Raw genomic sequence first — 57,671 nt, forward strand, 5'->3', positions numbered from 1 at the left:
CCTTATCGCGCGGGTAGCTGTTAAATTACCTGTCATTTTACAACATATGTTTTTTTTTTTTTTTAATGTGCTATTCGTCGGCAGCGTCAGATGTGTATAAGAGACAGACCTAAATATTATCTATTACTAGACAGGAGAAAAGTATAATTTCCCTTTCTTAAAACTAAGGGAGGCTTTTTTCGATGCCTTTGAGTTTGTATCGTCATCATTAAACTGAGTGTAACAATGAGGGATAAGACATCCGGCTTTAGCGCGAAAAGATAAGCCACTGTTATTTAAGTTCACTCTCTGCTTTTTTATCACTAAAGACTTTAAATTTCGGTTACCTTCAGTTTGTATAGCAATTCTTTCACGTACCCCAACCCAGTACGACTCAAACGACGACATTATACATATCCTCTTTCATGGTATAAGCAGTTGTAATTAAACATTGCTCAAAGCTAGATGTAGAATTCAGTAAATTATTTAAATTTTATTTATCTATAAATTTTAATTTAAATAGATTAACCTGCACATTCCACACAAAATAAAAGGTTATGTCAAAGATTAATTATCATTAAGTTTATTTATACTAGATATAAAATTAAGTTATAAATTTAAGGTTATCTAAAGTATAAATTTTTAGAATATCATCAGCTAATAGTTAATAGAAATGCAGAGGGCTTGTTGAATATGAAAACGACAAATAGAAGCAAAGAACCATCTATAGATTGAATAATCTTCAACGGGGTTACAATTCAAATAAAAGTAGCGCATCTAGTAAGATGCGCTATGGATTTGATCAGTTTTGGAGTATGAGTTCGGATGAAAACAAACTTACTTGAAGTGACTGAGCCAAGGTTGCTTATGGTTTAAGCTTCAATACCTTATCAATATCTTCTGCGCTGTGACGTTCAGGTAACTGCTCCCACTCTTCTCCCCATGAGCGATTCACAATACGACCACGCTGGACAGCTTCTCGCTCATCAATCGCTTTCGCCCAACGCACAACGTTTTTGTAGCTTTCTACATCTAAGAATTCAGCCGCATCGTAAGCACGACCCAGTACAAGGTTGCCGTACCATGGCCATGTTGCGATATCAGCGATACTGTAATCATCGCCACCTAGGAATTCATTGTTTGCGAGGCGCTTGTCTAATACATCTAACTGACGTTTTGCTTCCATTGTAAAACGGTTGATTGGGTACTCGAACTTCTCTGGTGCGTACGCGTAGAAGTGACCAAAACCACCGCCTAGGTATGGCGCAGAACCTTGCAGCCAGAACAACCAGTTCATCACTTCAGCACGCTTTGCGCCCTCTTTTGGTAGAAAGTGACCAAACTTCTCTGCTAGGTAGAATAGGATGTTACCTGATTCAAACACGTTCACTGGCTCAGAACCTGAACGGTCAACTAGGGCCGGAATTTTCGAGTTCGGGTTCACAGCAACAAAACCAGAACCAAACTGGTCGCCGTCACCAATCTTGATCAGGTATGCATCATATTCTGCTTCTTTTACGCCTGCCGCCAGAAGCTCTTCAAACATGATCGTTACTTTCTGGCCGTTTGGAGTCCCCATGGAATAAAGTTGGAATGGGTGTTCCCCAACAGGCAATTCTTGCTCATGACGAGCGCCTGAGTCCGGGCGGTTAATGCTCGCCCACTGGCCACCGTTTTCGTTATCGTTTGTCCAAACTTTTGGTGGAATGTATTCGTTAGCCATTGTTATCCCTTATTGTGTTTGAATGCATTATCAAACTGGCAAACTCAGTGCGCCAGCAAGCATGATGAAGTAACCCACCGCATTCGATAAATGGGCATACCCAAGATATTAGGCCGGAATCTTCAAATAAAAGTCCTGACCTTTCACTTAATTAGAACCTTTGGTTATGGGATTTTCTTTCACGCTATAAGGAAAAACGTTGTGTTAATGTGAGTTAGGTTCGAGATGCTAACAATAATGAGTAAGCCCAACTCGGCGGCGCACCTCTGTTTGGTGATTTAGAACAACCGCTTAACTTTACAGTCACTAAGAGCGAAGTAGTGTTAGATACTTTGGTTCAGAAGACTTACGTACGTGAAAGATAGTTAGGTTAGATAGTTAAAAAGAAAAACGCCCTTCACTGAGTCAATGAAGGGCGTTTTAATATCTTTGTAATCGAAACCGTTACTTAGCTGATTCAAACAAACCAGTGATGCCTTTCAAAGGGAAAAGCCTTGCTTGCTCCAACCCTTTCAACGTTACCTTATTGAGGTCATCAATAAAGAAACGACTGGTCATCGTGTGTTTGCCACCATTAATAAAAATCTCGATGACAGAGTTGTCGATATATATATCAATCGTCTGCTTAGCGTCCAATCTTGGTGCTTTTCGAATGCCACCAAATTCTTCTGCGTACAAATGAGACATGTAACGACGGTCCAGCATAAACTCGTGCTCTGTCGCACTAAAGACGATGTTGTCACCTTTGAGGTTACTCAGCTCAAGTTCAAAGCCATCGACCTCAAGGTCTAATTGGATCAAACAATTGGTGCTTTCCAGTGTATGGGATTGTGCAAAGACCACCTCTTCTTTTCTCAAACTCTTCAGCTCAGGGAGTGGAGTTTGAACAAGAAAACCATCTTTCAACGTTAGTTCTCTAGGAAGAGACAACATTCCTGCCCACTGGTGTGTGACCGATGGCGTGTCGATTTCTGGCAACCCTATCCATGCAATAAGAATGCGACGCCCACTCTCATCTAAATAGGTTTGTGGGGCGTAGAAATCAAACCCATAATCTGGCTGTAAAATATCTTGGTGGTTTTCTAAAGTCATCGACTCTAGGTTCAACTGATCACCCACGATATACGCGACAGAATAGATGTTTTTGAAATCATAAGGATTACTACTGCTCACGCCCTGTGGCGAAAACAACATCACCGACTGACCATTAATCTCAAAGAAATCAGGACACTCCCACATGTACCCAAGGTCAGAAAACTTGGTCTTGATAGGACCTTTATGCTGCCACGTTTTCAAATCTTTGCTTTGATAGAGCGCCATTGAGCCATGCTCGGTTTTGGTTTGAGCACCCACCACCATCAAATAGTCGTCGCCTTTCTTCCAAACTTTTGGGTCACGAAAGTGCTCCGTGTAATGTTCGTTCTCAATGACTACACCGTGCTTTTCAATGCTGCCGTCTGAATCCATGGTGGCAAAACACTGTGTTGGGATTCGATTCCAGTTTTGGTCACGCTTGTTGCCAGTAAAAAATAGCAAAACCTGGTTGTTTTCCACCAAAGCGCCGCCCGAATAGACACCATGTGAATCGTAGTCTTGGTCAGGATGAAGACCCACGCCATGATCAGTAAAATGGATGAAGTCTTTAGTAGAAAGGTGATACCAATACTTCATTCCATGGACTGGTCCCACAGGCGTCCACTGGTAAAAGATGTGGTGCTCACCATTGAAATAGCACAGCCCATTTGGGTCATTTAACAGCCCAAATTTAGGGGCGATATGAAAACTAGGAAAGCCTTTATCTTGCTGACGTGAAAGTGTCATTTCTTCGATATCACACTGAGGGATTTGCTCAAGTCGGCGATATCTTTGCTCTACAGTCCAACGGTTGTTTAAGCTCATAATTTTTCTCAACTGAAATTGGATCTGAAGATCATTGCCCAATAAATCGCAGCAATTCTGTCTGGGTCGGAAGCGCGGTCATTGCGCCTTTTTGCGTCGTCGCTAATGCACCACAGCCATTTGCCCATTGAATCGCAGAGCTAACAACAGGATGATTTTTCCAATCGGCATGCCGAGACAGACATGCCAGTAGCCCTCCGACAAAAGCATCACCCGCACCTGTGGTATCAATCGGACTAACGGCTTGACCTGTGATCAGCTCATTCTGACTTTCAAAGACTCGCCAAACACCTTTCGCACCTTGTGTCACCAAGACCAAAGCAATATTCAAAGCGGCTATTTGTTGTAAACCTTGCGCCATCGATGTTGAGTCAGTTAAGAACAAAAGCTCTTCTTCAGAGAACTTAACCACATCAGCCATCGCTACAGCCTTCATCACGACAGCTTGGATTTCTGATTGATCTTGCCACACTTCATCACGCAAGTTAGGGTCAAAGCTAATGAAACCACCAGCGGCTTTTGCTCTTTTGATCGCCTCAAATGTGCTGCTTCTACTTGGCTCATTTGCCAGTGAAATCGAACAAACATGCAGCCAGTCACCTTGCTTAAAGTTAGGGATGTCTTCAACAGACATAAACTGATCTGCGCTCGGTTTCACCATAAATGTAAAGCTGCGTTCACCTTGATCATCTAAATCCACCACCACTGTTGATGTTCTTTGCTCAGGATCTTTAACGAGAAACTCCGTGCACACGCCCTCTTGATCCAGAGTTGATTGCATGAAGCGACCAAATGGGTCATCCCCCACACGTCCAAAAAACGCACTCTTACCAGATAGACGAGCAATTGCTACGGCGACATTCGCTGGTGCACCACCGGGACATTTGAGTAAAGAAGTCTCAGATTCCGGTATTAGATCGACAACAGCATCACCAGTTACCCACACTTGATTCATCTTGCTTACCTTAAAATTAAAGCCCTGATAGTCCAACGTGTTGAACACATTCACTACCAAGTAAAAATTGAAAAAGGCTAGCCAAGCCATTAGTGCTTGGCTAGCACCCCAAACATTTAGGAAAAGAAGTGGATTTTGGGGGACTCCACCCTTAAGGAGTTCAGATTAAGCCGCTGCTTTTTTACCGACTTTAGCGCGGTCACGCATACCAAGAACAATGGTGAGAACAAATGCGGTCAAGAACGCGATCACCATACCCGCGATGTAGTACCCAATCTTATCTGGCGTGATGGAAATGATGCCTGGAAGACCAGCTGCACCCAATGCCTGAGCTTTCACATTAAACATTGTGATGAACGCACTTGATAACGCCGCAGCGCAAACTGCCGCAATAAATGGGTAACGTAGTTTTAAGTTAACACCAAACATGGCTGGTTCTGTAATACCCAGCAAACCCGTAACACCAGATGGAATCGCAATACCTTTCATCTTCTTATCTTTGCTCATCACGCCCACCGCCAACGCTGCCGCTCCTTGAGAAACGTTAGACATCGCCGCAATAGGAAAGATAAAGGTGCCGCCTGTTGTCGCAATATCCGCAAGAAGTTGCGTTTCAATCGCAATGAAACTGTGATGCATACCGGTAATAACAAACGGAGCATAGATAAGACCAAATACCGCACCACCAACAAAGCCAGCTGTGTTGTATAGCCAGTTCAGACCATCACCCAATAGGAAACCGATATCACGCGTGAATGGACCGACGACAGTAAACGTCAATAAACCCGTGATGAAAATCGCAAGTAGCGGCGTTAAAAGGTTATCTAAAACAGAAGGAATAACCTTGCGCAGACCCAACTCAACCTTCGCAAGAATGAATGCCGATACCAAAACCGGTAACACTGAACCTTGGTAGCCCACTTTTTGAATTTCAAAGCCAAGAATATTCCAAGCCGGAATGTTGCCAGATACCGCAGCCCCCCCGAAGCCCCACCCGTTAAGTAATTCTGGGTGGACCATCAACATACCTAACGCCGCCCCTAAATATGGGTTACCGCCAAACTTCTTACTGGCTGAAAATGCCAGCAGAATAGGCAGGTAAACAAACGGAGCGTTCGCAAACGTGTTGATCATGTTCGCCAAGTCTGTCAGCCCTGGGTTGGCATCAATCAAAGATTTGCCATCAATAAACAAGCCTTGAGCAGTCAATAGGTTATAGATACCCATCAACAAACCGCCAGCGACGATTGCTGGAATGATTGGGACGAAAATATCAGACAGCCCTTTCACCGCGCGCTGAACGATGTTTTGTTTCTCTGCGCCAGCAGACGCAACGTCGTTGGTGGACATTTCACTCATCCCCGTCAACTTCGCCATTTCTGCATAAACTTGGTTTACGATGCCTGATCCAAAAATGATTTGGTACTGACCCGCAACTTTGAACTGCCCTTTTACCCCTTTAAGGCTATCAATCGCTTGTTCATCTATTTTTTGCTCATCTGCAACGGCAAGGCGTAAGCGTGTCGCACAATGCGCAAGTGCGGTGATGTTGCTTTTACCACCTAATAGAGTTAACAACTCTTTTGCTACTGCCGGATAATTCATTTCATACCCCATTGGATTATTATCTGAGCTTGCGAAATTTTCGGGAACGTTTGCAAAACAGATTTTTGCTCAATAAAACCAAATGATCAAAGATAAAGCAGAGAGAATGTGAGAATGATCGTCAAATTCTCTCCCTAAGAGCAGTATAGGAGGTTAGAATCGCTACTTATCAAAGAGCTTTTCATCTTCTCTTTGCAAACAATCCCAAAAACGAAAAACAGAATGGATAGGAATAATGGCGAGTCTGCATGATGTCGCCCGTCTGGCTGGCGTATCAAAATCAACAGTGTCACGGGTTATAAACGATGAGTATGGCGTAAAAGAAGCGACAAAACAGAAGGTCCGCCAAGCAGTAGTGGAGTGTGGCTATGTGCCGAACCAAGTCGCTAAAGATCTAAAATCTCAAAAGACCAATCTGGTTGGTGTCATCGTTCCTCGGGTTTCCTCTCATGCCACATCCCAAGGTGTCGATGGATTAACCGATGTCCTTGAAAAAGCTGGGAAACATGTCTTACTTGCTAGCACTCACCAAGCCCACGAAAAAGAACTAGAATATATTCAGATCTTTAACCAAAAACGGGTTGAAGGGATCATTCTTTACGCCACCCACCTCGATTCCAAGCTGGTCAAAGCAATTCAAAACTCAGCGGTCCCAGTTGTGCTCGTCGGTCAAGATGGTTCCATGTTTAATATTCCAAGCATCATTCATGATGACGCACGAGTAGGGTTTGAAGCGGGAAATAGACTGGTTGCAAAAGGTTGCCAAACCATGGGCTTTATTGGCGTACAAGGTGACGATATCGCGGTAGATAAGCAACGCTCTGAAGGATTTGTTCAAGCGCTGCAACACCATGGTTTTGAGCTCGCCTTCCATGCTCGTGGTGACTTTACCATCGACTCTGGCTATTCATTGGCAAAACAACACTTAACAGAGAACCGTAATCTAGATGGCTTGTTCTGTGCGACAGATCGTATTGCTATCGGTGCGATGAGAGCGATTCAAGAGCTCGGGTTAAAACCGGGTAAAGACGTTTTAGTGCTAGGAGTTGGTGATGATGAGCTCGCATCAGTGTGCACCCCAACCTTATCAACATTTAACTATGCATTTGATAAAGCAGGTGAAAATGGTGCGAAACTGTTGCTAGATAGAATTGCCAACAGAAGTTTTGAAATGAGTAAGATGGTGCTAACCTTCAAAACAATTGAGCGTCAGTCCTGTTAATGAAAAAGCGCCAACTGAAATCAGTTGGCGCTTTTCTTATTACTCTTTCTCGGTTAGAGCCCTTTAGAACCAAGTTTCCATTTGCAGTGCAAACAGAACTTCACCACCATCACCCATCGTTGCAGCGCCCGCATCCTGGCTAATCGAGTAGCCATTCAAGTCTTCGCTCCAATCAACGTAGCTAACAGCAAAACGTAGCTCCGGACGGTCAAAGAACCCTGCAGCGGTAGACATCTTAAGCGTTGGTGCAATTGTCGCTTTGTAAAAACTGCCACTTGCTTTATCAATCGCATTGTCTAGGTCCATGTATTGGTATGAGCCTTCATAAACCATCTCAAAGTTTTGTGTAAACTCTTGCGCTAAGCGGATGTTGAACGATGCCCACGTAAATTCATCATTTTTAGCAAAGCGATCTTGGCTGTGTTCTGCTAACAACGCAGGTGCTACACGCCAATTGTCGCCGATGCGTGTTACACCATAGCTGAACAAGCGTACGGCTTTTGCGTCTTCTAACAAATCACCGTTTGAACCTATGCCTTTAAGTTCCGCCCCCAGTCCATCACCCATCAAAATACCAGTTTTAGAGAAGCCTTCACTCATGCCAAAGAAGGTATCGCCATGGTAGGCAAACATCGCATGTAAACCTTTGTCCGCTGAGCCTTCTGCTCGATTATTGTTATCAGCAGACGTGATGCCGCTCAGCATCAATTGCCAATTACCAAAGCGGTTGTTCATTGTCGCGATATAGTTTTCAACATCCGTTGACGAGCTATCAATCTCACCAAAATCACGACCATAGATCGAGAAGTTTGCTTTCCATGAATCGCTCATTTGGACGTCATACACGCCTGCACCAGTACCAGATAGGAAAACGATATCCGAGTCAAAGAAGTGAATGTCAAAGTTATCACGGTCAAATCGTTTGCCTGCCCAAAACGTTGCGTCAGCAAACGCACTTGATTCAGAGAACATGCTCAACTTGTTTAGCTCAGCATATACCTGACGAACGTTTAATTGACTCTCACTCGCCGTCCATTCGTTATTGGTTTCCGTACTATCTGCCAACATGATTCGGAACAAAGCGCTGGAGCCATCATCTGCAAAACGTTTGTGAATAAGGTTTGCTTCCACATAATGATCATCCTCAACCCCTAATCGTCCAATTGGAGCGCCAATAGCACCAGCTACCGTCATGTAAGGACCAGTACCCACTGCACCATTCAGATCATCATTAATGAGCAGCCCGGAGCGAGCGTAGCCATGAAACTCAAAGCTTGAGGCTTTCTCATTTGCTTCTATGGATACTTTTTCTGTCTGTTCAAGTCTCTGTTCTAATTCATTAATTCGCTTTTCAAGAGCGTCAACATCAGTTGCTGCGAATGCAGGTGCAGTAACCAGCCCAAGCGCTACTGCCATCGTCAAAGTGTGTAGTTTCATTTCCATAGTCTCACGTAAATTTATACTTAGGTTATTTGCAAACGTTCCCAAGCAAAATTGCAAACTTATGGTGACTTTAAATGTTCATCTAAAGTCTGAATTTCAGAGCGCTCAGACTCAGAGCGTCTCTATCACTTGTATCAATGGGGCGATAATATATAAAATTTTCGGGAACGTTACCGCAAGGAAGCGATTTTGTTACTTCTATCACGTTCAATTGTGTTACTTACAGAAAAATCATTAACCAGCGCACATTTGAATGGTAATGAGAAACAGGCATTGAAATTCAGCCTTATTAACAGGTGGCATTGTGGCAGAGACGTTGGCTCAACGTCTTTTATAGATTGTCTTGTGGTTAGAGCGCACAAAAAATTTCATAGAATCAGTGAGAGCATTTGGCTCCATGCATTTTAATATCTACAAAACTCATTTTTTGAACATAAATGAGTTTTGTAAAATCCAATAATCTTGCTCATGGTCACATCGGTTGCGAAAAACCACTCATTACCAAAAAGTAATCAAGCTAATGCATCTCAACGTTATTCTCTTTGGCGACTAGTAAGTATTTAATTTGATGTTGAAAATCTGCCTCAATTATCTCTTCTCGACCTTTGGACATAACGGTGTCGTAAACCATGTTTACATATTCATACGGCAGATATTTATCAAAAACATGAACTATATCGTCGTTAATTAAAATTTCACCGTAACAAGCTAAGTCTTCATCAAACGTATTTTGGTAACAAGATATTTTAGAACTATCCCATCCAGAGTAAAATTTGACACTCTTGACATCGTCATACATCGCAATGAATAACTTTTCGATTCCAAGCTTTCCTTCAGCCTCAAACCTCGACTCAAAGTTAACATAGCCGATAGCAATACCTTCATCAGAAGCTGAGTAATCTTTATTAACTCCGTAGTGGACTTGGTTTTCTCTAAGTTTAGAATTGCCAATAGCTTTCCAAGTTAGGCGGTTCCCATCAATATTTTCACCAAATGTAAGCTCTTCTTTGACCTCAATAATTTGGTTCGCCAATTGGTAAGTTAAAGGCAGGTCAAGATCCGGAACGTTAGTGGCAAGACTTAGACCTTTCCTGCTATGTTTTTCGTAAATTACCTGATGTTTTCTTGGCTCGGAGTGAGAGCTTACAACTATCCATCCGCTTTCTTCAGTAGATGGGTTAGTTGATTCGGAGTTACAGCCCAAAATAAGAAGAGTTGACGCGCTAAACAGTACAGTTTTTAAGTACATAGTGAGTATTCAAAGTTAATTATTTAGTGGCATTATCATTTAAAACAATATCATGGGCAATAAAATCATACTTTAATACCTCAATAGTTATTCTATTTCGAAGTTAATATTTTTGATTAGCTACATTGCTAGGTTAATAACTGAGAACGATGCCAGAATGAATTACGTGTTCTAACTCTATACTTAATCATACAAATCCGGCAGTGCGAAACGAATAAAGTGAACGTGTCAAAAGCCCGAATAGCGTTACCCAACAAAAACGCCCTTCACATAAGTAAAGGGCGTTTGTTATTTGAGATTTTGATTAGCGAGCTATAACACCAACCCACCATCAATCTTGAGCACTTGTCCGGTTATAAACGCACTTTTATCAGACGCTAGAAACGCAACGCCATTGGCAATGTCTTGCGCCGAGCCCATGCGTCCCAGAGGCGTTTTACTTTCCATCATTTGAATGACTTTTTCAGGCAAGCTCTTTGTCATGTCGGTAGCGATAAAACCTGGAGCAACACAGTTGACTCGGATTTGAGCGCCTTTTCTTGCGAACTCTTTCGCCCAGCCTTTGCTCATCGCTATCACGCCACCTTTACTCGCGCCATAATTACTTTGACCAATATTGCCATCCGTTCCCACGATAGACGAAATACTGACAATACTGCCTGCGCCTTGCTCTAGCATGACAGGTGCAACTCGCTGGGTGAGTAAAAACACCGCCTTTAGGTTCACGTCGATAACGCTGTCCCAGTCTTGCTCTAACATGTCTGGCAGCAGTGCATCTCTCGTTATCCCGGCGTTGTTGACCAGAACATCAATGCGTTGATGTTTCGCGACGATGCGGTCGACCACTTCACTTACCGCTGCGGCCTCACAGAGATTCACTTGATAACTTGAAAGGTTTGGCGACTGACTCCACTCCACAGGCGAGATATCTAGCCCCACGACGTGAAATCCATCTTCGAGTAATTGTTCGCAAATGGCCTGCCCTATACCGCGAGCTGCCCCTGTAACGACGGCGACTTTTTCGTCTTTCATCTTGGTCTTCCTTAAATGTTGAGAGTACAAATCTTGCTTGCTCCTAAGCGCTTATCGTTATGTGGCTTTGTGCTTCTCATACGCAAAGGGGTTTATTTAGATAATGAAACTATAGGAATATTCTGGAAGTAGGGTGTGAATGAATCAAGACAACTTGATGATGTTTCAGCCCGTATTATTCCTCGAATCAAGATAGAAATACGATGGAGAGCCCTAAGCCTTTGAAGAAAAAAGCACCAACAATGCCAGTGGTGCTTTGAGTAAATGCCGTGTTAATGCTTTGTCTCTAACAAGACGTGCCTTTTGAAGGGTGGGAGCAGGTTAAATATCACTCCGATGATAAACAACGTAATAACAATCGTCGCACCGCTCGGTAAATCATACTTTGCAGAAGCTGCTACCCCCAGCAGAATACCAATTGTTCCGATACCTAAACTGGCGATTAAAAAACGTTTACCTTTAAGGCTTGCGGCACATAAAGCTGGAATCACAAGCAAGGCAAACTCCAAGTAAATCCCTGTCAGTTTGACGGTGATAGGCATCAAAATAGCGAAGATGAGGTAAAAACCGCAACCATGCATAAACTTCGGTTTCAGCGTTAGCAGCAATAACATTGCCCCCGTAATTGCAGCCAAAGGCCAAACATCTTGCCATGTTGACCACAGTAGCTGACCATTCAAGATCCCTTGAATAAAATCGGCACCGTGTGGGTCTTTGCTAACCAGTAATACTGCCAATGAAGCAGACACAACAAACAAGCTGCCGATCATCGGTTCTAGGTGAGGATGGTTACGCTTTTCAAGCGCAGCAATAACACCACAAAGCACCAAAGACATCATCCAAGGACCAAGCATGCTGCCAAGCCATGATTCGGATAGCCAAGGAGAACCAGCATACCAAGAAGAAGAGTTCAGCCAATAGTGACTTAGCGCTGCTCCCAATGCTGCGACCTGAGCAACCGCCAGATCGATAAAAATGATCTGCCGCTGTAAGACTTGCTGCCCAAGCACAACATTCCCAACTAGCGCAATTAATCCGCACAAAACGGCTGGCGCCAACCAAAGGTATTCACCCATAATTAAAATTTCACTGAACTGGGTGATACCAACGTGGCGAGCAGTTCAGTGATCACCTCATCATAGAGATCATCTAAACTTTGCTGTTTTGAGACCGTCAAAGGTAACTGCGCTACAGGCTTATCCGTTTGTTGCTGTAACCACATCGCCGGACGTTGATCTTGATGAGATGAAAACACAATAGCGTCAAACTGTTTGGCATCCAATTGAGTTAAAGATTGCAGATGTGAGGTCGTTGGCGATATCCCCGGTTTCGGTTCAAGATCCGCGACTTGAACCATACCTAGCCAATCAAATAGGTATCGGTAAGTGGAGTGATATCCAACGACCCGTTTCCCCTGTAATGGTTGAGCTTTTTGTTCCCATTCATTGAGCTTTTTTTGCCACTTCGCGCGAAACTTCATACCATTAACTTGGTAACTTTGTGCGTTGTCGGGATCAATCGCTTTTAAGCGCTCCGTTACTTTGCGAGACAACGGAATCATGTCATTTGCCGCAAATTGAACATGTGGGTTTCCGTGCGCATGAATGTCCCCCATGCTGCGGTCAACATGATCATGAGAGTCCAACATACGCACGAAATCGGTCGCATAAATCATGCTTTGAGCACCATTTTGAACGGCACTATTGCCACTTCGATTTTGAAGCATCGGCAACCAACCTACCTCCAACTCAGCGCCAGAGCACATCGCCATGTCAGCTTGGCGCATCTTGGCAATTAAAGACGGACGAGCTTGAACATAATGCGGATCTTGCTTAGCCGTGGTTGCTGAGTAAATGGTGGCGTTTGGGGCATGACTTTCAAGAAAAGCTTTCCATTCAGGCTCACAAACGAAAATGTTGAGAGCTAAAGCAGGCGAAGAGATGATGGCAGATCCCGCCGCCATCATCACTAAACTGCATTTACTTATCGCAAGTTTAGAACGCATGTGCACCGTGCGCTCCAAATGTCATTACGTATTGCAGAGTAAACACGTTGTCTGTTTCACTGTCTTGGTTATCAATGCGAGTGAATTGCGCACGGATCGTACCGAAATGAGAAGAATCCCATGCGATCATCGCATCCATCTCTTTATCATTCAGTGCTGTGAAATGCATGTGATCGCCGTGTGCGTGGCCATCATAACTTTCTGCTTCGCCGTAACGTAGGCCCGCAGACCAACTTGGGTTGAAGCGGTAAACGCCCGAAACATAGTATGCGCTTAAGTTGTCTGGTGACTCTGCATCGTTCTTGTATTTGCTGTCTACTACACCGTCTAACAACATGTATTCCGCAGATAGCGTGAAGTTGCTGTACTTGTAGTTACCATCTGGTGCCCACTTCCACACAAAATCTGCGCCGTATAGGTTCGCACCCGTTACAGCCGCAGCGTGGCTGTGGTCATGTTCTTCTTCGTGACCATGGTCGTGATCTTCGAATTCTTTAACTTTGCCATTTTCGTTACGCAGGTAACTTAAACCAAACTGCCAACTTGAAGATTCAGAGAAATCATTACCAAGCTTCATCGTTGTCGTGTAAACACCAACTTTAGAGCCATCTTCAACAGAAGACATCTTGTTGCCGCTTAATGCTTCTACACCAAACTTCACGTAAAGATCGGTTGGCAGAACGATGTTTGCGCGTACACCGTCATCATAGTAATGCGAACCAAGGAAAGTACGGTAAGCAATTGGGCGTTCAACGAAACTGTCAGTGTGCATGTGTTGATTGTTGAGGTAACCGAAGTCAGATAGGAATCGGCCCGCGCGCACGTTTACACCGTATGGCAATGCCAAAGTTTCGATGAATGCTTCTTCAAGCTCTAATTCTGTCTCATCGCCATGACTTTCAAGAACAGCGGTCAACGCACCGTGAAACTTGTCGTCAATATTTGATGATAAGTTCAATTCCGTATGGCCTAGACCAAAACCTTCTTCGCGATCGGAATTATGACGTTGACCATCTTGGTAGTAGCCATCAACAACAACACCAATCTGTGGGTTCGATAATGTATCGGCAAAAACAGGGGACGCAAAAATGCTACCGATCGCGAGAGAAACCAATTTCTTATTCACTACTTTTTCCTTTTGTTATGTTATAACATTTAATTTTGCGATGTTATAATATAACAATTATCATTACACAAGCAGAAATTTAACTTGGTTCCGACTGCTAGCTCGTATTCAATCCCTGATTTTGACTATCAACAAGTGAATCAATTGATGTTTTTTATACGTATACTATTGAGAGTCAATCATTAGATAAGTAATGGAATTTCAGTATGTTGAATATGGATTTCTCGAAAAGAATCGTGATAGAAACAGGGGAACAGGAGTGGATCGCCAGCCCTTCCAAAGGCGTGTGGCGTAAACCTTTGGAAAGAGAAGCCAAAGAATCAGGGCACACCACCAGCGTAGTGAAGTATGAGCCAAACTCGCACTTTTCGACTCATCCTCATCCTCACGGAGAAGAAATATTAGTGCTCGAAGGAGTGTTCTCTGACGAACATGGTGACTACCCTGCTGGAACCTACTTGCGTAACCCTCCTGGAAGTCAACATGCGCCCTATAGCAAAGAAGGCTGTGTGATTTTAGTTAAACTAAATCAATTCAATTCTGATGATCTTGAAACAGTTCGCATCAACACGAACGAAGCGAATTGGTTACCTGGCATTGGTGGGCTGAAAGTCATGCCATTGCATGATTTTGAGCATGAACATGTCGCATTGGTTAAATGGCCGAAAGACGAGAAGTTTCAACCACACCGTCACTTTGGTGGTGAAGAAATTTTTGTGTTATCGGGGGAATTTAAAGACGAGCTAGGAACCTATCCTCCCTACTCTTGGATACGCAGTCCACATATGAGTGAGCACTTTCCTTTTGTAGAGCAAGAAACGGTCATTTGGGTAAAAACAGGCCACCTGCCACTCCAAGCTCCTGCTCAGCAACCCTAATGTTGGAATACTTGGCATCGTCCCTTGAAACTAAAATCGGCTCGTAGATTACGAGCCGATGATCATTGCGTCGCTAAGAGCCCATAATTCTCGAGTGGAGCCAATCTTTGAGCTCAGCTCGATTATGTTTTAACACGTTCATTTCGTGATCATCAATCGGGCTTCCTTGCAGTTCTAGTACGCGGATTTCCTTATCTAAAGCATTGTAGTTTTTAACGGTTTCAGCAAATGATGCATCGTTTTCGGCAAGCTGAGTAATGGTATCCAAATGTTCTGGGAATTCATGAGTTAATGAGTGATTTTCACCTAACATAGAGACCTCTTGGCTAGAGTTATTGATGTATATCTCCGCTCATTTTTTGAGCGACACATTCTTAACCATAGCACTTCATTGAGCACAATATCGTCGATTTGAGCACACTTTTACTGAACTTCTTAATGATGGTTCGTCGCTGTTTTCGACCCGGTAACTCCGCTCGTTGTTATTCTGTACTTTGCCAATAATCGGCTACATTTAATACACTTCTCATAAAAAGGTACATCTAATGAACAGCATGAAAATTGGCCTAATCAGTGCATCAATAGCCGTTGCACTTATTGGCTGTAATTCAGACAGTGACTCTGTCAGTACAATGACTCCTGTTACTTTGTCTGTATCAGATGCCCCTATTGATGACGTATCAGAAGTGGTGATCACATATAACAAAGTTGCATTTCTTCCTCTTGATGGTGGCACACCACAAGTATTCGATGTGTATAAAACAAACGAAGAAGGCAATTTGGTCGACGAAGATGGTAACCCCCTTCCCGATGGTGAAGATCCACTCCCCCTAAGTGTTAACTTACTCAACTTCCAAGGCAGTGACGCACAAGAATTGGTGGATGATGAACTGATACCAACTGGTAATTATAAACTCTGCGTGTTTGCTAATGATGGCGATCATCCAAACTACCCATCGTATGTAATTGACGAAGCGACAGGAAATCAAATCCCACTGACCGTCAAAGGTGATGGGGCTTGCCCACAAGGTGTCGGAAAGGATCCTGATTCTGGAGTACTGTTCTTTAACAACACCTTTGCAGTCAACCCTGACAATAATGAGTTCGTAGTTGAATTTGATCTGCGCCGTGGCTTAAAAGACGGAACAGGCCAAAACGAAGGCTACAGCATTCAACGCACCTCCGTAACTTTAATTAACACGGTTACAACGGGGGAGATTCAGGGTGATGTCGCAACATTGACCTATCAAAGCTGCGAAACGGATACCCCAAGCGCAAATGGATATGCGCACGCGGTCTACTTATATCAAGGAAATATCGCTGAAGAAAACATGGGGCCATTTGCCGGCGCAGAAGGTCAAGCAATGCCAATCGCAGCAGCGAACGTGGTTCAAGACGTTGATGATGCAAATTACGAGTACGAATTCGGTTTTGTAGAACCTGGTACTTACTCGGTCGGTTATACCTGTACGGCAAATGACGATTCTGAAGAAGGTATTGTCGCTGGCGAAACTTTCAGCATTTATCAATCAACTAGCGGACTTAACGTATCCGTTGGTACTAATACAGACGCAAACTTTTAAGATCCCCTAGAAATGGCAGAGCCAGCACAAGCTCTGCCTTTTCTTCATGGCGCTCTTGGTCAGCTCTTTGCTCACCACAAATCGACTCACAAGATAATACGTTCGTTTTCATCCTTAGAAGAAGCTAATGGGTAGATAGAAATCCAGCTCAAACGCCTCATCATGGCTGAGAAAGTGATTTTTATGATAATGGACATAAGCGGGTGTAGAACGCTGTTTAAAGCCAGAGTTAGGCAACCACTTCTCTAGTACCATACTGAGTTGAGGAAGAAGCTCACCATATACGCCCGTTAAGCGAAAGACGGCATGCAAACCACCCGGAATCGTCATTTGATTCACGACGCCGCGCACTTTGAGCGGCGTATCAATTGCCATACAAGCCACATAACGACACTTGTCGAGTTCGACCCAAGCAGGGTTGGAGTGATGCAAACCATATTGAACCGAAAAGTCCCGATTCTCAGAACTTGCCCACGCCTTCAAAATCAGCCACGCATTGCGAATGGAACGGCTATAACCCTCATGTCGCACATACGCCGCAAAGCGTTGTGGGACCTCCATAATTTTAGGTTCTGGCAACTCGCGTTTCGCAACCCGATGATAACCCGCAGCCACTTCCGGATCCTTCAAATACGGTTTTTCTGCGACTTGTAAATCATGCTTTCTCCACGCACCAGGTGACATAGCGAACGTTGCTTTAAACGCTCGGCTAAAAGAAGATACCGAGCTAAAGCCGCACTTGTTAGCAATGTCTAACACCGATGAGCTGGTATCAAACATCAGTTGATTGGCGGCGTATTCCATTCTTGTACGGCGGATATATTGATGGATAGACTCCCCTACCACGTCTTTAAAAATACGATGGAAGTGTTGTTCAGAATAGGCTGCTACATCTGCTAGCTCTTTAGCCGATAACTCTCTGCTAATGTCCTGATGAATGTAAAACAGCACGTCATTGATTCTGGAAACTTGTTGATGGCTCACGGAGTAAACTTTCGCTCAAATAGCATAAATGGACATATTTAACAGCATAAATGGACACACCAAGCTTGGCAATTTACCTATACTATTTCTGACATAAAAAAGACAATTACGAGAAGCACAGCACATGGAAATAGCACAGTCATTACAACAAACTAAGTCATCCTACATTCGAGAGATCCTCGCAGCAGCGAGCGATAAGAACGTCATTTCTCTTGCGGGTGGCTTACCGGACGAAAAAACCTTCCCGATCGACTTGATGAAACCGACGCTCGAAAACCTCGCGAACATGCCAGAGGTGTTTCAATACGGCGCAACAGCAGGCTACGCACCGCTACTTAACTTTTTGACCGATTATTACCAGCTACCAGAATCTCATTTGGCGATGATCACAACGGGTTCTCAGCAAGGTCTAGATTTGATTGCGCGGGCGTACGTGAATCCGGGCGATAAAGTGGTGATGGAAGCACCAAGCTACCTTGGTGCTATGCAAGTATTCGGTTTAGTGCAAGCCAACATCGTGACCGTTTCGCAAACCGAGTGCGGCCCAAACCTTGAAGAACTCGAGCAATGCTTTGCCACGCAGCAACCAAAAATGTTCTACGCCGTGCCCGACTTTCACAACCCAACGGGCGTATGCTGGGCGCTAGAGACTCGCCAAAAAGTTGCCGAGCTTTGTATCCAATACGACGTTGCATTCATTGAAGACGCACCATACCGAGAGCTGCGTTTTTCTGGTGAAGCACTGCCACTAGTTTCGGATTTCTGCCCGCAGCACTCCATCGTATTGCGTTCATTCTCCAAAATCGCCTCACCAGGCTTGCGTATTGGTGTGGTAACGGGCAAACGCAGTTACCTTGAGCCACTCATCAAAATCAAACAAGGTGCCGATCTGCACTCTAGTATTCCTATGCAAGCTTTGCTGCATGGTCTACTGCAACATGACAACTTCGAAACGCACATTTCAACCATCTGTGCGCTTTACAAATCGCGTTACGATGTCATGTTTGCTGAGCTGCAAAAACAGCTGCCAGAAAGTTGCGTACTCAAACCTGTCGATGGTGGCATGTTTGTATGGGTCGAAATTCCAGAATGCGACACCTTCGAACTTGCGAAGACTCTTCTCGCAAACTGGGTTGCTGTGGTGCCTAGCCCGGTATTTTATCCGGAAGGTTCAAAGGTAAAAGCCGCTCTGCGTCTTAACTTTACCAATGCCACACCAGAAGAGCTGACGACTGCTGTCACTCGACTTGCGGATGTACTCAACGCTTTGTAATTGAGCGCATACGTTAGAATCTGCCTTTGAGATTCGAAAAAGTCTCAAAGGCAGCATCAAAAAAGTTCCCCAAAAAATTTTATATTTTTCTCTCAAATCAACTCTCTACAGTAAGTGCCTGTTTTCTCTTGATCCTCTCACTCATATAAAAATGAGAACCTAATCACGTATTTGATGGTTAGAAAAGTTACGTCTATCTTTCAAACAAAAGACATCAACTTCGCAGCATTAATGTTCTCAATTTCAGACACTTTACTCAGTCGTGGCTTAGCGATTGAGTAAACGACTAGAAAGCATCTGCGGGCATACCCACTACGAAGGATTGACCAGAACCATTCTGAATGTCGCGAGCCAGTCTTTTGATTGGCAATTACGTCAGTGAATCGCACCAAATGACAGAGGGGTTATCAGGATGAACACTCGAACCACGACAGGACTCGTCACCACTGGCTGGTCCGTTATCTTTTCACTTTTTACCGCATTCGCCGCGTATGCGAATACGTCTCCAAACTGTAGTGATGTTTTAGCGGGCAACACAACTGCCGTATCGCAAAAAATGATGGTTTTACTGGGCGAAGATATCACTAAATCCAACCGCATCACCACGGTGATTCCGGCCGAAAACAATCCATTTGTAACCGAAGAATTGGTCTCGGTTTCCAATGACGTATCGCCCAATGGACGTTTGCCACAAAAGACATTGGAAGAGATCCGAAAAGTACGCTCAGATTTAGAAAAAGCCGCACAGGAAGTAAGCCGATTACAAGGTACTTTTGAAGTCGCATTTGTTAGCTTGATTGATGGTTACTGCCAGTTCTCGAACCACGAACTTACTCAGCATGCCAAAATCGACTTTGACCATTTGGAAGGTCTCACGTTGTATTCAATCCCCGCTTTGTTAGCAATGGTGGATCAATCTTACGCCATGGCAGAAAATAGAATTGCTAGCGAGCAGGAACAGTTAAGCAACATCGAGAAAGAACAACAGAGACAGAAACAGCAAGCCAGTGCTGCCGCAGCAGCACGTTACCAAGACGGTAACGTGTTGGTGAAAGTCGAGAATTTTGATGGCTCTAATGTGACGTTTTCCGTCACTAACGTCGGTTCACAAGGTTCATTACAGCCAAACTTCAACACGTTTAATGCCTATCGCACCGAAAGCGGAGAGCTAGTGTATAAATCGGAGTCTTTGTTGAACTTAGCAGATACTGCGGGTAACACGCTTGAAACCATGGGGATCGCAGAGCTATCATCACGAGGGGGAGACAACTTGTCAATCTCTCCGGGTGAAACCCGAAAATTCGTCACCAGTATCGCTTCAGAAGTCGCACCACACGCACAGTTAAGCTTGGAGTTCCCAGCCAAAGTATTAAATACCGAACAAGACTTCACGCTGTCGTTTTCTGACACGACGGCTGTGGCTACAGCGAATGTAAATTAGCTGAAAAGTGCTCATCACAACGCGCACAGACGTAAACTTGTTGTTTGGCAGCAAGAGCAAAGACAGGCACATTTCGCCTGTCTTTGCTTTCGGAAAAGTAAAATTATGGCTGTTTGCACTTATAAGCATTGGCAAACATGGTAACCGATGTGGAGAAGTCCAACGGCTCATATAAATACAATGTATCTGCGCCCAAATCTGCCGCTTTGATGCGCATTTGGTTTAACGTACCCCAAACCATGTCTTTATCTGCGTGCAGCCAATAATCATAAAAGTGCCCCTCCGAGCCAATTACCGTTCCCATTAGCTCACAGTTTTCAATCGCATTCACGTTGTCCCAAAGCACTTGGACTTGCTCAGATTCTTGGGTCGGGAACGTCACACATCCCGTCAATGATGCCGCTAACGCAAGACACATCACTCGCTTTTTCATAGTCATATCGCCTAAAAATTATTTAGATGGCGGATTTTATGACTTGCTTATGTGATGACCAACAAAATATTTCTATCGCCCCTTTAAATAGAAATAATGGAAGCGAAGAAAACTCTAAAGGCAGCGTATACCGCTAGTAATCACATGGTATCTAAGATAAAACAGTAGCGATAATATACGGATGAGGGATAGAGTGTGGTTTCTAAAAATAAGCTAATTCGCTATACGGCTACGGAAGTCGCTGATGCATTTGAAAAAGAAGATAAGCTCATTAAACAAGTTCAGTCCAACCAACTCTCGCAAGTGCTATTACTTTGGCAAGTAAAAAGCCCGACGCTCGTGCTTCCCGCAGGTAAAAAGTGGCCTATTTCTAACGAGTTAGAACATGCGTTAAATGCGTCTGGCTGGAAACTCTTTTCCCGTAAAACTGGTGGTGCCCCCGTCCCTCAAGTACCGGGTATTATTAATCTATCCCACATCTATCACTGGCCAGACGGTGAGCCTTACGACATCAAGAAAGCGTATCTCGATTTGTGTGCGATTTTGACAGTTTTCTTTGAGCAACTGGGCGTGAAAGTAGATGTCCATGCTACGCCTTATTCCTACTGTGATGGCGAGTACAACCTCAATATTGGTGGTCAAAAAGTTGTGGGAACCGCGCAGCGCGTTTTACTGAAAAAAGGCGGTGGACAAGTGGTGTTATCACAAGCATGCATTCTGATTGATGCCGACGTTAAAAAGATTGTCGCACCGGTAAAATTGTGTAATCAACTTTGCGGTTACAACGATGATATTCGTGGTGATGTCCACACACCGCTCTTCAATCATATATCCGACCGCCCCTCGATAGATTCACTCTTTCAGCAACTGACTAGCGCGTTTTTAATGCATGCTAAAGGCGACTAAAGGCGCGTTAGCAACCAAAGAAAAGGAGCTTTTCGCTCCTTTCCTACTCAATCAACCGACGTTAAAAGCGAACTTCCACTTCGACCCCTTCAATCCATCGACTTTTTTCCAACGGCTCATCAAAGCTCAGTGTGACTTTTAAATAGGCAGGCTGCCCTTCAAATGGGCTTTGAAGTTCTGAAGGCAATTTGTTCACAACCTCAACTGGCTTCGATACCGTCGCTCTAAACTTTCGACCATCAGGAAATACGACTTTTGCTTTGGTTTCCATATTACTGTATTCGAGGTATTTAGGATTTAGAAAAGCCGTAATTTCAGGTGTCACGTTGCGAGCAATCGTGAGCAATGGCGTATTTTCCGATACATTTTGCCCCTCATGCACATGAATATCGAGTACACGACCGTTCATAGGAGAACGGAAGGTGAGATCTTCTTGTTGAGCACGCTTTACTACCAGCTCACGCATTAAAGAACGATACTCTTGTGTCACTGGACCAGCCAACTCTAACTCTTCCAAGTTACGCATCGCATCCACATAAGCAATTTTCTGACTGCTTAACTGATTGCTCAGTGAGTTATTCACACTCACAATAGCCGCGTAATCCACCTCAGACACTTGCCCTTTCTTTCTGTAAAGGTCGTATTTTTTCTGAATATCACGGACCTTCTTCAAGCCTTCGGCTGAGCTTTCAATAGCACTTTTGTATAGCTCATCAGTACTTTGCACCTGATTTTTAGACAGTTTCACCAGCTCATCTTTAATGAAATCAATCTCTTTATTCAACGCATTATCTTTTAACAACAGCAGCGCTTGATCCTGAGTCACTTCCGTACCGACATTCACAGGCACTGGCCCAACAATCGCAGAGCGAGTTGCCGTCACCGTAAGTGGATGTGACGTGATAATAGCAGGCGCCGTCACTAACACTTGCGTTCTAAACAAGTAATAAGCCATAAACAAAAGCGGACTGATTACAATCGCTAAAATCAAGTACCAACGGAGACGATAACCGCCACGCTTTGCCTGTCCGTAGACGACTTTCATCCCGTTCTCAGACTGCGGTTTGTTTTTCTTATCTAAGTGAAAGTTAACTTTCATACTAAAACTTTTTACCTCGCTTCAATACCCACCAAGGTGCCATACTCGACTCTTCATGACTTCTCCTCACAACTTCATTAACCATTGAGAAAGCGGTAATCAGACGCATGAAAAACTGGTAGACAGGGTAAAGAAATAACCATTTCGCTGACTTCAAATCCTCTGTTTTTCTCTCTGATACAAGCCCAATGTAGACAACAAAAATCAGAGCAGATAAGAAGAGGTAGACAAAATAGAGCATTAGCATCAACGCCAATACAAATTTAAGTGGATAGACAATCACCATGTACACGCTAAATATCACCACAAGCAGCGGCAATAAAACGTTTTGAATCACGCCATAAGCCAAAGTGAATAAAAAGTTCCCCCAACCAAGTAGCCGTGGAGACAACCCTTCATTGTGTTTACGCAAAAACAAAAACAATAAATCGCCATCCCAACGCAACCGCTGCAATACCAAACCTTTCAACGTATCTGGTACATCAGTATGGCCGATGGAGTGCGTCGAAAAGGCCAATTTATTATCAGGGTAACGACGTTTGTATTGCTTCAAGCGCATGGTTAAGTCGAGATCTTCTGCGGTATGCGTATCCCAGCCCCCCACTTGCTTAAGCAGATTCTTCCGAAACGCTCCAAATGCGCCAGAAATGTTATTGAGCACTCCCCATGTCGCCATCCCCGTTTTACCGGCTTGCATCGACAGCATGTACTCCAAGGATTGCATTTTGGTCAACAAGTTGGCGTTATGGTTGCGAACTCTTAACGCACCACCGCTCGCAATCACATTTTTATCCGCAAACTGTTTCATCATGGTGAAGACCATGTCGTTATCGAATGACGTATCTCCATCCACGTTAATGACGATTTCACCGCTAGCCATTGATAAGCCGGCATTCAGTGTTGAAACCCGGCCTCCTCGTTGCCATTTTGGCAACACGCGTACTTTACGATTACGAACGCCTGCATGCCTTTTCTCACCATTTAACGCGGCATGATAGGTATCTTGGTTTTGTACCGCCCCATCAACCACAGCAAGTACTTCAATATGACCTGGGTAAACTTGCTCAACTAACGTATCGATAGTGATCCCAATCGCATCACCTTCACCATAACAAGTAATAACGAAACTCACTGAAGGAAACCGCTTTAATTCTCGGTCTTCTTGCGCATATGACCAACGAAATATCCCTGTTAGCACCAGCAAATATAGAGGTAGCTCGATAATGATCATGACGGGAAACAGTAATAGCCATAACTCTTCATTATGAAGTAGCATGCCTCGAAGATAGTCGAGCAGAACGAGACTATCTTGCAGCATAAATCTCACCCATCAGCGATTCCATCCAAACAGAAACACCGTCTTCGATGATCGGATCGGGCAGGTCCCAAGCAAAGACATCCAACTCAAACTCTTCGTCTTCAACAAGCTCACCCAGATCCGATAATTTTTGCTGTAAAATGGACAGGCTCGCGTTGGTCGTATTTGGCATTAGGACAAGCAACACATCCTGTTTGTACTGACAACAGATATCGGTATCTCTAAACAAGCCGCTAAGACGACGCGTCAGTTGATCCATCAATGAGAACAATTTTGCATCGCCATATTGCTTACCGTATTCATCGATCGTCGGTAAATGCAGTCCAAGTAGAAGGTGCTGTTCTTTGTGTCTCAGCGCGACTTTATTTAACCATGCAAGCAAATTTTGGAAAAAGCTGACTTCCACTTTGCCTTTGATCGAGAGCTCAGGAGCTTGAATGGACTTGCCGTGTTGGAAAATGTATTCACCCACTTCACCAAGTCGATATTGGTAAATTTTCCGGACAACAAGCTCTTCGACTTTGATCTTTGAGTCACAACTTAAACATTGACTGATCGTCGACGCTTCAACAAATAAACTGGAGCAACTATTACAAACGTGGTTTTCAAGCGGGCGATCATAATCAACGCCGATATGGCGCAGCTGGGTCAAACATTTAGGGCACTCAAGCTTTCCACGGCGCTGAAAGCTGTGTTGTTCACCAACATGGCCACAAGTGAAACAGTGCAAAGAGCTTTGAGAATCGATATCGATGCTGCTGCAATCCGGGCACACCTCTACATAATTCAAGTGTCCGCTGTTGCAATGAGAACAAACACGAATTCTGTCGATCAGTACTTCCGCTTCTAATACTCCGCGATCTTGCTCTGAGAGCACGTATCGATAAGTCGAATAAATATCAGGAAACAACATATCGATGATTGGGTACGAATAAACCGACATAGACTCTAAGCTTTTTAAAGCAGTCACTCTTCGCTGACGATTGACCCCAAGCCAACCAATCAAAGGGTCTAACACTTCCGGTTCATCAATGGCATCGAGCTTATTTTGAATAGATCGCCAAATTTTTATTGATTCTCTAACTTCAAATACACCGTCGGTAACGCATCGAGAATAAGGGGTTTCCACGGAGACATAAACCGCCCAAGACCAACGCCCTTTCTCCTGATAAAACGCTTTCAGAGCAGTATCTATTTGGTGTGGATCTTGATAAGCAATACACACCATGCCACCGAGTCCCGTTGCCACCTCATCAATATGATTAACCAAAACCATATCTTCAGCTAACTCACTGACAGGCTGTTCACCAACCCAGTAGAAATTGTTATTTATTGACGACATTTTATTAGTTCTCACAACCACAAAATTAATTCATAACATCAGAAATATAGAACTTGCAGTAACAAAGCACTCTAGGTAGACAAGCCTTGCCACCGTTAAATACAACAATAGAACAAATATTTAGAGAGCTTTAACTCAGGCAGTAAAAGCAGAAAGATCTCTGAATAAAGTGTGAAGGAGGCCGTGAGTAGAGAAATCGGATAGCAAAGCGCATAGTACAACCTTTTGTTAGCAAGCTGGGATAATAGTGCGATTTGATGCTGAATGAGATCCTTGCATTCACATCAAGCTCATTGTTTTATATCAGTCGATTCCTTTCTGCTCAGCATTTAACCATACCGTCATGTGTCAAATCTGAGACTTGGTAATACTTTACTAACTAATTTCCATTAAAATTGAGTGGCAAAACACTGAATAACACTCAATCATTCTGATTATTTATCAAACAAGTATTTTTAAGCCGTTTGAGTGATTAATAATCACCATTTGTCTCGCTGTTTTTTCCGAAAGAACACGTAACACATTAAAACTACAGAATGAATCTACGTCACTTTTCTATGCTCTTTTTTGTTCAAAAAATAAATGAGATCCAGTTCAAATATTTATCCATGACGGAATTAGTTGAAGCCTGCGCGTAAAAGCCTCAGAATGTCGCACTTTTCGCACCGATTTATTTTCGGCGCGTTGTTATCTAACTCTACAATTGAGAATCATACATATGGGTTTTACCTCGTTAGGTCTATCTGCTCCAATCCTTAAAGCTATTCAAGAGAAAGGCTACGACACCCCTTCGCCAATTCAGGCAAAAGCAATTCCTGCTATTTTGGAAGGGAAAGACGTAATGGCAGCAGCGCAGACTGGTACAGGTAAAACTGCAGGCTTTACGCTACCGATTCTTGAGCGTTTATCGAACGGCCCTCGCGTTCGTGCTAACCAAGTTCGTGCACTTATCCTGACGCCAACGCGTGAACTTGCGGCTCAGGTGCAAGAAAACGTGTTTATGTACGGCCGTCATCTTCCACTAAGCAGTGCGGTTGTTTTTGGTGGTGTGAAGATCAACCCGCAAATGCTGCGTCTTCGCAAAGGTGCGGATGTGTTGGTAGCAACACCAGGCCGCCTGATGGATTTGTACAACCAAAATGCAGTGAAGTTCGACCAACTAGAAGTTCTGGTACTGGATGAAGCAGACCGCATGTTGGATATGGGCTTTATCCGTGACATTCGTAAGATCCTAGCTCTGCTACCAAAACAACGTCAGAACCTACTGTTCTCTGCGACTTTCTCGGATGAAATCCGCGACCTTGCGAAAGGCTTGGTGAACAACCCGGTTGAGATTTCAGTCAACCCGGCGAACTCGACGGCGAGAACGGTTGAGCAAAGTATCTACCCAGCAGACGTGAAGAAAAAAGCACCGATGTTGGTTAAATTGATCAAAGACGGCGATTGGAAGCAAGTGCTGGTGTTTACGAAAACGAAACACGGAGCAAACCGTCTGGCGAAGTTCCTGATCGAACAAAATCTACCTGCTGCTGCCATCCACGGTAACAAGAGCCAAGGCGCGCGTACCAAAGCACTGGCGGATTTTAAATCGGGTGAAATTCGTGTGTTGGTCGCGACGGACATTGCTGCACGCGGTATCGATATTCCTCAATTACCGCAAGTGGTGAACTTTGAGCTACCTAAAGTGGCAGAAGACTACGTTCACCGCATTGGTCGTACTGGCCGCGCGGGCGAAGTAGGTAAAGCGATTTCACTCGTGTGCGCGCTAGAAGCATCTGAGTTGTTTGCGATTGAACGTTTGATTCAAGAAGTACTACCACGTAAAGAGTTGGAAGGTTTTGCGCCAACCAATGTGGTGCCAGAATCTAAACTGGATACTCGCCCAATCAAACCGAAAAAACCTAAGAAGCCGAAAAAACCAAAAGCGCCAAATGCTTCGGGTGAAAACGCTCCAGCAACCGAAAAGAAAGCAGGCAATGGTGCAAACAAACCTAAACGTCGCTTCAACGGCGGTAACAACGGCAACAAAAACAGCACCAACCAAGGCGGTGCGGGTAAGCCTAAAGGTAACCGTGAAGGCCAAGGTCGTGCACACAGCAAACCAGATGACCGTAAACCTAACGGCAATAAACCGAATGGAAATAAACCAAACGGTAATAAGAGTGGCAACGCTGGTAAACCGTCTGGTAACCGCAAGCCAAACAATGCTAAGCCTGCAGGAAACAAACCATCAGGTCAACGCCGTAAGCCTCGTCCGCAGGCTGCAAACTAATCTGTAAACGGCCACCGATAGCAAATACAACAAAGCCGCTGATAATCTCAGCGGCTTTTTTTTCTTAGAACACAGTTTTTAGAACGCAGCTTTGTTAAAACAGCCTACATTAAAGGTGTGATTCGAATATCTGCGATTTGCGCTTCGTTCTTTTCACCCTCAATACCACCAGCGTAGATGTAGGTTTCATTCGATTTGAGGTAACTCATATTGAAGTGGTCCTTCAGCGCGATCTGATAGGTTTTTCCCTGCTCCAACGCTACTTCAATTGGCGTTGAGTAACGCATACCTTGGTTTTCACCAATATGGCCCATCTGCAAGTAACCTTGGCCAACCACCTTACCTGCATCATCCAATACCTCTAACAATTTCACGGTGTTCGTGATGCCGGTATTAAGTTGTCCTAGGTTATTGTTGTACCAAGCATCGAACTGGTAAGTGCCCGTTACAGGAGCTGTAAACGACTCTGCACCTTTTACGAGGCCACTGTCTTTGCTCACCGTAACCACTGAGACATTGTCTTTGAGTGGCTGATATTCGCCATCAAGTTTGATGCGGATCTCTTCACCGACACAAACCGGTTGGCTTGGGTTAGAACGGAAGCCTTTATCGTTAATGCTTTCAGCCAAATAACAAGCAAAACCTGTTGGCGTATCGGAATAAGATTGAGCAATCACGTTCTTTTGAATCAGCTCGCCATTGCGATACAAGTTCACGTTGTACTTGCTCGTCACGTCAATCGAAACCGAATTATCAACGCTTTTTACCACCAATGTTGGCTCTTGCGGAGAATAAACGCGACTGTCTTCACTCACATACGGTTTCACCCCAGAAACTAAAGTAATGCTGCTATCTACATTCACAAGCGCGCCCAGTGTCACGTGGAAATGCCCCTCTTCGTCCATCGTGACATTTTCAACTGGGTAGTAACCTGTTTCATCTTTGCTTACTTCAGGCAAATCAATGGTTACCGAGTAGTTCTTTCCTTTAAAGGCAAAGTTTTCCAACGTGATTTGTTCAGACTGAGCCAACAACTTATTGCGCACCCAACTTGTGATAAATGGCTTCACTTCCAACTTACCTGTTTCGGTATGGATGCCAAATAGGGTCTCTACCACCATGTTCAAGTAGCCACCCACAGACCAAAGCTGACGCTGAGAGTTAATCACTGGGCCATCCAAGCTCGGATCTTCGCCATGATCACTATGGATGATGAATGACTTACCAGAAAGCCACTCTAAGTTTTCCATGTTGGATAAATTGGTTGCTGTACCACGAACCAACGATTGAATGGCATTGTTCGCTGCTGCCACGTTTTGTGTTTGATGCGCGGCGCGCAAGCTGTACGCGGTAACAAATGGCCAAATTGCGCGGTTATGGTACACAGGCACGTCCGGTTGTTGAGGGAAGTAAACCGGCACGCCAAACTCACTGTGTGGGTAATTGGCCATGATTTGTTTCGCCTGTGCATCGCTTGCCACACCACTGATGATCGCAAGTGATTCGCCCAACATATCGTATTTGTCGACCGCGATGTCTTTGCCATTATCAAACAAATAACTTACGTACATACCGCGTTCGGCATTCCAAAACTGCTCGTTGATAGCGGTTTTTAACTTCTCAGCCCACTCGGTGTATTTGACCGCGTTGGTTGAATCGTACTTCTCTGCCAACTTAGCCGCGAGCTGAATCGCGCGGTAGTGAACCACGTTTGTCGATAACGCTTTGCTGCTACCAATCGCATTGACATCGTTTGGCGTCCACGTTGAATACGTTTGCTCACGCCAATCAAGGAATGATTGCTCACCAGTGTATAAACCAGATTTCGCATCAAAAGCCGCCAGGCGATCGGCTTCAAGTGTATTACTGATAGCTTTATATGCGCGCTCAGCAAACTGGTTGTACTCTTCCCCATCCAATGCCGAAAGTAAGCGTTCTGCACCAAGCGCCCAAGTCGTGCGGTCGGTACTAATTGGCCAGCTGCCGCCAGTGCCCGTATCTTGCACAATCTGCTCGCCATCGTATTGCTGATCGGTCGTATCGCGGAAAGCGGACAATTTGAAATTCAAACCATTTTGCACGCGAGTTGGATTCATCAATGCAAGCGAAAGGTCTGCTGCGTACGCCAAATCACGCGTCCATACGTAATGCCACTTCGCGCCCGTCTCAAAAACTTCCGCTTTGATTGGGTTGTTGTAGTTGTAATTGCCGTCTTTGATTTCAGAAACGGCAAGCTGGTCTAGCTCTTTCATCGTCAACGCAAACAACGCATCAAACGCGACATCGCCCGACACCACTCGCGGCCCTGTTTGTTCATTAATCACTAAGCCTTGGTCGAGCGCATCACGCAATTCTGTCGTCGTTGAAATACCAAATTCACGCAGTTCAGCTTTAGGATCTTTCACCGAAAAAATCACGGTATCACTCGAGTCATCGTAATTGGCGAACAGTTTCACTTCTTTATTCTGATGCCCTTCATGCACCATTGCAGGGTCGAGAATCGCATCAGAGTAGTATTTTTCCGCTTCTTCTTGCGTTGCTTTCGTCACAGTCATTGTCGCGCGGCTTTCATCGGCAAAGCTCACAGAAAACTTGTAATACCCTTTGTCTTCAAACGTGATCTCAGAGTTGCAATCATCGTTCATACACGCTTCATTCGTGTCTGGTTTTGGCAGGTACTCTTGAGCTTTATCGAACGCCGCGGGCTCCTCAAAATAGGTGTATTGGATCTGCCAACCCGGATCAGCAATCTTGAACTGATTGCTACCTCGAGCGACGCGCAGTACGGTTTCGTACTCGTTATTACCCAAATAGTTTAGCTTGGCATGCTCTGCCGTGCCCCAATCCCCATTTAAACCACGTAAATATAAGTCGGCTGAAATAATTGGTTTGTCGACCGGCACAGGCGCATCAGAAGAATCTGACCCACATCCAGCAAGACCAATACAAGACGCGACAGCAAGCGCAATAAAACTCGGTTTCATGTTCATCCCTTAGATTGTTGTTTTGGCGACAGTCTAAAGAACACCTTTTTGAGGGGAAAATAGGAAGTCAGGAGCGAGCTATAGATAACATCTATACGTCAAACCCCAACAGTGATGTAGATCTATGAAATGCGCATAATTTCAATCAAATGAGATTACAGATTTGTGATTTATAAATGAAATTGTGCAAAATACCCCTCGTTCTTAGAGGGGAAAGAAAATGGACAAATCTCTGCAGCAATTTTTACTGGTTGCACGCTGCCAAAGCATCAGTGCTGCGGCAAGAATGGCAGGGTTAAGCCAGCCAACGGTAACAAGCAATTTAAAGAAGCTGGAAGAGAATCTCGGCGTAACGCTGTTTGAACGTCATCCTAATGGCATGGTGTTGACCGAATACGGACGCATCCTCTATCGCCATAGCAACGCGATGCAGCATGAATACAACCAAATGATGCAAAGCATTGATGAACGGAAACAGTATCAAGTCGGAAAAATTAAAATGGGTACTGGCGATGCGTGGTGGCCGCTGTTCGTCAAACAAGCACTCAATGACCATCTGACCAAGCAGCCTTCGGCATCTACGCACGTCGAATTTGGCAACCACTTAGGCTTGATGGATTCATTAATCAACGAACAGATTGAATTCTTCATCGGCCACGAGATTGTCGGATTGTCGTCTAAATGCGATGTTACGTTTATTCCGCTATTTCAAACGGTTGATGCCTATTTTGTTTCCCCAAACCACCCACTGCTAGGGAAAACCGTCACCGAAGAGATGCTGCACGAATACCCCGCTCTTTCGGTCACTTATGACGCTAAGAAATTCGCTCACGTCATCGATAACCCAATCCCGAAGCAAAATGAACGCGAAAGGCAGCAACTGGATGACAGACCGACTTACGAAGTGGATTCTCTGCTCGCCAGTATTGATGTACTGAAAGAAAGCGTCGCGGTGATGTCTTATACCCGCCATCTGCAATCGTATTTGGAATCCTTCGGCTTACGATGCTTAACCATGAAAAGCGAACCAAACCCTGGCACCGTCGGGATTTATCGCCACCGCCGAGAAACCTCGGAATCGCATCTAGATCTGATTGCTGGTATCACTCAGCGCGCTAAATTGCTCAACTAGAAAGTCCAAAAACAGGCGAACTCTTTTCGGTTGATATTGGCGGCTCTGATAAATGACATGCAGATCCGCTTCAGCGCCTTGCGAAAAGGCGCTGAAGTTTTTCATATACCCATCCAAAACCGTTACTAAACGTTGTTGTTTGAGGTCTTGCTGAATATCTAAAATCGATTTCAGCGCAATCCCCGCACCGTCCAACGCCCATTGTCGGATCACTTCACCATCATCAGAAAATCGCTTCGGCGTGACCGTGATCGATTGGTGAGATTCTTCATCTTTAAAGTGCCACGTTTTTAATTCTTCATTGCTGCGGACCATGGCTAAGCAGCGATGGTCCGCGAGATCTTGTGGACAGTTTGGGACACCTTGCTTCGACAAATAATCAGGTGACGCGCACAGCACACGTTGACTCGACGCCAGCTTGCGCGAAATGAGATTGCTGTCCGCTAACTCGCCGTAACGAATCACCAAATCGAGCCCCGATTCAGCCAAGTTCGACAAATTGTCATTAAGATAAAGATAAGGCGTCACATCCGGATATTGCTCAGAAAAAGCCGACACCATCGGCGAAATAATTTGTTTGCCAATATCTCGTGGAGCTGAAATTTTCAACGTTCCGCGCACTTCCGAAATACCCGTTTGAAGTAAGTTTTCCGTCTCTTTCACGCTATCAATGATGTTCAGACAAGCTTGATGGTACATTGCCCCTGCGTCCGTGAGTGATACATGGCGTGTGCTTCGGTTGAGCAGCTTTACGCCATAGCGTTCTTCTATCGCTTGCAGCCTTGCCGTTACCGTCGCCGGAGACAAACCTAACTCCCTTCCCGCCGCCGCCAGACCTTGATGTTTAACGATGCTGACAAACAACGTCATATCCGAAAACTTATCCATCTTCGCGCCCTTATTATTTGGAAAAACTGAATAATCAATTCAGATATTACCCAATTATCAAATTAAGTCGAATCCATATACTGACCCTATCGACATTGTTTAGACCCAGAACGTTATGTGACAGGGAAAAGTTAAACGCCGTAACGCTGTTCAACGCACAACAACACGCCCTGCCCAGCCAAGAGATAGGAAACAAAAAATGAAACTGTACATTTATGAACATTGCCCCTTCAGCGCCCGCGTCCGTTTTGTTGCAGGCATGCTGAATATTCAGCTCGACGTCATCAACATTGCTTATGACGACGAGATCACCACCACAAACCTCATCGGCGCAAAACAAGTTCCTCTTTTGATCAAAGACGATGGTGAAGCCATGGCGGAAAGCTTAGACATCATCAACTACTTCCTTGAATTGGCATCTTCCAGCGAAAACAGCCAACCCTCAACACCGGTTTTAGACTGGCAAAAACAAGCGTTTTTACCGCTACAAAAAGTCGGATATCCGCGTTGGTCAAACATGACGTTACCGGAATTTGCAACAGAAACCGCTAAACAAGCATGGCGTGCAAAAAAAGAAACCGAAGCGTTAAATTTTGAAGCTTTGATTAACGATACACCTGCGATTGCGAAAGAAGTCGCCGCTTTGATAGAACAAACCAAACCCTTGCTCAACCTAAGTTCAGAAAAGCAAACGTCACTGGTTGATCAAGCCATTATGTTTTCCATTCTACGCGGTTTTTTCAGTGCGCCCGAAGTGCAATGGGATCCAGCCGTACTTCACTGGATGGCAACCGCTCGGAAAGCGACCAACGTGCCAGTACTTATCTAAGGAGCGCAACATGCAACAAAGAACAAATAAGCTGTTTGAACCAGCTCAACTAAAAGCGTTGTCACTACAAAACCGTATTGTCATGGCACCAATGACTCGCGCACGCACCACTCAGCCGGGCAACATCCCGAATGAGATGATGGCAACGTATTATCAACAGCGCGCTTCTGCCGGACTGATCATTTCCGAAGCCACACAAATTTCGGACGATTCTCAAGGCTACTCGTTCACCCCTGGCGTTTACACCGATGCGCAAGTGGCGGGCTGGCAGGGTGTGACCCAAGCGGTCAAATCACAAGGCGCAGCGATGTTTTGTCAGCTATGGCATGTGGGCAGAGTGTCTCACCCAACATTCCAAAATGGTGAACAGCCTATCGCGCCATCTGCGCTCGCTCCTGTAGAGACGCAAGTTTGGATTGCAGATGAACAAGGCAACGGCAATATGGTCGATTGTGTTGAGCCTCGCGCCATGACACAAGCGGATATCAACCGAGTTGTCGGTGATTTCGCGAACGCAGCCAAACGCGCCATTGAATCGGGTTTTGATGGTGTAGAAATCCACGGCGGGAATGGGTATCTGATCGATCAGTTCTTAAGAACCAACTCAAACCATCGAACAGACAACTACAGCGGTTCACGAGAAAATCGTATCCGTTTTCTTATCGAAGTAGTGGATGCCGTTATCGCCGCTATTGGTGCGCATCGAGTTGGAGTGAGATTGGCACCATTCATTACGTTTAAAGATATGGACTGCCCAGATATCGTGCCAACAATCTTGGAAGCATCAAAACAGCTACAGGAGCGCGACATTGCCTACTTGCACTTGTCTGAGGCCGATTGGGCCGATGCACCAACGATTCCCGAGACGTTTCGAATCGAACTTAGAAAGCGCTTTCGCAACGCTATCATTGTCGCAGGTCGCTACGATCCTCAACGAGCAAACGAAGTGTTAGAGAAAGGCTACGCGGATCTTGTCGCATTCGGACGACCATTCGTAGCAAACCCAGACTTAGTCTCTCGCTTGCAACATCACCATCCGTTGGCAGAACTCGATGGCTCAACGTTGTTTGGCGGAAACGAACGAGGCTACACCGATTACCCTGCTCTGCAACAGGAATGCGCAGAACAGGCCTAACAAAAAAAGCCCCAACCTAGCTGCTACGGTTGGGGCTGTCACCAAACTAAAATTAGTTTTGGCTGGCTTAAGCTGGCTAAGAGTTAAATCACTTCTAACGCGCCGCTGCGCCAAGGTTCGATCACCACTTTGATGTGATCATTTGGCGTCATTAACTGTCTAAACGCATCTTCGACACCGTCGATTCCCACTTTGGCGGTGAGCATTTTCTGCCAAGGCAACTTATGTTCGGCAATCGCTTGTAGGCATTGCTCAAACTCGTGCGGTTGGTAGTAGTAAGAGAATCTCAAATCGAGCTCTTTTACCGTCGCGTAAGCGTAGTTAATGGTTGCTGGAGCCGTATGAATGCCTGATACAACGATTCGAGATCGGGCAGGAGCACGGCGCATGAAATCATCAATCAAAGTATGTTTGCCAACACACTCATAAATGACCAAACGTGAATTCATTGCATACTGTGCCCCGACTGCGATCTCGTCCTCCTTGGTCGGGTTGATCAATCGATTTGCGCCAAACTCGCTGGCAAGTTGCAGTTTCTCTTCCTGAAGATCGACCGCAAGAATGTTACTCACGCCGCGTTGTTTCAGCGCTGTAATCACCGCCAGCCCTATAGGGCCACAACCGACAACCAGCGCTGTTTCTTCCGTTTCGATTTCACTGCGATTGACCGCGTGCAAACCGACCGCCAGTGGTTCGGTCAATGCCGCCGCCTCAGACGGCATGCCGTCTGGGACAGGTAGCAATAACGCTTCATCAAGCAGGAAGTACTCAGAGTAAGCACCATAAGTCCCCGGAGTGACACCAACGCCCGCGCCATTTTGACTGAGCAATATCGGCACTGAGGTAACTCGGCTACCAACGGGTAACGTTTGCTGCGTGTCAGCGCCGTATTCGACAATTTCCGCACAGAATTCATGTCCCAACATCACTTGAGCGTGCTCACCTACTTCATCAGGCATCAACCCGAGCTGGTGGAATACATCAAACACCTCATCCGCGTGTCGAGAAATGTGTAGGTCGGAGCCACAAATCCCACAGGCAAGGCTGCGAACCAACACTTGTCCTGCTGCGGGCTTAGGGATTTCGACTTGCTGCAGGCGGACACGGCCATCTAGCATTACGATACTGTTCATCTGTTGCATGAGATTACTCCGCAAGATCATCACTCAGGCCAGCAATCGCACCCGGCTTGATGTAGCGTGCAGTAAAACCTTGCGCTTTGGCGGCGGCAACCACCACTTGCTCAATCCAACCTGCGTCCATGATGTTGAGGAAGTTACCCTCTTCGTCAAAGTTAATGTTCGCACCTTGGATCACCATAAAGCCATCTGCACCACCCGACTCTTCTGGACAGTGAAAGGTATGAATCGAACCGCCCGGCTCATATAAGTAGCTACCAGCGGTTTGGACTTGGTCTGGATACTCGATGTAGTGCCACGCGCCACTCAGTGTATAGAAATGCACCACACCAGTATGGAAGTGCTTAGGCAGAGTGATACCCGGTTTGAACTTGGCGCGAATCACCCACGTACCATTTTCTGGGTCAAGAAACAGCGGGTAAACATCAACACCCGGTAGCGCGTCTTTAATGATCGACTCTTCATTAGTATTAAGAGTTAATAGGAAATCTTGATGCTGAATAACTTCTGGTAATGACATAACTTACATCCTCACTATTGCTGTAATTTGGCGTGCTCGCCTATTCCATCTATCCCATGAGCGGGTACTTAAAATTCTCGAAACCGTCAGATGCGCTAATGGTGCAGCCGTTGATACAGTTGGCTTTCTCGCTGACAAGAAACGCTACCACGTTGGCAATCTCTTCTGGTTGCGTGAAGTTTTGGCGCATCTGTTCTTTGCGGATGTGGTTCCACAAGCCGATCTCTTCGTATTGCCTTAACATCGGAGTATCGACACGTCCCGGAGCGACGGCACACACACGAATATCCAGAGGCGCTAACTCTAGAGCGGCGCATTTGGTCATCATATCGACTGCGGCTTTACTGACGTTGTAGGTAAACGTCATCTCGGAGGCCATTTGGGCGTAAACGGAAGAGGTATTGAGGATCACGCCCGGTGTCCCTTGCGCTTGGAATTGTCGTCCAGCGGCGAGAATGCCATAGTAAACGCCGTTTTGGTTGACTTTAGAGATAGGCTCAAAGTCGGCGATAGGATCATGTTCAAGCAGAGGTTTCGGTGCGCCGATGCCTGCATTGTTGACCATGATGTCAAGTGATCCAAATTGTTCGACCGCGTACTTCACCATGGCTTCGACTTGTTGGTAATCGGTGACGTCCGCAACAAAGGTTTCCAACTGCTTAAAGCCAAAACTTGCGTACATTTGCAGTGATTGCTCTGAAATATCGACAGCAAGCACTTTGGCTCCTTGCTCTCTTAGCTTTGCAATAATAGCTTGCCCAATTCCACCCGCAGCGCCAGTCACTATGGCAGTTTTATTGATAAGTTCCATACAGCTTCTCATCCATGCGTTGTTGTTATCGAAATGTAACTTAGATCAACTCACTGGCACTCACTTGACCTTTTACGAAGTAAATTTGATATATTGCGATTTACAACCTGTTAACATTTAAAAATCGAGACATGTATATCGTACGAAGTGGCGCTGCCGATAAATTTGATAGCTTGGTTTCAGAATTAGGTCAGAATCCGCAAGAGATAATGGCCGCTGCTGGCCTGTCTGCCGCGCAGTTTCGCGATCCCGATACGTATCTCGCTTATCCAAGATTGGCTGAATTGCTGGAGGAAGCGGCTGCTCGTTGTAAGCAACCGTTGTTTGGTGCGTTACTCGCCGAGCGCCAAAACCTGCAAAGTTTAGGCGATTTGCCGATGCTGGTTTCTCGTGCTGAAACGGTCGGTGATGCATTGGCGCGGGTGAATGATTATCTCTATTTGCATTCGTCAGGCGTTACTCTCAACATGACGCCACAAGATGATTGGGTACGATTGTCGCTCAATATTGATGTGAATAGTGACCGCGGTATTGCGCAGTTGATGCAGCTAAGTGTGTCACACTTAGCCATGTTTATCGCCAGTTTGCTCGATATTGAAGCAAGCCACTTCGCGCTACATTTGACTCAACACGCAACATTGGAAGTAGAGCAAAGCAAGTTTGCCCAACAGAACAAACTGCGTTTTGGTGATAAGTTTGACGGTGTATTGCTCAAAGCCAACCTGCTCAACGCTAAGAATCACCAAGACGAAGACGCACTGGATCGCCACTTTCAACAGCACCTCAAGTATTTGCAAACCCGCTATCCTAACAATCTGAGTGATCAAGCAGCGAATATGATTGGTCGTTTGTTGTCGACGGGAGAATGCAGCGTGGAGCGCGTTGCAAGAGCATTAGACCTGCATCCGAGAATGCTGCAAAGCAAGCTAAAGCAGCAGAGCACGAGTTATCGACAGCTGTTGCAGCAAGTGCGTCAGGATTTCGCCGAGCAGCGTTTAAGTGAGAATATTCAGAGTATTACCGATATCGCGTTGCAACTGGGTTATGCAGAAACTGCGGTATTCAGCCGCCACTTTCGCAGTTGGACAGGAAAGTCGCCCAGCCAATGGAGACTGGAGAACAGAATAAGTTGAACCAGTTTGAGAGCATAGATTAAAAAGCCGCCGATATTCAGCGGCTTTGAGCGTTTAGTCGATACTATCGAAACGCTAAATCACGTAAGAAAAGTGAAATCGAAGGGAAGAAAATCAGCATCACAGAGACCAAAAGCAAGATGAACACAAACGGTGGTGTGCCGCGAATCACTTCTACATAAGGGCGTTTAAACACGGCAATCGCGGTGAAAATATCACAACCGAATGGCGGCGTTGCAGAACCTATCGCAGCTTGCAAGGTCACGATGGTGCCGACCAGTACTGGGTCAATGCCAGAGGACTTAATCACAGGTGCAAAGATAGGGATCAAAATCAGCATCACTACGATTGGATCAACGAACATACAACCAATAAAGAACGCAATTGAAATAACGACCAGTAACTCGGTCTGCGAAAGATCATTAATCCCGATCATACCCAACAATTCTTGCGGGATCTGGGCAAATGAAATTACCCAAGAAAAAGCAGCCCCTGCTGCGACTAAGATAAATACCACCGCGGTAACCATGCCCGTAGAAAGCGCGATTTCGCCAAGCTCCTTCCATTTCACTTTACGGAAGATAACCATTTCTAATAACACTGCGTACAACACCGAAACCGACGCCGCTTCGGTAGGGCTAAATACTCCAGCATAAATACCGCCAACAGTAATGATCGGAAAACCAAATGGTAAAACCGCTTTACGTATTGTGGTCCAACGTTCTTTCCAGCTGGCTCGCGGGGCATTTTCTACAGAGCTTTTGCCTGCATAAAAATAACAGTAGGCAGAAAACATCAATAAAATCACGATCGCCGGTCCAATACCAGCAATAAACAGCTCAGCAACCGATGTTCCAGACACCACACCATAGATGATCATACCGATACTCGGTGGAATAAGGAGCGCTAAGTCAGAGGCGTTAATAATCAAAGCCAGAGCAAAACTGTCTTTGTAGCCATACTCCAACATTTTCGGTCGCATAATAGAGCCAACAGAAACAACGGTGGCTTGTGTCGACCCCGATACCGCACCAAACATCGCACAGCTAAGCGATGAGGTGATCGCCAGACCGCCACGAACGTGCCCAACAAACGCCATTGCGACATCTAGCAAGCGCGTTGCTGCCACGCCTCGGGTAATAATTTCTGCTGCGAGAATAAACATAGGCACAGCGATCAACGCAGCGGGTTTGATGCCAGCAAGCATTTGCTGGATCATAAAATCTGGTCCCAAGCCAAGAAAAACAATAAATCCCAACATGGTCGCCGCTAATAGCGGTACCAACATCGGAAAGCCAAAAGCCAACAACGTGATCATCGTTGCAACAAGAGCGGTCGTCATAGCGCTTTCTCCTGCTTAGTGGCAGAGCCGATGCCATCTGGTCGAGATGAGCGTGAAAGCTTTGTCAGCGTTATGAAACGTTTGATATGGCGACCACCCACACGCGCGAACTGAACCGTGCTAAAGAAAAGGCCAATCGGTGCGATTAAGTACACCCAACTCAAAGGTACTTGCATTGCAGGAGAAAGACGCCCCATTTGGCTCACCTTGCCAATGTATTGCCACGAATACCAAGTTAGTACCGCCACCAATGCAGCGGTGAGTAAATAAATAATGCCGTTGGCTAAAGTTTGTATACGCTTTGGAAGCATATCGGTAAATGCCGTCATACGGATATGGCGAGATTGGCGGGCAGCATAACTGCAACCAATAAACGTGACGGCGATAATGAGGAAATAATTGAGTTCTTCTGAAAAGTAGATGCTTTGGCTAAAGAGGTAGCGCCCTAATACGTTAGCAATTGAGTTCAACGCAATAAGAAGCACCGAGCCAATGAGCAGTGCCGCCTCCGCTTTCTGTATATATTTATCTAGCCACTGAAAAATCCCTTTCATCCGCGCTGCTCCTGATCAACAAAAATGTTAATGAAACGTTATCTTTTTCATGACAATCAAGTCAATCAGGTGAATAAGAAAGATTTTCTGAACTTGGCGCTTTCGCAGAAAAAATTGGTCAGAGCATACTGCTCAGACCAAAAAGTGAGAGGTTGGAGGGTTTGTATCGAGAATTTCTGCAATCACAGACAACCCATGCTTGATGTAGCCTCGATTAGTCTCTGCTCCCAAACTGATTCGCACGTAAGGCATTGGCTGATTAGTATCGAGAACAAAAGGTTTATACCCCGTGATCTGCACCCCAGAACGCTTAGCCGAAGCGACCAGATCATCACTGCTCCACTGCTCGGGTAACCTCAACCAAATGTGCTGACCATTCGGGTGTGAGCTGTAAACATGCCCTTCTAAAGTGGCTTTTGCTATTCGCTGGCGCTTGGCAAATTCATTGACTTGAAATCGAACAAGTCGATTTAATGTACCGTTTTCGATCCACAAATGAGCGACTTCAAACGGTAACGGGGTCGCAGACCAACTCGTCGCAGCTAAACGGCCAATCGCATGCTGCAAAAAATGACGTGGGACCGTTAAATAGCCCGTACGCATACCTGGCGCTACGACTTTGGTTAAACTGGTTACATAAAAAGCCTGCTCGGGTAACAGTGCGGCGAGAGGTGGGACACGATTGGGCTCTAGTGCTCCATACACATCATCTTCAATCACGTAGATCTCATACTGCTTCGCAATATTTGCTATCGCCTCTCGGCGCGAAATGTCCATATGCGCACTATTCGGATTGGCCATGCTCGGTGTGCAACACAGCGCCTTGATTGGTTTGTGTTTACATGCCCATTCAAATGCATCCGGCGTGATACCAAACTCATCCATCTCAAGCGGCTGTAACTTAAATCCAAGCATTCTCGAGCGAGAGATCAAGCCATGATCGACTAAGTGGCCACAAGCGACTAAATCACCGTGTTCAACAACGGTGCTTAAAGCCAAGGTCAAGCCATGGCATGCACCGTTTGTGAGTAATATTTGATCGGTACCAACGTCTAACCCTTGGCTACTGAGAAATCGCGCTCCGGACTCAATATGATGAGGCTGACCTGTTACTGGCTTTGCTTTACTGATCAAACTGCGATTGTTTGTTTGCCCAGCAATTTCCATTAACGCCTGATTAAAAAGCGTAATGTGGCGATCGGTTACTACCGGATGAGCGATCGACATATCAATTTCATCCGGCGTTTCTTTCATCTCTTGCGTCAGCATGAACTCCGTGTCCGTGCTTTCATCCACAAAGCCTGATTTTACAAACGTACCGTTTCCCACCCAAGACTCGAGCGCACCTTTTTTCTCTGCATAACCATATGCATGACTGACGGTTTGTACGCTCACGCCAATTTGCTCCGCAAACTCACGATGTGTGGGTAGTCGAGTACCGGGTTTTAGGTAACCACTGCGGACACATTCGACAAGATAATTGCCAATGGAGATGTACTTAGCGGTGCCTGGGCGAATGATCGGGTTCAAAGAAATTGTCATGACACAATATTTTAATTGATTCATTTTTAATGCTCATTGTAACTTCAATTTAACAAATGGCGAGTTTTTAGCCATCAAATGCGGTGTAATGCACAAAAATGAACCACAATTGTAATGATTGACATGAGAAATATAGATTCAACAAACATGTTAAATGGCATCGTTTAATCCAAACCCAGCCGCAGTGGTGAGTTGCAATAGTTTTTAAACGCAGGTCTGGCTGACCTGGTGGAAGGTAGAAATACCTCAACGTCTCCGAAGGCCCATAAGGCGTCGGATTTTTAACAAGGAGAAAATATGAGAGGCGTTGCTTTGCATTTTACACTGGATGAATTCCAGGACCGATTAACAAAAGTTCGGCAGTCGATGGAAGAACGAGAGTTGGATGTCCTTATCATTCACGATCCTTCTAACATGGCATGGCTGACAGGTTATGACGGTTGGTCTTTTTATGTCCCACAATGTGTCGTTGTAGGATCATCTGGCGAGCCTGTTTGGTTTGGGCGCTGCCAAGATGCCAATGGGGCATACAGAACTGCATATATGTTGGCAGAAAATATCACCTACTACCCAGACCACTATGTAATGAACCCACCATTGCACCCAATGGATTTTCTGGTAGAAGCGGTACTCGCCCCGCGTCTTTGGGATCGCGGCCGTATCGGGGTGGAAAAAGATAACTATTACTTTAGTGCCACCGCTTACGAGTCACTCACCACGCACTTGCCGAATGCTCAACTTCTCGATGCAACCGGGCTAGTCAATTGGTGTCGCGCCGTTAAATCTGATCAAGAACTGGCTTATATGTACCGCGCAGCTCGCATTGTTGAAAACATGCATCGTGTCGCGTTCGATATGATCGAGCCAGGATTGCCGAAACATCACCTTGTCGCCGAGATTAACCGCCAAGCAGTACTTGGGCATGAAGATCACTTTGGCGATTACACCGCGATCGTGCCGCTTTTGCCATCTGGTTCTGATGCTTCTGCACCTCACCTAACGTGGGACGATAGACCTTTCAAAAAAGGCGAAGGTACTTTTTTCGAAATCGCTGGCGCGCATCGCCGTTACCATTGCCCACTCTCTCGCACTATTTTTCTTGGAGAACCGGACGACAAATTCAAACGTGCAGATGAAGCATTAACCTTAGGTCTCGAAGCAGGCTTAGAAGTGGCAAGACCAGGCAATACCTGCGCCGACATCGCCAACGCATTGAACCAAGTTCTGGATAAAGCAGGATTCTCACGTGAAGGCGCCCGCTGTGGTTACCCAATTGGTCTGAGCTACCCTCCTGACTGGGGCGAACGAACCATGAGCTTGCGAGACACCGATAAAACCGTATTAAAAGAAGGCATGACATTCCACTTTATGCCGGGGCTATGGTTTGAAGATTGGGGGTTAGAAACCACCGAAAGCATTGTGATCACCCGTGATGGTGCAAAAACACTGTGTGATTTTCCACGCCACTTATTTGTTAAACACTAATTTTTCAAACCGTAAGTTCTGTTGAACTAGGCTTAAGAACAAAAAGGACTCGATATGCAAAAGAGCTCGATCACAGCCACCGTAGACTTTGACCGAGAAGGCGTGCAGCACGGCTTTTTAGCGCTGCCCTATTCCCATGATGACTCCGCTTGGGGAAGCATCATGATACCTATCACCGTGATCAAAAATGGTCACGGGCCAACGGCGCTGCTTACTGGCGGTAATCACGGTGATGAATACGAAGGCATTACCAGCCTACTTAAATTGGCTAACTCGCTGCAAGCAGAGCAAATCCAAGGTCGCGTCATTATTGTGCCAATGATGAACTTACCTGCGGTACAAAATGCCTCGCGCACATCGTCTATCGATAAAGGGAATTTAAATCGCAGCTTTCCCGGAAACCCTGTAGGCTCAATGACCGAAAAAATCGCGGATTACTTTACTCGTTACTTAGTACCCATGTGCGATTTTGCGTTAGACATTCATTCAGGTGGAAAAACGTTAGACATCGTGCCTTTCGCCGCAGCCCATCGTCTCGACAACCTCGATCAGGAAGAAGCATGCATCTTAGGTGCGAAACTGTTTGGCGCACCTTACACCATGATCTTGCTCGAAATGGACGCCACTAGCCTGTACGACACCGCAGTGGAATCTCAAGGCAAAATTTTCGTCACCACAGAGCTCAGAGGTGGCGGAACCAGCACTCCAGAAACCATCGCTTATGCCGACCGAGGTATTCGTAACTTCTTGCGTTTTTCGGGCAACTTATCAGGTGATTACGAAAAACCAACCCTGCCAACTAGGTTGCTTGATATGCCCGATGCAAGTTGCTACGTGCAAAGCCAGCACAACGGTATCACCGAATACTTATTTGAGCTTGGCGATACCATCAAACAAGACGATGTACTGGCAAGAATCTATTCAACCGAGCGTACAGGGAGCGACCCTATCGAATACAAAGCGCAGCGCAGTGGGATTTTTGCTGCACGTCGTTTCCCTGCCATGGTCAACATTGGTGACACGGTCGCCGTAATTGCCGAAGACTGTGGCGAATTAAACTAACTCTTACTAGGGCGTATTGACCTTTCGCGGTTAAATTTTGTTCGAGGTAAAATCGTTTTAGGCGCAGCGAAGACTATGCAGCCTAGTCATTCTAAGCAAATGGTCTTCAACAAAGCATAAAACGATTTTTGCGGGGGCGCCTAGCTCGAACCCTTCGGGCAGCCTTTGTGGTTCATTTCTACTGCGTTATCGGCTTTTTATGCAGGCCACCCACAAATCGCTGCAAAAATCAGCTCGAAAGGTCAACACGCCCTAAACACGACACAACATCGGGTCTGGTGTATCACCTGCCGTTGGTGAATTGACTCACAAACTGATTAAGGAAGAAATGGATGAATCCGATGAAACACAGCTACCTAACGAGTGCCGTACTGATCGCTGCCAGCTTTGCCACCAGCAATGTTTATGCAGAGACGTGGAAATTCGCTCTAGAAGAAGTCAAAGGCTCGGTGCAAGATGCTTATGCGCAAGAGTTTAAAAAGCGCATCGAAAATGCAACCGATGGCGACGTCACAGTGGAAGTCTATCCATACGGTACATTGGGTCAGTCAGAAGATCTTACCGAGCTTACTGCGAACGGTATTATCCAATTTACCAACGCATCGCCAGGTATTTTTGGTTCATTCGTGCCCGAAATGCAGGTTTTCTCCATCCCTTACCTTTTGTCGCAAGACAATGATGTGAATAAAAAAGTGCTAAGTTCAAGCCCTACTATCTATGACACACTCGGCGGAAAGCTAGAACAGAAAAACCTCAAACTTCTCACTATGTATCCAGAAGGTGAAATGGTGTGGACGACCAACCGTGAGATTCGTTCTCCAAAAGATTTTGATAACTTCAAAATACGCGTGATGGCATCGCCAATGCTGGTTGAGGCTTATAAATCGTTTGGAGCCGACCCTACGCCTTTGCCCTACTCAGAAGTCTATGGTGCTCTGCAACTTAAAATGATCGATGGTCAAGTAAACCCCGTTTTTGCTATCGAAGAAATGAAGTTCTACGAAGTGAATGACTACATGATCTGGGCAGGACAACAACAATTTACTACTACTGTCATTACCAACAACAGTTGGTTCGAAACCCTCCCACAAGCCCGCCAAGATCAGGTCAATAAAGTCATCGCTGGTATGACTGACTTTATATTTGAAAAACAGGATGAGTTTAACCAAAAACGTCTTGATCAAATTAAGCAAGCCAAACCAGATATGCAGATGATAAAACTCGACAGTGACGAACGTGCAGCATTTAAACAAGCTTCTATGCCAATGCGGGACAAATACATCGAGCTTACAGGCGACAGCGGTAAAGCAGTGCTGAGCTCACTGGAACAAGAGTTCAATCAATAACAGAATCAATAACAGAAAAAGGAGTGGCCTTCGGGCCACCTTATAGCGGTTGACCAGTCATCAACTATTCTGAACTGATTGGTATTTTACAGGGAGACCAATTATGCGCCTCGATCGCTACGACGTAAAAATTTTACAAATACTTCATGACAATGGCCGTATTACCAAATCTCACCTTGCCGAGGCCATTAACCTATCTGTGAGCCCTTGCTGGGAGCGAGTCAAAAAACTGGAAGAAGCAGGCATCATTGAAGGCTACGGGGCAAAAGTAAATACCGATGTTTTGTTCAAACGAACGTCAGTCATGGTTGAAGTTACGCTCAAAGAGCACAGCGCCCAAGCGTTCAAACGTTTCGAGCAACTGGTTCAACACTCACCAGAAGTCACTGATTGTTATGCCACAGGCGGCGGTGTCGATTACATCCTCAAAATTCAGTCGGAAGATATTGATCAATATCAGCGGCTTATCGACAACTGGTTAGAGTCAGAAGTGGGCATTGAGCGCTACTTTACTTACATCGTGACGAAAACAATCAAACGTGATGCAGGCACATTAGAAGTGAACCAAAACGCCTTGTTCTAAAAGGGAAAACACGCTTAAAAGACGACCAGAAAAATCACCATATCTAACGATGTGGAAAAGAAAGTTTTGATGGTTTAAACCTCGGCATCAGAAATTATTTCGGTCACTTCTCCATTACAGTTTAACTATGGACAACGACGCTGGGAGAAGGACTCATGACAGCACTGCACAGCTTACATGCTGAGGAATTAAAAGCCTCGCACGACATGATGGCGATAATGAAAGACGTACGTTTGGTGAGAGGTTTAGCGTACATAAATGGCAAATGGGTAAGTGGTGACCAATTTCATCCGGTGGATAATCCAGCAGATGGTACGGTCATCGGCTACATCACCAAGCTATCTCAGCAACAACTCTATCAAGCGATTGATGAAGCCGACCAAGCCTTTCGTCAATGGCGAAAAATGCAAGCAGAAGAACGCGCTGAAATTCTCATGCGTTGGCACGATCTGATTTTAGAATCAAAACAAGATCTTGCTCGTTTGATGGTTATGGAGCAAGGCAAAACATTAGGTGATGCTTTGGGTGAAATCGACTACGGCGCATCCTTTGTTCGTTGGTTTGCAGAGGAAGCAAGCCGCAGCTATGGCGAAACCATCCCAAGTCATATTCCGAATGCGCAACTATCGACGGTACGCGAGCCGATTGGTGTCGCAGCTCTGATTACACCATGGAATTTTCCTAATGCAATGGTCACCCGTAAAGCCGCCGCAGCATTAGCGATAGGCTGTCCAGTGCTAATCAAACCTGCCAGCGAAACGCCTTTTTCCGCATTGGCCTTGGCAGAATTAGCAGACCGAGCCGGCTTTCCACCTGGTGTATTTAACGTGATTACTGGCGATGCGGTGATGGTGTCACAAACCTTGTGTCACTCCGATAAAGTCAAAGCGCTCTCGTTCACAGGTTCAACTCGAGTGGGTAAGTTGCTGCTGCGCGACGCGGCACAAACCGTGAAGAAGTGCAGTATGGAGCTCGGCGGTAATGCCCCTTTCATCGTGCTGCCAGATATGGATGTCGAGCAAGCAGCCAAAGCCGCCGTGGATGCCAAGTTTCAAACTGCAGGACAAGACTGCTTGGCCGCAAACCGTATTTTCGTCCCCGAAGATAAGTACGAAGCGTTTTTGGAAGCGTTTGCCAAAGAAATGAACCACATTGTTTTGGGCAATGGTTTAGATGAAAAAACCACCATGGGGCCGCTGATCAATCGCGCTGCGGTGGATAAAGCGCATGATTTGGTGCGTGACGCACTCGACAAAGGCGCGCGATTGGTAGCGGGATACCACCAGCCCGTACCAGGCGAAAACTTCTTCGCGCCGACATTGCTGGCCGATGTCACCCCTGATATGGCGGTGTATCGCGAAGAGAATTTTTGTCCTGTGGCAGGCGTGTTGCCTTACCAAGACTTAGATACCGTGATTGAAATGAGCAACGACACTGAGTACGGCTTAGCTGCCTATGTTTATGGCCACGATATTCACCAAATTTGGCGCTGCATGCGTGGTTTGGAATTTGGCATGGTGAGCGTGAACTCCGTCAAGATGACTGGCCACCCTATCCCATTCGGCGGCGTGAAACAGTCAGGGCTTGGACGAGAAGGCAGTCGCCACGGCTTTGAAGAATACAGTGAAATCAAATACTGCTGCTTAGGCGCTTTACCAACCGTCAGTGGCAGTTAAGGCACGAAATATGGATATCCAATTATTCGAGGAGAAGGATCATGAGCAACAAAACCCAACAACTTTTAGAGATCGACCGTCAGAGAGTATTTCATGCCTCAACCCACCTGAAGCAGTATGCGGCTGGGGAGCTTTCGGGAAGAATTATCTCGAGCGGAAGCGGAATACGCATCACCGATTCAGAAGGCATCGAGCTGATAGACGGCTTTGCCGGGTTGTATTGTGTGAACATTGGCTATGGCAGGACTGAAATGGCCGATGCTATTTATGAACAAGCCAAAGAGCTGGCGTACTACCACACTTACGTCGGTCATACCAACGAAGCACTAGTGACACTGTCAGATCGCATCATCAAAATGGCCCCTGAAGGCATGAGTAAAGTCTACTACGGCATGTCGGGCAGCGATGCGAACGAAACTCAACTTAAGTTGGTGTGGTATTACAACAATGCCCGTGGTCTACCAGAGAAGAAAAAAATTATCTCCCGTGACCGCGGCTACCATGGCTCAAGTATCGCTTCGGGTTCAATGACAGGGCTGCCTCTGTTCCACGCTCATTTTGATTTACCGCTTGAGCGCATCAAGCACACCATGGCGCCGTATTACTATCGCCGTGAAGACGATATCATGTCTGAGCTTGAATTCTCTCAATATTGTGCGGATCAACTCGAAGCAATGATCTTGGAAGAAGGCCCAGAAACGGTAGCAGCGATGATTGCGGAACCAGTGCTCGGTACTGGCGGTATTGTGCCACCACCAGAAGGATACTGGCAGGCGATTCGCAAAGTACTCGACAAATACGATGTACTCTTGATTGCGGATGAAGTGGTCTGTGGCTTTGGTCGCCTCGGCTCCGATTTTGGCTCACTGCACTACGACATGAAACCGGATCTCATCACGGTAGCGAAAGGGTTAACCTCTGCGTATCAACCGCTGTCTGGCGTGATCGTCGGTGAACGAGTTTGGAGTGTGCTAGAAAACGGCACCGACCAATGGGGCGCTATCGGACACGGTTATACCTACTCCGGTCACCCAATGGGAGCGGCAGCCGCGAACTGCAACCTCGATATCATTGAACGTGAAGGCTTGGTGCAAAACGCAGCCGAAGTCGGCGCTTACTTGCAGCAACGTATGGCGGAGACGTTTAACGATCATCCATTGATCGGTGATACTCGTGGCGTTGGCTTGTTGCATGCGTTGGAGTTTTCTTCAGACAAACTCCGCCGAGCACACTTTGATCCAAACTTGAAAGTGGGTCCGCAAATCGCGGCAGCCTGTTTAGAGCAAGGCTTAATCGCTCGCGCCATGCCACATGGTGACATCCTCGGCTTTGCTCCACCGCTTATCGCGAATCGTAATGACATCGACACTATTGTCGACAAAGCGCACCAAGCGGTCAATAAAGTGATGGATAACCTCGTCACGTCTAAACAGTGGCAGCCAAAATAGCCGCGAATTAACCAACTCACAAACCTACCAATGATTACCGCCCCCTCTGACCAAATTAGAGGGGGCGGTCCTAAGAGACGTACTACATGGAAACACAAGCAATCTTTGCCGCAAAGAAAGCGATTAACGGATTAGTCAGTCGCACACCATTACTTCACTCACCACTGTTATCGCAACAATATCAATGTGAAATTTGGTTAAAACTGGAAACACTACAACCTATTGGTGCTTTTAAATTGCGTGGAGCGACTCATGCCATGAACAAACTGAGTGAGGAACAAAAACAACATGGCGTCGTCACTTGCTCTACTGGTAACCATGGCCGTGCCGTGGCTTATGCTGGGCAACGACTAGGAGTCCGCACCGTGATTTGTATGTCCAATTTAGTGCCACAAAACAAAGTCGACGCAATTAAAGCATTAGGCGCAGAAGTTCGAATAGTTGGTCAAGCTCAAGACGACGCGGAGCGAGAAGCATTGAGGCTAACAGAAGAAGAGTCGATGACCTATCTCTCACCATTCGAACACCCAGACATCATCGCCGGACAAGGGACCATTGGGCTAGAAATCATTGAAGATCTTCCTGATGTCGACGTCATTTTCGCCGGGCTATCTGGCGGCGGATTGATTGGTGGTATTGGCTTAGCCGCAAAATCAAACAGCAGCAAAGTGAACGTGTATGGCGTTTCCATGGACAAAGGCGCAGCGATGGTAGAAAGCATTAAAGCAGGAAAACCAGTACAAGTTGAAGAGCACGAATCGTTTGCTGACAGCTTAGGTGGCGGCATAGGTTTAGACAATCGCTATACCTTCAAACTCGTGCAAGAAGTCATGGATAAAGCGTTTTTAGTCAGTGAACACAACATCGCCAAAGGCATGGCAGATATTTTCGATGCAGAAAAATTTGCCGTAGAAGGCGCGGCCGCAGTGGGGCTTGCCGCCATTCACCAGCATCAACTGGACTTATGCGGTAAGAAAGTCGTTTTGGTGCTCAGTGGAAAAAACGTCTCTTCAGACACTTTTGAGACGGCATTAAAAATTGGCCGCCAAGTCAAAGAATAACCGAGGTCGTGCGAATGAAAATCTATAATAAATCTCAGATAGAGCAAGTGACTCAGTTAGATCTTAATACGTTAGCGGCCGTGGAAAATGGCTTCAAAGCGCTTGGGCAAGGCAACGTCACCATGCCTCCGATTCTTAGCATGGCAATTGAAGAGCATAACGGCGAAGTGGATGTAAAAACGGCGCATATCAAAGGTAATGAGCGCTTCGCGATAAAAATCAGCCCAGGATTTTTTGATAACCCAAAACTAGGACTACCCAGCCTAAATGGTTTGATGGTCCTCTTTAGCGCGAAAACAGGGCTGGTTGATAGCGTATTGTTTGACGAAGGGTATCTAACCGACATTCGTACTGCTCTCGCCGGCGCTATCTCCGCGAAATACTTGTCGAACTCAGAAGCATCCAAAATTACGGTTATTGGCAGCGGGCTTCAAGCAGAACTCCAAGTCGCTGCGATAAAATTAGTTAGGCCAATCTCCCAAGTGAACATCTGGGCAAGAGACAACACAAAATCGCAGGCTTACAAACAACGCATGGAGCAACGATACGATCTATCCGTATCCGTACACTCCTCTATCCAGCAAGCATGCCAAGAAGCCGACATTATTGTCACGACAACACCATCAAAAGAACCTTTGCTGAATTGGGAAGATATCCCATCAGGAGCACACGTGATCGCTATGGGTTCAGACAGCCCTCATAAACGTGAGCTTGCCACCTCAGTGATCCTAAACGCTGAGCATCTGGTGGTCGATCGAATCAGTCAGTCAGAATCACTTGGCGAATTACGTGGTGTAGACAAACCGCTCACCCGTAGCCTAGTCGAACTTGGCGACATCATTTGCGGCAAGCACCCCTACTCAAGGCGTGTTGACGATGTTTCGGTATGTGATTTAACAGGGACTGGCGTTCAAGACACCGCAATCGCTGACTATACCGCTCAACAACTCACCAGCATTCAATCCACGATGTAACTTATTCCCTGTGACTTTGGCGGTGGGCAACCACCGCACTTTTTGAGGGCCGTAACATGCCAGAGCTCTGTACGTTTCAATCTTTAACCACTCAGTTTGATTTTTCGGCGGATGTATCCGCTTATCAACGTTCAATCGGACTCATTCAACTCGCGACCGACTATGTGCTAGAAAACGAATGGCGCGAGCATTTACCCGCAGATGTTCGCTTATACACTTCACGCTTTCTCACTACAGGTACTGTCGATCCTCTGCACTTAACAGACATGCAAAACAGTATCCGCGAGTGTGTACGCACCATCGTGCCAATGTGGCCAATCAACGTCATGGCGTTTGGCTGTACGTCAGCTAGTGTGCTCATTGGCTCCGATCAAATCACTGATTTAATTCGTCAAGAGAGACCCGAAGCCATAACAACTAACCCTTGGCAAGCCGCACTGAGAGCGCTTGAACACCATCAAGCTCAAAGAATCGTTATGCTGACGCCGTATACTAATGACGTCAATCACCCACTTTATGAGTCCATGACCGAACATGGCATTGACGTTCTGGCCTTTGGGTATTTCAATCTCGACTACGATCCCCATATCCCAACCATTGGAGGACAAGACGTAGAAAATGCCTTAGCGCAGCTGCTTGAGTCGATTGATTGCACTGTGGACGCGGTATTTATTTCATGCACGAACATGCGAGTCATGCATCTACTGCCTTATTTCTCAAGCCGCTTCGGTATTCCTGTACTAAGCTCCAACCAAGTGATGCTTTGGGACGCATTGCGTTTGCTTGAGTCCGATAATTTCTCCGACGTGTCATCATCGCCCTTTCCTTGCTGATAAGGACTCGCTAAAATGCACAAAATTGCGCACTAACTGGATGAAACATGGCAAAACTTACCCTTCAAGAACAAATGCTGAAAGCTGGCTTAGTTAATGAAAAGAAACTAAAGAAAGCGAAGAAAGGCTCTAAAAAATCACGCGTTCAAGCACGCGAAGTAAAAGCGGCGGTTGAAGAGAATAAACGCCAACAGTTAGAGCGTGATAAACAATTGAGCGAACAGCAAAATGCCGAGCGTTTGAATAAAGAGATCAAAGCGCAAATCAATCAATTGATTGAGATGAACAAGATCGACTTAAAAGATGGCGATATTAAGTACAACTTCACCCATGGCACCTTGGTTAAGTCACTGTATGTTGATGCTCTCATCCGCGAACAGTTGATTAAAGGCATTCTAGCCATTGCGATTGTCGGTGAAAGCTACGTTGTCATTCCACGCGGAGTAGCGAATAAAATTGCTCAACGTGATGAGTCCGTCATCATCGAACAGAAAGAACCAGAATCGGACATTCCAGCAGAAGACGATCCATACGCAGATTTCGTCGTGCCAGATGACTTGATGTGGTAACAACAAACAATAGATGCATCAACGAAAAGAGCCGCTGATATAACATCAGCGGCTCTTTTTTTTTAATAGAAAAAATACGCTACAGAAATGATGTGCGTTATTGCTTACTTAGTAGCAAATTCACACCAGATGCGGCTAAAAACAGCGAACATCCGCGATTAAAACGTTTCGCCATCTTTGGATTTGAAAACCAATGTCTAAGGTACAAACCAAAAATCGCGTAAATTGAAATGGCGACCATTTCTAAAATCAAAAACGTGGAGCCAAGGGCAAAAAACTGCTCTTGAACGTTGGCGTTCACATCAACAAACTGCGGCAAAAACGCAGTAAAAATAAGAATCGCCTTCGGGTTACCAGCGGCAAGCGTAAACTCTTGTTTCGCAAGCCCTGCATAGTTGCGAGAGTTAGTTAACTCAGAGATCGGGCTCGATTCCGAACGCCAAAGGTTGAATGCAATCCACAATAGATACAACGCCCCCACCAGCTTTAACGCTAAAAACAGCATTTCTGATGTGTACAAAATCACTGCGAGCCCAGAGGCAGACAACGCGATCATGCCAGAAAATGCCGTAATACGCCCTAAACTAGCGACAAACGCGGCACGAAAACCGTAACAACGCGCATTATTCATTGCCAATAAGTTGTTTGGGCCTGGAGTCATATTCAGAGCAAAGCAAGCGGGAATAAAAAGGAGGAGCTTCCAAATATCCATGATAAAAAATGGCCTTAATTTTTAGTAATAGCCCGCACCGTAACATTGGCTGCTAGAATGAGTAAATAAAAATTCTACGCTAGAGCATTTCCGCTTCAAACCGAGCTGCTCTGGCTTGCGCAATCGTACAGTGCGTTTCTGTCATCAACTCTGCCAAGGTGATATTTGGGTTTTGCACCACCAACCGAATCAGTTTTTCTTCTAACGGTTCCAGTTTGTCCTGATGAACGGATAACCCTTTCTCCAACTTATTCATCACAAACCTTAGCTCTTCACACTGCCCTGCTTTTAGCTGATCAAGTAACGCTTTTAAGTTCAAAGCTTCTCCAGAAACTTGCCAATGACGAGAACGCCTAACTCGCTTAACGTCACACCCGCAATCCGCCGCAATGACTTTAATGCGTTTAGCATTCTCACCGCCAATGCGATGAATCAGAGAGGGAAGCGAAACAATAATGTTGTCATCGTTCATCCGTTACTCTCCCACTACTGACACATTCTCTCCAACCCAAGTGAGTAGCTGTTTGGCGGCTTTGGAGAGTACCTGATTTTGGCGCACAATGTAGCCGAAATCGGTGTTTGGAAAACTAGGCAAAGGCGTAACTTCTCGGGAAAGCTTTAATCTCGGATCGAGCGAGAAATCCGGCACAATAGCAGTCCCAAACCCCGCTTCAGCCCAGTCGATTTGTGCTTCCACACTGCCCACTTCCATCACGCGATGCTTAGGCAGATTTAACTCAGGTAAAGACGCATCAATCAGCTCTCGGGTTCGAGTATCGTGCCCTAGCAGAATCAGCGTCTGGCTCTCTTTTCGATTGTCCTGCCACTCAAAAATGTTATCGCCAAACGCACACCAGTGAATCTGCGTGAGAGGTGTAAAATGCAGCGGTTGACTCTCTTTTTGTGCGATAACAAAGCCGATATCGGCACGCGCACTTTTCACCAAATCCACCGCTTGAGAAGATGTGGTATTGAACAATGCCAAGTCGATACCCGGATATTCACTTTTGAATTGCTGGAACGGTTTGATAAGTAGTAAACGTGAAACGATATCGCTCGCCGCAATAGAAAGCGTCCCCTGCGTAAGATCGTTGATGGCATTGAGATCCGACTGGCAAATTTGCAGCTCATTAAGCATCCGCTGCGCCGTATCTAACAAACGCTTCCCCGCCTGCGTCAGCTGTACAGGATTTCGCTCAATCAATTTCGTGCGCGTGGCCTGCTCCAACTGCTTGATATGCAAGCTGACGTTCGGCTGTGTCATGTGCAGTTCCGTCGCTGTTTTGCCGAAATGCTTTACCTCTGCAAGAGTTACGAAGGTTCGCAGCCAGTTCAAATCTAACATTGCCAATTCCGATATGAGATTCTTATCAAGTTAATGAGTATAATTAATTTCTCTTATTATGGCGAACATCTTAAGATTTTTGCATCTGTTTTTGGAGATTAAATTATGTCGTCTATCGTTGTTGTGGGTGCAAACTGGGGTGATGAAGGCAAAGGCCGCATCGTTGACTTTTTGGCAGAGCAAGCTTCTGCAAGCATTCGTTTCCAAGGTGGTAACAACGCGGGTCACACCGTGGTTAACGACCTAGGTACGTTCAAGCTGCACCAGCTACCAAGTGGCGTTTTCAACCCAGACTGTTTGGCAGTATTAGGTCCGGGTATGGTTATCAGCCCTGCGTTGCTGTCTCAGGAGATTGCGGAAGTTGAAGAAGCGGGTGTAAAAGTGAATATGTGCATCTCTGATCGCGCAACACTGTGTCTACCTCTACACGCACTAGAAGATACGCTAGAAGAACAACGTTTAGGCGACAAAGCATACGGCTCAACTCGTCAAGGTATTGCACCTGCGTACGGTGACCGCGTAATGAAGAAAGGCATCCTAGTTGGTTGGTTGAAGCAACCAGAAGTATTGGTTGAACGCCTTCAATTCATGATGGATTGGAAACTGCCACAACTGCGTGCGCTTTACCCGACGTTCGAGTTTGAACAAACCGCTGAAGAACTGGCGAACTGGCTGCTAGAAGTCTCTGCACCTTGGCGCGATTCAATTTGCAACGTAACGCTTCCTCTAAAAGAACTACAAGCGAAAGACAAAACTCTATTGTTCGAAGCGCAGCTTGGCGCGGGTCGTGACCTTGTTTACGGTGAGTACCCTTGGACAACATCTTCTAACGTTGTATCAATGTACGCGGGTATCGGCAGTGGTCTTCCAGCACTTCGTCCTGAACGCGTTATTGCGGTTGCAAAAGCATTCAGCTCATCAGTAGGTACTGGTACGTTGATCACTGCAATGGAAGAGCAAGATGCTTTCCGAGAACTTGCAGGCGAGTTCGGTGCAACTACAGGTCGTCCGCGCGATATGGGTTACTTCGACGCAGTCGCTACGAAGAATGGCGTTGAACTGCAAGCCGCAACTGAAATTGCACTAACGAAAGTAGACTGTTTGACTGGCCTTAACGATCTGAAAATCTGTGTTGGCTACGAAGGCGACCACAGCGAAAACCCAATCTGGCCTCAAACTGCATCTCTTGCGCCAATCTACGAGAAGATGGAAAGCTGGAGCGAGGACATCACAGGTTGTCGTAAGTTTGAAGAGCTTCCAGTAGCAGCACAAAAATACGTTCTACGCATTGAAGAACTGATGGGCGTACCAGTAAAAATGGTCTCTGTTGGTCCTGGTCGTGAACAAATGATTATGCGATAAGATGTGAATTAACACATCATTGGCAAGCGGCTTTTATCTGTTCCGGGGTAAAGCCGCTTTTTTTTACACTGTAAACTTTGAAGAAATTGCACTTCTCAATTCGTGTTTAGTAACCTAATCGCGCCTCCCTTCCCTCTTTATTTCCCAATCAATAGATTAGAGCATATAACGCATTGTGCACGTTATTAGTACATCTCACTTGTTAAAGAAGCACGTTATTTAAGTTAATTGTTTGAATTAATGTTCTTTAACTGATTGCTTGATCACGATCTTCATCTGCAATTTGTTGAACTAGTGCTCAAAAAATCTAACCCGCTGTTTTTAGGATAGATGAGTTCCCCAACATCCAACCTAACAGCAGGTGATTCCCATGACGAAAAATCTTTTCCGCCTCAGTACAATAACTCTCGGTTTATGCATCAGTTCGTTCTCTTTCGCGCAATCCGATCTTCCGAACATTAAAATCCTTGCCACTGGTGGCACCATAGCTGGAGCAGGTCAATCTGCGACAGAGTCAAACTACACCGCAGGTAAAGTCGGTGTCGAATCATTGATTTCTGCCGTTCCGAGCATGACCAACATTGCCGATATTTCCGGAGAGCAAGTGGTCAGTATCGGTTCACAAGATATGAATGATGAGGTATGGCTTAAATTAGCCAAACGCGTCAACGAACTGCTCGCTCAAGATGATGTTGACGGTATCGTCATTACTCATGGTACCGATACATTAGAAGAAACCGCTTACTTCCTTGATCTGACCGTCAAGAGCAAAAAGCCAGTCGTGATTGTCGGTGCAATGCGTCCTTCCACCGCAATGAGTGCTGATGGCCCAGTTAATTTATACAACGCCGTCGTGACAGCCACCGATGAAGATTCTGAAGGGCGCGGCGTGTTAGTCGCGATGAATGACACTATTTTCGATGCGCGAGACGTAACTAAAACAAACACCACTTCCGTCAGTACTTTCCAGTCACCTAACTTTGGTCCTATCGGTTACATTCATAATAGCGATGCCAAATATCAACGAAGCCCAGAGCGTAAACATACGACAGAAACCCCATTCGATGTATCAAAACTCAACACACTACCTAAAGTAGGCATTGTTTATAACTATGCAAATGCGTCGAGCTTACCAGTCAAAGCCTTTGTGGATGCGAAGTTTGACGGCATCGTAAGTGCTGGTGTCGGTAATGGTAACTTATACCACACGGTCTTTGATGAGTTAGAAAAAGCGAGCAAAGATGGCGTTGTTGTTGTAAGGAGCTCTCGCACACCAACCGGCTCAACCACTTTGGATGCTGAAATTGATGACGACAAATATGGCTTTGTTGCCTCAGGCACACTAAACCCACAAAAAGCACGTATCTTACTGATGCTGTCACTGACTCAGACCAAAAACTATCAAGACATCCAAAAGATGTTCCAATACTATTAAATCA

50 protein-coding genes and 1 pseudogene are annotated in these 57,671 nt (G+C 45.7%); 24 read left to right on the forward strand and 27 right to left on the reverse strand.

The genetic code is table 11. The features are described from left to right. Positions 1–844: 844 nt before the first annotated feature. Complete coding sequence (gene yghU, locus EX191_RS06550) at positions 845–1,702, reverse strand: glutathione-dependent disulfide-bond oxidoreductase (RefSeq protein WP_053807951.1); 858 nt, start codon at positions 1,700–1,702, stop codon at positions 845–847. A gap of 254 nt (positions 1,703–1,956) precedes the next feature. On the opposite strand from yghU, the pseudogene EX191_RS23110 reads away from it, so the two are divergent. Beyond that, positions 1,957–2,067: pseudogene (locus tag EX191_RS23110) on the forward strand (dihydrofolate reductase family protein); the annotation flags it as partial. A 79-nt stretch (positions 2,068–2,146) separates the two neighbouring features. On the opposite strand, the gene EX191_RS06555 reads toward EX191_RS23110, so the two are convergent. The 3 genes from EX191_RS06555 to EX191_RS06565 form a co-directional block, all read right to left on the reverse strand. After that, entirely contained in the window at positions 2,147–3,601 is a 1,455-nt protein-coding gene (locus tag EX191_RS06555; RefSeq protein ID WP_193447392.1) for a sucrose-6-phosphate hydrolase, read from the reverse strand. Positions 3,602–3,632: 31 nt separating this feature from the next. Then, the gene (locus EX191_RS06560; RefSeq protein ID WP_193447393.1) at positions 3,633–4,556 is read right to left on the reverse strand and encodes an aminoimidazole riboside kinase; all 924 of its coding nucleotides are present in this window, start codon (positions 4,554–4,556) and stop codon (positions 3,633–3,635) included. A gap of 165 nt (positions 4,557–4,721) precedes the next feature. Then, positions 4,722–6,161 carry a sucrose-specific PTS transporter subunit IIBC gene (locus EX191_RS06565; RefSeq protein ID WP_193447394.1) on the reverse strand — a complete coding sequence of 480 codons (1,440 nt, stop codon included), beginning with the start codon at positions 6,159–6,161 and terminating at the stop codon, positions 4,722–4,724. A 235-nt stretch (positions 6,162–6,396) separates the two neighbouring features. Between EX191_RS06565 and EX191_RS06570 the strand changes: the two genes are divergently transcribed. Continuing rightward, positions 6,397–7,383, forward strand: coding sequence for a LacI family DNA-binding transcriptional regulator (locus EX191_RS06570; RefSeq protein ID WP_193447395.1), 987 nt, complete (start codon positions 6,397–6,399; stop codon positions 7,381–7,383). A gap of 63 nt (positions 7,384–7,446) precedes the next feature. On the opposite strand, the gene EX191_RS06575 is transcribed toward EX191_RS06570, so the two are convergent. The 6 genes from EX191_RS06575 to EX191_RS06600 all read right to left on the reverse strand — a co-directional run bounded on the left by EX191_RS06575 (position 7,447) and on the right by EX191_RS06600 (position 14,238). Further along, the gene (locus EX191_RS06575) at positions 7,447–8,820 is read right to left on the reverse strand and encodes a carbohydrate porin (protein ID WP_193447471.1); all 1,374 of its coding nucleotides are present in this window, start codon (positions 8,818–8,820) and stop codon (positions 7,447–7,449) included. Between the two features lie 523 nt (positions 8,821–9,343). Next, complete coding sequence (locus EX191_RS06580; RefSeq protein ID WP_193447396.1) at positions 9,344–10,075, reverse strand: hypothetical protein; 732 nt, start codon at positions 10,073–10,075, stop codon at positions 9,344–9,346. Between the two features lie 312 nt (positions 10,076–10,387). Next, positions 10,388–11,107, reverse strand: a complete 720-nt coding sequence (locus EX191_RS06585; protein ID WP_005392780.1) for a beta-ketoacyl-ACP reductase — start codon at positions 11,105–11,107, stop codon at positions 10,388–10,390. Between the two features lie 272 nt (positions 11,108–11,379). Then, positions 11,380–12,183, reverse strand: a complete 804-nt coding sequence (locus EX191_RS06590) for a metal ABC transporter permease (protein WP_193447397.1) — start codon at positions 12,181–12,183, stop codon at positions 11,380–11,382. 2 nt (positions 12,184–12,185) lie between these two features. Beyond that, positions 12,186–13,112, reverse strand: coding sequence for a metal ABC transporter solute-binding protein, Zn/Mn family (locus tag EX191_RS06595; protein ID WP_193447398.1), 927 nt, complete (start codon positions 13,110–13,112; stop codon positions 12,186–12,188). Next, positions 13,102–14,238, reverse strand: coding sequence for a hypothetical protein (locus EX191_RS06600; protein WP_193447399.1), 1,137 nt, complete (start codon positions 14,236–14,238; stop codon positions 13,102–13,104). Before EX191_RS06600 ends, EX191_RS06595 begins: the two co-directional genes overlap by 11 nt. Before the next feature lie 206 nt (positions 14,239–14,444). On the opposite strand from EX191_RS06600, the gene EX191_RS06605 reads away from it, so the two are divergent. After that, positions 14,445–15,116 (forward strand): cupin domain-containing protein, encoded by a 672-nt coding sequence (locus EX191_RS06605; RefSeq protein ID WP_193447400.1) that lies wholly within the window; start codon positions 14,445–14,447, stop codon positions 15,114–15,116. Between the two features lie 73 nt (positions 15,117–15,189). Here the strand turns inward: EX191_RS06605 and EX191_RS06610 are convergent, their stop codons facing one another. After that, on the reverse strand, positions 15,190–15,429 hold the full coding sequence (locus tag EX191_RS06610; protein WP_005392770.1) for an HP1242/YdcH family protein: 240 nt from the start codon (positions 15,427–15,429) through the stop codon (positions 15,190–15,192). Between the two features lie 232 nt (positions 15,430–15,661). Between EX191_RS06610 and EX191_RS06615 the strand changes: the two genes are divergently transcribed. Beyond that, positions 15,662–16,699, forward strand: coding sequence for a DUF4382 domain-containing protein (locus EX191_RS06615; RefSeq protein ID WP_046875835.1), 1,038 nt, complete (start codon positions 15,662–15,664; stop codon positions 16,697–16,699). A gap of 114 nt (positions 16,700–16,813) precedes the next feature. Here the strand turns inward: EX191_RS06615 and EX191_RS06620 are convergent, their stop codons facing one another. Continuing rightward, entirely contained in the window at positions 16,814–17,683 is an 870-nt protein-coding gene (locus EX191_RS06620) for an AraC family transcriptional regulator (RefSeq protein ID WP_006741415.1), read from the reverse strand. Between the two features lie 124 nt (positions 17,684–17,807). On the opposite strand from EX191_RS06620, the gene EX191_RS06625 reads away from it, so the two are divergent. After that, a complete protein-coding gene (locus EX191_RS06625) occupies positions 17,808–18,956 on the forward strand; it encodes an aminotransferase-like domain-containing protein (protein ID WP_006741414.1) in 1,149 nt (382 codons plus the stop codon). 412 nt (positions 18,957–19,368) lie between these two features. Then, positions 19,369–20,397, forward strand: a complete 1,029-nt coding sequence (locus EX191_RS06630) for a hypothetical protein (protein ID WP_193447401.1) — start codon at positions 19,369–19,371, stop codon at positions 20,395–20,397. A 103-nt stretch (positions 20,398–20,500) separates the two neighbouring features. On the opposite strand, the gene EX191_RS06635 is transcribed toward EX191_RS06630, so the two are convergent. Continuing rightward, positions 20,501–20,830: a DUF4156 domain-containing protein gene (locus EX191_RS06635; protein ID WP_005392758.1), complete on the reverse strand. Its 330-nt coding sequence runs from the start codon at positions 20,828–20,830 to the stop codon at positions 20,501–20,503. A 195-nt stretch (positions 20,831–21,025) separates the two neighbouring features. Between EX191_RS06635 and EX191_RS06640 the strand changes: the two genes are divergently transcribed. After that, on the forward strand, positions 21,026–21,736 hold the full coding sequence (locus EX191_RS06640; protein ID WP_193447402.1) for a lipoyl protein ligase domain-containing protein: 711 nt from the start codon (positions 21,026–21,028) through the stop codon (positions 21,734–21,736). Positions 21,737–21,797: 61 nt separating this feature from the next. On the opposite strand, the gene EX191_RS06645 is transcribed toward EX191_RS06640, so the two are convergent. From EX191_RS06645 to EX191_RS06655, 3 genes are read right to left on the reverse strand one after another with little or no spacing between them, the layout of a single operon-like run. Then, entirely contained in the window at positions 21,798–22,835 is a 1,038-nt protein-coding gene (locus tag EX191_RS06645) for an HlyD family secretion protein (RefSeq protein ID WP_048624783.1), read from the reverse strand. Position 22,836: 1 nt separating this feature from the next. Then, a complete protein-coding gene (locus EX191_RS06650; RefSeq protein WP_193447403.1) occupies positions 22,837–24,153 on the reverse strand; it encodes a glycosyltransferase family 2 protein in 1,317 nt (438 codons plus the stop codon). Beyond that, positions 24,140–25,495: a TackOD1 domain-containing metal-binding protein gene (locus EX191_RS06655; protein ID WP_193447404.1), complete on the reverse strand. Its 1,356-nt coding sequence runs from the start codon at positions 25,493–25,495 to the stop codon at positions 24,140–24,142. The genes EX191_RS06650 and EX191_RS06655 overlap by 14 nt, the downstream gene beginning before the upstream one ends. A gap of 718 nt (positions 25,496–26,213) precedes the next feature. Between EX191_RS06655 and EX191_RS06660 the strand changes: the two genes are divergently transcribed. Further along, the gene (locus tag EX191_RS06660) at positions 26,214–27,767 is read left to right on the forward strand and encodes a DEAD/DEAH box helicase (RefSeq protein WP_029862802.1); all 1,554 of its coding nucleotides are present in this window, start codon (positions 26,214–26,216) and stop codon (positions 27,765–27,767) included. A gap of 104 nt (positions 27,768–27,871) precedes the next feature. Here the strand turns inward: EX191_RS06660 and EX191_RS06665 are convergent, their stop codons facing one another. Beyond that, entirely contained in the window at positions 27,872–30,751 is a 2,880-nt protein-coding gene (locus EX191_RS06665; protein WP_193447405.1) for an MGH1-like glycoside hydrolase domain-containing protein, read from the reverse strand. A 220-nt stretch (positions 30,752–30,971) separates the two neighbouring features. Here EX191_RS06665 and EX191_RS06670 point away from each other — a divergent pair, with 220 nt between their 5' ends. Continuing rightward, positions 30,972–31,883: a LysR family transcriptional regulator gene (locus EX191_RS06670; protein WP_193287438.1), complete on the forward strand. Its 912-nt coding sequence runs from the start codon at positions 30,972–30,974 to the stop codon at positions 31,881–31,883. On the opposite strand, the gene EX191_RS06675 is transcribed toward EX191_RS06670, so the two are convergent. Next, a complete protein-coding gene (locus tag EX191_RS06675; protein ID WP_193447406.1) occupies positions 31,836–32,771 on the reverse strand; it encodes a LysR family transcriptional regulator in 936 nt (311 codons plus the stop codon). The genes EX191_RS06670 and EX191_RS06675 overlap by 48 nt on opposite strands. Positions 32,772–32,970: 199 nt before the next feature. Here EX191_RS06675 and grxB point away from each other — a divergent pair, with 199 nt between their 5' ends. Both grxB and EX191_RS06685 read left to right on the forward strand, forming a co-directional pair. Continuing rightward, positions 32,971–33,600, forward strand: a complete 630-nt coding sequence (gene grxB / locus EX191_RS06680) for a glutaredoxin 2 (RefSeq protein WP_169601179.1) — start codon at positions 32,971–32,973, stop codon at positions 33,598–33,600. 10 nt (positions 33,601–33,610) lie between these two features. Continuing rightward, on the forward strand, positions 33,611–34,735 hold the full coding sequence (locus EX191_RS06685; RefSeq protein WP_193447407.1) for an alkene reductase: 1,125 nt from the start codon (positions 33,611–33,613) through the stop codon (positions 34,733–34,735). Between the two features lie 83 nt (positions 34,736–34,818). Here the strand turns inward: EX191_RS06685 and EX191_RS06690 are convergent, their stop codons facing one another. From EX191_RS06690 to EX191_RS06700, 3 genes are read right to left on the reverse strand one after another with little or no spacing between them, the layout of a single operon-like run. Then, entirely contained in the window at positions 34,819–35,877 is a 1,059-nt protein-coding gene (locus tag EX191_RS06690) for a zinc-binding dehydrogenase (RefSeq protein ID WP_193447408.1), read from the reverse strand. Positions 35,878–35,881: 4 nt separating this feature from the next. Further along, positions 35,882–36,394 (reverse strand): 2,4'-dihydroxyacetophenone dioxygenase family protein, encoded by a 513-nt coding sequence (locus EX191_RS06695; protein ID WP_048624776.1) that lies wholly within the window; start codon positions 36,392–36,394, stop codon positions 35,882–35,884. Positions 36,395–36,443: 49 nt separating this feature from the next. Beyond that, positions 36,444–37,205, reverse strand: a complete 762-nt coding sequence (locus tag EX191_RS06700) for an SDR family NAD(P)-dependent oxidoreductase (RefSeq protein WP_193447409.1) — start codon at positions 37,203–37,205, stop codon at positions 36,444–36,446. A 131-nt stretch (positions 37,206–37,336) separates the two neighbouring features. Between EX191_RS06700 and EX191_RS06705 the strand changes: the two genes are divergently transcribed. Further along, positions 37,337–38,338 carry an AraC family transcriptional regulator gene (locus tag EX191_RS06705; RefSeq protein ID WP_193447410.1) on the forward strand — a complete coding sequence of 334 codons (1,002 nt, stop codon included), beginning with the start codon at positions 37,337–37,339 and terminating at the stop codon, positions 38,336–38,338. A gap of 64 nt (positions 38,339–38,402) precedes the next feature. Here the strand turns inward: EX191_RS06705 and EX191_RS06710 are convergent, their stop codons facing one another. The 3 genes from EX191_RS06710 to ehuR all read right to left on the reverse strand — a co-directional run bounded on the left by EX191_RS06710 (position 38,403) and on the right by ehuR (position 41,800). After that, positions 38,403–39,680 (reverse strand): TRAP transporter large permease, encoded by a 1,278-nt coding sequence (locus EX191_RS06710; protein WP_005392736.1) that lies wholly within the window; start codon positions 39,678–39,680, stop codon positions 38,403–38,405. Then, complete coding sequence (locus EX191_RS06715; protein ID WP_047008059.1) at positions 39,677–40,234, reverse strand: TRAP transporter small permease; 558 nt, start codon at positions 40,232–40,234, stop codon at positions 39,677–39,679. Before EX191_RS06715 ends, EX191_RS06710 begins: the two co-directional genes overlap by 4 nt. 132 nt (positions 40,235–40,366) lie before the next feature. Then, positions 40,367–41,800: a MocR-like ectoine utilization transcription factor EhuR gene (gene ehuR / locus EX191_RS06720; protein WP_080936811.1), complete on the reverse strand. Its 1,434-nt coding sequence runs from the start codon at positions 41,798–41,800 to the stop codon at positions 40,367–40,369. Positions 41,801–42,073: 273 nt separating this feature from the next. On the opposite strand from ehuR, the gene doeA reads away from it, so the two are divergent. The 10 genes from doeA (at position 42,074) to EX191_RS06770 (ending at position 52,813) form a co-directional block, all read left to right on the forward strand. Next, entirely contained in the window at positions 42,074–43,261 is a 1,188-nt protein-coding gene (gene doeA / locus EX191_RS06725) for an ectoine hydrolase DoeA (protein ID WP_193447411.1), read from the forward strand. Positions 43,262–43,315: 54 nt separating this feature from the next. Beyond that, positions 43,316–44,323: a N(2)-acetyl-L-2,4-diaminobutanoate deacetylase DoeB gene (gene doeB, locus EX191_RS06730; protein ID WP_193447412.1), complete on the forward strand. Its 1,008-nt coding sequence runs from the start codon at positions 43,316–43,318 to the stop codon at positions 44,321–44,323. Positions 44,324–44,655: 332 nt separating this feature from the next. After that, the gene (locus EX191_RS06735; protein ID WP_104972313.1) at positions 44,656–45,669 is read left to right on the forward strand and encodes a TRAP transporter substrate-binding protein; all 1,014 of its coding nucleotides are present in this window, start codon (positions 44,656–44,658) and stop codon (positions 45,667–45,669) included. Positions 45,670–45,772: 103 nt separating this feature from the next. After that, a complete protein-coding gene (locus EX191_RS06740; RefSeq protein ID WP_006741393.1) occupies positions 45,773–46,252 on the forward strand; it encodes an Lrp/AsnC family transcriptional regulator in 480 nt (159 codons plus the stop codon). A 155-nt stretch (positions 46,253–46,407) separates the two neighbouring features. Continuing rightward, a complete protein-coding gene (locus EX191_RS06745; RefSeq protein ID WP_193447413.1) occupies positions 46,408–47,928 on the forward strand; it encodes an NAD-dependent succinate-semialdehyde dehydrogenase in 1,521 nt (506 codons plus the stop codon). Between the two features lie 41 nt (positions 47,929–47,969). Next, positions 47,970–49,376: an aspartate aminotransferase family protein gene (locus EX191_RS06750; protein ID WP_193447414.1), complete on the forward strand. Its 1,407-nt coding sequence runs from the start codon at positions 47,970–47,972 to the stop codon at positions 49,374–49,376. Positions 49,377–49,462: 86 nt separating this feature from the next. Continuing rightward, the gene (gene eutB / locus EX191_RS06755) at positions 49,463–50,437 is read left to right on the forward strand and encodes a hydroxyectoine utilization dehydratase EutB (protein WP_193447415.1); all 975 of its coding nucleotides are present in this window, start codon (positions 49,463–49,465) and stop codon (positions 50,435–50,437) included. Positions 50,438–50,451: 14 nt separating this feature from the next. Then, positions 50,452–51,411 (forward strand): cyclodeaminase, encoded by a 960-nt coding sequence (locus EX191_RS06760; RefSeq protein WP_193447416.1) that lies wholly within the window; start codon positions 50,452–50,454, stop codon positions 51,409–51,411. Positions 51,412–51,467: 56 nt separating this feature from the next. Beyond that, positions 51,468–52,244 (forward strand): maleate cis-trans isomerase family protein, encoded by a 777-nt coding sequence (locus EX191_RS06765; protein WP_134645445.1) that lies wholly within the window; start codon positions 51,468–51,470, stop codon positions 52,242–52,244. Between the two features lie 47 nt (positions 52,245–52,291). Continuing rightward, the gene (locus EX191_RS06770; RefSeq protein ID WP_006741387.1) at positions 52,292–52,813 is read left to right on the forward strand and encodes a DUF2058 domain-containing protein; all 522 of its coding nucleotides are present in this window, start codon (positions 52,292–52,294) and stop codon (positions 52,811–52,813) included. Positions 52,814–52,910: 97 nt separating this feature from the next. On the opposite strand, the gene EX191_RS06775 is transcribed toward EX191_RS06770, so the two are convergent. The 3 genes from EX191_RS06775 to EX191_RS06785 all read right to left on the reverse strand — a co-directional run bounded on the left by EX191_RS06775 (position 52,911) and on the right by EX191_RS06785 (position 54,870). Then, on the reverse strand, positions 52,911–53,525 hold the full coding sequence (locus EX191_RS06775; RefSeq protein WP_006741386.1) for a LysE family translocator: 615 nt from the start codon (positions 53,523–53,525) through the stop codon (positions 52,911–52,913). A gap of 79 nt (positions 53,526–53,604) precedes the next feature. After that, complete coding sequence (locus EX191_RS06780; protein WP_047008054.1) at positions 53,605–53,997, reverse strand: ribosome recycling factor family protein; 393 nt, start codon at positions 53,995–53,997, stop codon at positions 53,605–53,607. Positions 53,998–54,000: 3 nt separating this feature from the next. Next, positions 54,001–54,870: a LysR family transcriptional regulator gene (locus EX191_RS06785; RefSeq protein ID WP_193447417.1), complete on the reverse strand. Its 870-nt coding sequence runs from the start codon at positions 54,868–54,870 to the stop codon at positions 54,001–54,003. Between the two features lie 105 nt (positions 54,871–54,975). Here EX191_RS06785 and EX191_RS06790 point away from each other — a divergent pair, with 105 nt between their 5' ends. Together EX191_RS06790 and ansB are read left to right on the forward strand one after the other, a co-directional pair. After that, positions 54,976–56,232, forward strand: a complete 1,257-nt coding sequence (locus tag EX191_RS06790) for an adenylosuccinate synthase (RefSeq protein WP_005373814.1) — start codon at positions 54,976–54,978, stop codon at positions 56,230–56,232. Positions 56,233–56,602: 370 nt separating this feature from the next. Next, positions 56,603–57,667 carry an L-asparaginase 2 gene (gene ansB, locus EX191_RS06795; RefSeq protein WP_006741383.1) on the forward strand — a complete coding sequence of 355 codons (1,065 nt, stop codon included), beginning with the start codon at positions 56,603–56,605 and terminating at the stop codon, positions 57,665–57,667. The last annotated feature ends 4 nt before the right edge of the window (positions 57,668–57,671 follow it).

This window comes from Vibrio chemaguriensis (assembly GCF_012275705.1).
In the GTDB taxonomy this organism is placed as follows: Bacteria; Pseudomonadota; Gammaproteobacteria; order Enterobacterales; family Vibrionaceae; genus Vibrio; species Vibrio diabolicus.

Bases quoted from the DNA above. Each gene is read 5' to 3' on its own strand.
- yghU (WP_053807951.1), bottom strand. From the start codon at position 1,702: ATGGCTAACGAATACATTCCACCAAAAGTTTGGACAAACGATAACGAA.
- EX191_RS06555 (WP_193447392.1), bottom strand. From the start codon at position 3,601: ATGAGCTTAAACAACCGTTGGACTGTAGAGCAAAGATATCGCCGACTT.
- EX191_RS06560 (WP_193447393.1), bottom strand. From the start codon at position 4,556: ATGAATCAAGTGTGGGTAACTGGTGATGCTGTTGTCGATCTAATACCG.
- EX191_RS06565 (WP_193447394.1), bottom strand. From the start codon at position 6,161: ATGAATTATCCGGCAGTAGCAAAAGAGTTGTTAACTCTATTAGGTGGT.
- EX191_RS06570 (WP_193447395.1), top strand. From the start codon at position 6,397: ATGGCGAGTCTGCATGATGTCGCCCGTCTGGCTGGCGTATCAAAATCA.
- EX191_RS06575 (WP_193447471.1), bottom strand. From the start codon at position 8,820: ATGAAACTACACACTTTGACGATGGCAGTAGCGCTTGGGCTGGTTACT.
- EX191_RS06580 (WP_193447396.1), bottom strand. From the start codon at position 10,075: ATGTACTTAAAAACTGTACTGTTTAGCGCGTCAACTCTTCTTATTTTG.
- EX191_RS06585 (WP_005392780.1), bottom strand. From the start codon at position 11,107: ATGAAAGACGAAAAAGTCGCCGTCGTTACAGGGGCAGCTCGCGGTATA.
- EX191_RS06590 (WP_193447397.1), bottom strand. From the start codon at position 12,183: ATGGGTGAATACCTTTGGTTGGCGCCAGCCGTTTTGTGCGGATTAATT.
- EX191_RS06595 (WP_193447398.1), bottom strand. From the start codon at position 13,112: ATGCGTTCTAAACTTGCGATAAGTAAATGCAGTTTAGTGATGATGGCG.
- EX191_RS06605 (WP_193447400.1), top strand. From the start codon at position 14,445: ATGTTGAATATGGATTTCTCGAAAAGAATCGTGATAGAAACAGGGGAA.
- EX191_RS06610 (WP_005392770.1), bottom strand. From the start codon at position 15,429: ATGTTAGGTGAAAATCACTCATTAACTCATGAATTCCCAGAACATTTG.
- EX191_RS06615 (WP_046875835.1), top strand. From the start codon at position 15,662: ATGAACAGCATGAAAATTGGCCTAATCAGTGCATCAATAGCCGTTGCA.
- EX191_RS06625 (WP_006741414.1), top strand. From the start codon at position 17,808: ATGGAAATAGCACAGTCATTACAACAAACTAAGTCATCCTACATTCGA.
- EX191_RS06630 (WP_193447401.1), top strand. From the start codon at position 19,369: ATGAACACTCGAACCACGACAGGACTCGTCACCACTGGCTGGTCCGTT.
- EX191_RS06635 (WP_005392758.1), bottom strand. From the start codon at position 20,830: ATGAAAAAGCGAGTGATGTGTCTTGCGTTAGCGGCATCATTGACGGGA.
- EX191_RS06645 (WP_048624783.1), bottom strand. From the start codon at position 22,835: ATGAAAGTTAACTTTCACTTAGATAAGAAAAACAAACCGCAGTCTGAG.
- EX191_RS06650 (WP_193447403.1), bottom strand. From the start codon at position 24,153: ATGCTGCAAGATAGTCTCGTTCTGCTCGACTATCTTCGAGGCATGCTA.
- EX191_RS06655 (WP_193447404.1), bottom strand. From the start codon at position 25,495: ATGTCGTCAATAAATAACAATTTCTACTGGGTTGGTGAACAGCCTGTC.
- EX191_RS06660 (WP_029862802.1), top strand. From the start codon at position 26,214: ATGGGTTTTACCTCGTTAGGTCTATCTGCTCCAATCCTTAAAGCTATT.
- EX191_RS06665 (WP_193447405.1), bottom strand. From the start codon at position 30,751: ATGAAACCGAGTTTTATTGCGCTTGCTGTCGCGTCTTGTATTGGTCTT.
- EX191_RS06670 (WP_193287438.1), top strand. From the start codon at position 30,972: ATGGACAAATCTCTGCAGCAATTTTTACTGGTTGCACGCTGCCAAAGC.
- EX191_RS06675 (WP_193447406.1), bottom strand. From the start codon at position 32,771: ATGGATAAGTTTTCGGATATGACGTTGTTTGTCAGCATCGTTAAACAT.
- grxB (WP_169601179.1), top strand. From the start codon at position 32,971: ATGAAACTGTACATTTATGAACATTGCCCCTTCAGCGCCCGCGTCCGT.
- EX191_RS06685 (WP_193447407.1), top strand. From the start codon at position 33,611: ATGCAACAAAGAACAAATAAGCTGTTTGAACCAGCTCAACTAAAAGCG.
- EX191_RS06690 (WP_193447408.1), bottom strand. From the start codon at position 35,877: ATGCAACAGATGAACAGTATCGTAATGCTAGATGGCCGTGTCCGCCTG.
- EX191_RS06695 (WP_048624776.1), bottom strand. From the start codon at position 36,394: ATGTCATTACCAGAAGTTATTCAGCATCAAGATTTCCTATTAACTCTT.
- EX191_RS06700 (WP_193447409.1), bottom strand. From the start codon at position 37,205: ATGGAACTTATCAATAAAACTGCCATAGTGACTGGCGCTGCGGGTGGA.
- EX191_RS06705 (WP_193447410.1), top strand. From the start codon at position 37,337: ATGTATATCGTACGAAGTGGCGCTGCCGATAAATTTGATAGCTTGGTT.
- EX191_RS06710 (WP_005392736.1), bottom strand. From the start codon at position 39,680: ATGACGACCGCTCTTGTTGCAACGATGATCACGTTGTTGGCTTTTGGC.
- EX191_RS06715 (WP_047008059.1), bottom strand. From the start codon at position 40,234: ATGAAAGGGATTTTTCAGTGGCTAGATAAATATATACAGAAAGCGGAG.
- ehuR (WP_080936811.1), bottom strand. From the start codon at position 41,800: ATGAATCAATTAAAATATTGTGTCATGACAATTTCTTTGAACCCGATC.
- doeA (WP_193447411.1), top strand. From the start codon at position 42,074: ATGAGAGGCGTTGCTTTGCATTTTACACTGGATGAATTCCAGGACCGA.
- doeB (WP_193447412.1), top strand. From the start codon at position 43,316: ATGCAAAAGAGCTCGATCACAGCCACCGTAGACTTTGACCGAGAAGGC.
- EX191_RS06735 (WP_104972313.1), top strand. From the start codon at position 44,656: ATGAATCCGATGAAACACAGCTACCTAACGAGTGCCGTACTGATCGCT.
- EX191_RS06740 (WP_006741393.1), top strand. From the start codon at position 45,773: ATGCGCCTCGATCGCTACGACGTAAAAATTTTACAAATACTTCATGAC.
- EX191_RS06745 (WP_193447413.1), top strand. From the start codon at position 46,408: ATGACAGCACTGCACAGCTTACATGCTGAGGAATTAAAAGCCTCGCAC.
- EX191_RS06750 (WP_193447414.1), top strand. From the start codon at position 47,970: ATGAGCAACAAAACCCAACAACTTTTAGAGATCGACCGTCAGAGAGTA.
- eutB (WP_193447415.1), top strand. From the start codon at position 49,463: ATGGAAACACAAGCAATCTTTGCCGCAAAGAAAGCGATTAACGGATTA.
- EX191_RS06760 (WP_193447416.1), top strand. From the start codon at position 50,452: ATGAAAATCTATAATAAATCTCAGATAGAGCAAGTGACTCAGTTAGAT.
- EX191_RS06765 (WP_134645445.1), top strand. From the start codon at position 51,468: ATGCCAGAGCTCTGTACGTTTCAATCTTTAACCACTCAGTTTGATTTT.
- EX191_RS06770 (WP_006741387.1), top strand. From the start codon at position 52,292: ATGGCAAAACTTACCCTTCAAGAACAAATGCTGAAAGCTGGCTTAGTT.
- EX191_RS06775 (WP_006741386.1), bottom strand. From the start codon at position 53,525: ATGGATATTTGGAAGCTCCTCCTTTTTATTCCCGCTTGCTTTGCTCTG.
- EX191_RS06780 (WP_047008054.1), bottom strand. From the start codon at position 53,997: ATGAACGATGACAACATTATTGTTTCGCTTCCCTCTCTGATTCATCGC.
- EX191_RS06785 (WP_193447417.1), bottom strand. From the start codon at position 54,870: ATGTTAGATTTGAACTGGCTGCGAACCTTCGTAACTCTTGCAGAGGTA.
- EX191_RS06790 (WP_005373814.1), top strand. From the start codon at position 54,976: ATGTCGTCTATCGTTGTTGTGGGTGCAAACTGGGGTGATGAAGGCAAA.
- ansB (WP_006741383.1), top strand. From the start codon at position 56,603: ATGACGAAAAATCTTTTCCGCCTCAGTACAATAACTCTCGGTTTATGC.